This window comes from Streptomyces sp. MUSC 14 (assembly GCF_001866675.1).
Classification (GTDB): Bacteria; Actinomycetota; Actinomycetes; order Streptomycetales; family Streptomycetaceae; genus Streptomyces.
On sequence record NZ_MLYN01000015.1, the window covers coordinates 57,131 to 112,582 of the forward strand.

The 55,452-nt window shown below is 72.9% G+C and carries 53 protein-coding genes, 2 tRNA genes and 1 riboswitch (2 of these 56 only partly in view); of the genes, 27 read left to right on the forward strand and 28 right to left on the reverse strand.

What is annotated here, in order from left to right; all coding sequences use genetic code 11:
- On the forward strand, positions 1–1,048 hold the 3' portion of the coding sequence (locus tag BIV25_RS08825) for a mechanosensitive ion channel family protein (RefSeq protein ID WP_071371626.1). Its footprint begins 38 nt before the window's first position; only the last 1,048 of its 1,086 coding nucleotides appear in the window; its start codon lies beyond the left edge, outside the window; its stop codon occupies positions 1,046–1,048.
- 148 nt (positions 1,049–1,196) lie between these two features.
- Positions 1,197–3,416, forward strand: a complete 2,220-nt coding sequence (locus BIV25_RS08830) for an NADP-dependent isocitrate dehydrogenase (protein ID WP_071371627.1) — start codon at positions 1,197–1,199, stop codon at positions 3,414–3,416.
- Between the two features lie 102 nt (positions 3,417–3,518).
- Here the strand turns inward: BIV25_RS08830 and BIV25_RS08835 are convergent, their stop codons facing one another.
- Complete coding sequence (locus BIV25_RS08835; RefSeq protein WP_071371628.1) at positions 3,519–3,860, reverse strand: DUF5713 family protein; 342 nt, start codon at positions 3,858–3,860, stop codon at positions 3,519–3,521.
- 80 nt (positions 3,861–3,940) lie between these two features.
- Here BIV25_RS08835 and BIV25_RS08840 point away from each other — a divergent pair, with 80 nt between their 5' ends.
- The gene (locus tag BIV25_RS08840) at positions 3,941–4,732 is read left to right on the forward strand and encodes an N-formylglutamate amidohydrolase (RefSeq protein WP_071371629.1); all 792 of its coding nucleotides are present in this window, start codon (positions 3,941–3,943) and stop codon (positions 4,730–4,732) included.
- A gap of 80 nt (positions 4,733–4,812) precedes the next feature.
- On the forward strand, positions 4,813–6,036 hold the full coding sequence (locus BIV25_RS08845) for a cytochrome P450 (RefSeq protein ID WP_071371630.1): 1,224 nt from the start codon (positions 4,813–4,815) through the stop codon (positions 6,034–6,036).
- Positions 6,037–6,051: 15 nt separating this feature from the next.
- Here the strand turns inward: BIV25_RS08845 and BIV25_RS08850 are convergent, their stop codons facing one another.
- The 3 genes from BIV25_RS08850 to BIV25_RS08860 are packed head-to-tail and all read right to left on the reverse strand — an operon-like array spanning position 6,052 to position 8,698.
- Positions 6,052–6,621, reverse strand: coding sequence for a hypothetical protein (locus tag BIV25_RS08850; RefSeq protein ID WP_371273004.1), 570 nt, complete (start codon positions 6,619–6,621; stop codon positions 6,052–6,054).
- A complete protein-coding gene (locus BIV25_RS08855) occupies positions 6,618–7,256 on the reverse strand; it encodes an RNA polymerase sigma factor (RefSeq protein WP_177235203.1) in 639 nt (212 codons plus the stop codon). The genes BIV25_RS08850 and BIV25_RS08855 overlap by 4 nt, the downstream gene beginning before the upstream one ends.
- Positions 7,253–8,698 (reverse strand): S8/S53 family peptidase, encoded by a 1,446-nt coding sequence (locus BIV25_RS08860; protein WP_071371632.1) that lies wholly within the window; start codon positions 8,696–8,698, stop codon positions 7,253–7,255. The genes BIV25_RS08855 and BIV25_RS08860 overlap by 4 nt, the downstream gene beginning before the upstream one ends.
- Before the next feature lie 86 nt (positions 8,699–8,784).
- Between BIV25_RS08860 and BIV25_RS08865 the strand changes: the two genes are divergently transcribed.
- Positions 8,785–11,388 (forward strand): CHAT domain-containing protein, encoded by a 2,604-nt coding sequence (locus BIV25_RS08865; RefSeq protein ID WP_071371633.1) that lies wholly within the window; start codon positions 8,785–8,787, stop codon positions 11,386–11,388.
- A 99-nt stretch (positions 11,389–11,487) separates the two neighbouring features.
- On the opposite strand, the gene BIV25_RS08870 is transcribed toward BIV25_RS08865, so the two are convergent.
- On the reverse strand, positions 11,488–13,212 hold the full coding sequence (locus BIV25_RS08870) for a LuxR C-terminal-related transcriptional regulator (RefSeq protein ID WP_071371634.1): 1,725 nt from the start codon (positions 13,210–13,212) through the stop codon (positions 11,488–11,490).
- 95 nt (positions 13,213–13,307) lie between these two features.
- Between BIV25_RS08870 and BIV25_RS08875 the strand changes: the two genes are divergently transcribed.
- Complete coding sequence (locus BIV25_RS08875) at positions 13,308–14,393, forward strand: M12 family metallopeptidase (RefSeq protein ID WP_071371635.1); 1,086 nt, start codon at positions 13,308–13,310, stop codon at positions 14,391–14,393.
- Between the two features lie 126 nt (positions 14,394–14,519).
- Here BIV25_RS08875 and BIV25_RS08880 read toward each other — a convergent pair whose 3' ends face one another.
- The 8 genes from BIV25_RS08880 to BIV25_RS08905 all read right to left on the reverse strand — a co-directional run bounded on the left by BIV25_RS08880 (position 14,520) and on the right by BIV25_RS08905 (position 21,821).
- Positions 14,520–15,893 carry an NtaA/DmoA family FMN-dependent monooxygenase gene (locus BIV25_RS08880; RefSeq protein ID WP_071371636.1) on the reverse strand — a complete coding sequence of 458 codons (1,374 nt, stop codon included), beginning with the start codon at positions 15,891–15,893 and terminating at the stop codon, positions 14,520–14,522.
- Between the two features lie 28 nt (positions 15,894–15,921).
- On the reverse strand, positions 15,922–17,160 hold the full coding sequence (locus BIV25_RS08885) for an LLM class flavin-dependent oxidoreductase (protein ID WP_071371696.1): 1,239 nt from the start codon (positions 17,158–17,160) through the stop codon (positions 15,922–15,924).
- Between the two features lie 126 nt (positions 17,161–17,286).
- Complete coding sequence (locus tag BIV25_RS54250) at positions 17,287–17,445, reverse strand: putative leader peptide (protein ID WP_371273005.1); 159 nt, start codon at positions 17,443–17,445, stop codon at positions 17,287–17,289.
- Between the two features lie 78 nt (positions 17,446–17,523).
- Positions 17,524–18,543 carry a transporter substrate-binding domain-containing protein gene (locus BIV25_RS08890; protein ID WP_071371637.1) on the reverse strand — a complete coding sequence of 340 codons (1,020 nt, stop codon included), beginning with the start codon at positions 18,541–18,543 and terminating at the stop codon, positions 17,524–17,526.
- A 47-nt stretch (positions 18,544–18,590) separates the two neighbouring features.
- Positions 18,591–19,388 (reverse strand): amino acid ABC transporter ATP-binding protein, encoded by a 798-nt coding sequence (locus tag BIV25_RS08895; RefSeq protein ID WP_071371638.1) that lies wholly within the window; start codon positions 19,386–19,388, stop codon positions 18,591–18,593.
- On the reverse strand, positions 19,385–20,365 hold the full coding sequence (locus BIV25_RS08900; protein WP_071371639.1) for an amino acid ABC transporter permease: 981 nt from the start codon (positions 20,363–20,365) through the stop codon (positions 19,385–19,387). Before BIV25_RS08900 ends, BIV25_RS08895 begins: the two co-directional genes overlap by 4 nt.
- Positions 20,366–20,552: 187 nt before the next feature.
- Positions 20,553–20,702 carry a hypothetical protein gene (locus tag BIV25_RS50865; protein ID WP_177235204.1) on the reverse strand — a complete coding sequence of 50 codons (150 nt, stop codon included), beginning with the start codon at positions 20,700–20,702 and terminating at the stop codon, positions 20,553–20,555.
- A 33-nt stretch (positions 20,703–20,735) separates the two neighbouring features.
- A riboswitch (SAM riboswitch) is annotated at positions 20,736–20,848 on the reverse strand.
- Between the two features lie 88 nt (positions 20,849–20,936).
- Positions 20,937–21,821, reverse strand: coding sequence for a glutathione S-transferase C-terminal domain-containing protein (locus BIV25_RS08905; RefSeq protein WP_071371640.1), 885 nt, complete (start codon positions 21,819–21,821; stop codon positions 20,937–20,939).
- 375 nt (positions 21,822–22,196) lie between these two features.
- Here BIV25_RS08905 and BIV25_RS08910 point away from each other — a divergent pair, with 375 nt between their 5' ends.
- The 7 genes from BIV25_RS08910 (at position 22,197) to BIV25_RS08940 (ending at position 29,350) form a co-directional block, all read left to right on the forward strand.
- Entirely contained in the window at positions 22,197–23,357 is a 1,161-nt protein-coding gene (locus BIV25_RS08910) for an FAD-binding oxidoreductase (protein WP_071371641.1), read from the forward strand.
- Positions 23,354–23,674, forward strand: coding sequence for a (2Fe-2S)-binding protein (locus BIV25_RS08915; protein ID WP_071371642.1), 321 nt, complete (start codon positions 23,354–23,356; stop codon positions 23,672–23,674). Before BIV25_RS08910 ends, BIV25_RS08915 begins: the two co-directional genes overlap by 4 nt.
- Complete coding sequence (locus BIV25_RS08920) at positions 23,667–25,100, forward strand: NAD(P)/FAD-dependent oxidoreductase (RefSeq protein ID WP_071371643.1); 1,434 nt, start codon at positions 23,667–23,669, stop codon at positions 25,098–25,100. Before BIV25_RS08915 ends, BIV25_RS08920 begins: the two co-directional genes overlap by 8 nt.
- A gap of 32 nt (positions 25,101–25,132) precedes the next feature.
- Positions 25,133–26,029 (forward strand): dihydrodipicolinate synthase family protein, encoded by an 897-nt coding sequence (locus BIV25_RS08925; RefSeq protein WP_071371644.1) that lies wholly within the window; start codon positions 25,133–25,135, stop codon positions 26,027–26,029.
- 31 nt (positions 26,030–26,060) lie between these two features.
- Positions 26,061–27,062 (forward strand): proline racemase family protein, encoded by a 1,002-nt coding sequence (locus BIV25_RS08930; protein WP_071371645.1) that lies wholly within the window; start codon positions 26,061–26,063, stop codon positions 27,060–27,062.
- Positions 27,063–27,074: 12 nt separating this feature from the next.
- Positions 27,075–27,791: a GntR family transcriptional regulator gene (locus BIV25_RS08935; protein ID WP_071371646.1), complete on the forward strand. Its 717-nt coding sequence runs from the start codon at positions 27,075–27,077 to the stop codon at positions 27,789–27,791.
- 182 nt (positions 27,792–27,973) lie between these two features.
- Positions 27,974–29,350 (forward strand): amino acid permease, encoded by a 1,377-nt coding sequence (locus BIV25_RS08940; protein ID WP_071371647.1) that lies wholly within the window; start codon positions 27,974–27,976, stop codon positions 29,348–29,350.
- Between the two features lie 89 nt (positions 29,351–29,439).
- On the opposite strand, the gene BIV25_RS08945 is transcribed toward BIV25_RS08940, so the two are convergent.
- A tRNA-Pro gene (locus BIV25_RS08945) sits at positions 29,440–29,513 on the reverse strand.
- A 44-nt stretch (positions 29,514–29,557) separates the two neighbouring features.
- Positions 29,558–30,985 carry an MFS transporter gene (locus BIV25_RS08950; protein WP_071371648.1) on the reverse strand — a complete coding sequence of 476 codons (1,428 nt, stop codon included), beginning with the start codon at positions 30,983–30,985 and terminating at the stop codon, positions 29,558–29,560.
- 161 nt (positions 30,986–31,146) lie between these two features.
- Between BIV25_RS08950 and BIV25_RS08955 the strand changes: the two genes are divergently transcribed.
- A complete protein-coding gene (locus tag BIV25_RS08955) occupies positions 31,147–31,725 on the forward strand; it encodes a TetR/AcrR family transcriptional regulator (protein WP_071371649.1) in 579 nt (192 codons plus the stop codon).
- A 17-nt stretch (positions 31,726–31,742) separates the two neighbouring features.
- On the opposite strand, the gene BIV25_RS08960 is transcribed toward BIV25_RS08955, so the two are convergent.
- Complete coding sequence (locus BIV25_RS08960) at positions 31,743–32,273, reverse strand: hypothetical protein (protein WP_071371650.1); 531 nt, start codon at positions 32,271–32,273, stop codon at positions 31,743–31,745.
- Between the two features lie 131 nt (positions 32,274–32,404).
- Here BIV25_RS08960 and BIV25_RS08965 point away from each other — a divergent pair, with 131 nt between their 5' ends.
- Positions 32,405–32,749 carry a cupin domain-containing protein gene (locus BIV25_RS08965; RefSeq protein ID WP_071371651.1) on the forward strand — a complete coding sequence of 115 codons (345 nt, stop codon included), beginning with the start codon at positions 32,405–32,407 and terminating at the stop codon, positions 32,747–32,749.
- Here BIV25_RS08965 and BIV25_RS08970 read toward each other — a convergent pair.
- Together BIV25_RS08970 and BIV25_RS08975 are read right to left on the reverse strand one after the other, a co-directional pair.
- A complete protein-coding gene (locus tag BIV25_RS08970) occupies positions 32,739–33,332 on the reverse strand; it encodes a poly-gamma-glutamate hydrolase family protein (RefSeq protein ID WP_071371652.1) in 594 nt (197 codons plus the stop codon). The genes BIV25_RS08965 and BIV25_RS08970 overlap by 11 nt on opposite strands.
- Positions 33,333–33,340: 8 nt before the next feature.
- Positions 33,341–34,372 (reverse strand): LacI family DNA-binding transcriptional regulator, encoded by a 1,032-nt coding sequence (locus tag BIV25_RS08975; RefSeq protein ID WP_071371653.1) that lies wholly within the window; start codon positions 34,370–34,372, stop codon positions 33,341–33,343.
- Positions 34,373–34,522: 150 nt separating this feature from the next.
- On the opposite strand from BIV25_RS08975, the gene BIV25_RS08980 reads away from it, so the two are divergent.
- The 3 genes from BIV25_RS08980 to BIV25_RS08990 are packed head-to-tail and all read left to right on the forward strand — an operon-like array spanning position 34,523 to position 37,545.
- Entirely contained in the window at positions 34,523–35,683 is a 1,161-nt protein-coding gene (locus BIV25_RS08980) for a phytanoyl-CoA dioxygenase family protein (RefSeq protein WP_071371654.1), read from the forward strand.
- A 15-nt stretch (positions 35,684–35,698) separates the two neighbouring features.
- Complete coding sequence (locus BIV25_RS08985; RefSeq protein WP_071371655.1) at positions 35,699–36,484, forward strand: SDR family oxidoreductase; 786 nt, start codon at positions 35,699–35,701, stop codon at positions 36,482–36,484.
- 47 nt (positions 36,485–36,531) lie between these two features.
- On the forward strand, positions 36,532–37,545 hold the full coding sequence (locus BIV25_RS08990; RefSeq protein WP_071371656.1) for a Gfo/Idh/MocA family oxidoreductase: 1,014 nt from the start codon (positions 36,532–36,534) through the stop codon (positions 37,543–37,545).
- Between the two features lie 71 nt (positions 37,546–37,616).
- Here BIV25_RS08990 and BIV25_RS08995 read toward each other — a convergent pair whose 3' ends face one another.
- From BIV25_RS08995 to BIV25_RS09015, 5 genes are all read right to left on the reverse strand, one after another.
- Positions 37,617–37,811 (reverse strand): hypothetical protein, encoded by a 195-nt coding sequence (locus BIV25_RS08995; RefSeq protein ID WP_071371657.1) that lies wholly within the window; start codon positions 37,809–37,811, stop codon positions 37,617–37,619.
- A 128-nt stretch (positions 37,812–37,939) separates the two neighbouring features.
- A complete protein-coding gene (locus tag BIV25_RS09000) occupies positions 37,940–38,848 on the reverse strand; it encodes a sugar phosphate isomerase/epimerase (RefSeq protein WP_071371658.1) in 909 nt (302 codons plus the stop codon).
- Positions 38,849–38,850: 2 nt separating this feature from the next.
- Entirely contained in the window at positions 38,851–39,762 is a 912-nt protein-coding gene (locus tag BIV25_RS09005) for an ATP-binding cassette domain-containing protein (protein WP_071371659.1), read from the reverse strand.
- A 5-nt stretch (positions 39,763–39,767) separates the two neighbouring features.
- Positions 39,768–40,844 (reverse strand): ABC transporter permease, encoded by a 1,077-nt coding sequence (locus BIV25_RS09010; RefSeq protein WP_071371660.1) that lies wholly within the window; start codon positions 40,842–40,844, stop codon positions 39,768–39,770.
- Positions 40,844–41,863 (reverse strand): sugar ABC transporter substrate-binding protein, encoded by a 1,020-nt coding sequence (locus BIV25_RS09015; protein ID WP_071371661.1) that lies wholly within the window; start codon positions 41,861–41,863, stop codon positions 40,844–40,846. The genes BIV25_RS09010 and BIV25_RS09015 overlap by 1 nt, the downstream gene beginning before the upstream one ends.
- Before the next feature lie 177 nt (positions 41,864–42,040).
- Between BIV25_RS09015 and BIV25_RS09020 the strand changes: the two genes are divergently transcribed.
- The 6 genes from BIV25_RS09020 (at position 42,041) to BIV25_RS09045 (ending at position 48,897) form a co-directional block, all read left to right on the forward strand.
- Positions 42,041–42,832: a GntR family transcriptional regulator gene (locus tag BIV25_RS09020; RefSeq protein WP_071371662.1), complete on the forward strand. Its 792-nt coding sequence runs from the start codon at positions 42,041–42,043 to the stop codon at positions 42,830–42,832.
- Between the two features lie 224 nt (positions 42,833–43,056).
- Positions 43,057–44,370 carry an ABC transporter substrate-binding protein gene (locus tag BIV25_RS09025; protein WP_071371663.1) on the forward strand — a complete coding sequence of 438 codons (1,314 nt, stop codon included), beginning with the start codon at positions 43,057–43,059 and terminating at the stop codon, positions 44,368–44,370.
- An 8-nt stretch (positions 44,371–44,378) separates the two neighbouring features.
- On the forward strand, positions 44,379–45,377 hold the full coding sequence (locus BIV25_RS09030; RefSeq protein WP_071371664.1) for a carbohydrate ABC transporter permease: 999 nt from the start codon (positions 44,379–44,381) through the stop codon (positions 45,375–45,377).
- The gene (locus BIV25_RS09035) at positions 45,374–46,261 is read left to right on the forward strand and encodes a carbohydrate ABC transporter permease (protein WP_071371665.1); all 888 of its coding nucleotides are present in this window, start codon (positions 45,374–45,376) and stop codon (positions 46,259–46,261) included. Before BIV25_RS09030 ends, BIV25_RS09035 begins: the two co-directional genes overlap by 4 nt.
- A gap of 167 nt (positions 46,262–46,428) precedes the next feature.
- On the forward strand, positions 46,429–47,808 hold the full coding sequence (locus BIV25_RS09040; RefSeq protein ID WP_071371666.1) for a PP2C family protein-serine/threonine phosphatase: 1,380 nt from the start codon (positions 46,429–46,431) through the stop codon (positions 47,806–47,808).
- 21 nt (positions 47,809–47,829) lie between these two features.
- Positions 47,830–48,897 carry an MASE1 domain-containing protein gene (locus BIV25_RS09045; protein WP_071371667.1) on the forward strand — a complete coding sequence of 356 codons (1,068 nt, stop codon included), beginning with the start codon at positions 47,830–47,832 and terminating at the stop codon, positions 48,895–48,897.
- 28 nt (positions 48,898–48,925) lie between these two features.
- Here the strand turns inward: BIV25_RS09045 and BIV25_RS09050 are convergent.
- Positions 48,926–49,002: transfer RNA gene (locus BIV25_RS09050), tRNA-Pro, on the reverse strand.
- Between the two features lie 103 nt (positions 49,003–49,105).
- Between BIV25_RS09050 and BIV25_RS09055 the strand changes: the two genes are divergently transcribed.
- Together BIV25_RS09055 and cobF are read left to right on the forward strand one after the other, a co-directional pair.
- A complete protein-coding gene (locus BIV25_RS09055) occupies positions 49,106–49,624 on the forward strand; it encodes a DUF309 domain-containing protein (protein ID WP_071371668.1) in 519 nt (172 codons plus the stop codon).
- A gap of 90 nt (positions 49,625–49,714) precedes the next feature.
- Positions 49,715–50,488: a precorrin-6A synthase (deacetylating) gene (gene cobF / locus BIV25_RS09060; protein ID WP_107486037.1), complete on the forward strand. Its 774-nt coding sequence runs from the start codon at positions 49,715–49,717 to the stop codon at positions 50,486–50,488.
- Between the two features lie 6 nt (positions 50,489–50,494).
- Here the strand turns inward: cobF and BIV25_RS09065 are convergent, their stop codons facing one another.
- Positions 50,495–51,241 (reverse strand): cobalt-precorrin-6A reductase, encoded by a 747-nt coding sequence (locus BIV25_RS09065; RefSeq protein WP_071371670.1) that lies wholly within the window; start codon positions 51,239–51,241, stop codon positions 50,495–50,497.
- 61 nt (positions 51,242–51,302) lie between these two features.
- On the opposite strand from BIV25_RS09065, the gene BIV25_RS09070 reads away from it, so the two are divergent.
- On the forward strand, positions 51,303–52,091 hold the full coding sequence (locus BIV25_RS09070) for an HAD-IIA family hydrolase (protein WP_071371671.1): 789 nt from the start codon (positions 51,303–51,305) through the stop codon (positions 52,089–52,091).
- Here the strand turns inward: BIV25_RS09070 and BIV25_RS09075 are convergent.
- The 3 genes from BIV25_RS09075 to BIV25_RS09085 all read right to left on the reverse strand — a co-directional run.
- Positions 52,088–52,861, reverse strand: coding sequence for a sulfite exporter TauE/SafE family protein (locus tag BIV25_RS09075; RefSeq protein ID WP_071371672.1), 774 nt, complete (start codon positions 52,859–52,861; stop codon positions 52,088–52,090). The genes BIV25_RS09070 and BIV25_RS09075 overlap by 4 nt on opposite strands.
- 72 nt (positions 52,862–52,933) lie before the next feature.
- Positions 52,934–54,460, reverse strand: a complete 1,527-nt coding sequence (locus BIV25_RS09080) for a long-chain fatty acid--CoA ligase (protein WP_071371673.1) — start codon at positions 54,458–54,460, stop codon at positions 52,934–52,936.
- Positions 54,461–54,529: 69 nt separating this feature from the next.
- Positions 54,530–55,452, reverse strand: the 3' portion of a protein-coding gene (locus BIV25_RS09085) for a thiolase family protein (RefSeq protein ID WP_071371674.1). 265 nt of this gene lie beyond the right edge of the window; 923 of the gene's 1,188 nt are visible here — the last part of the coding sequence; its start codon lies off the right edge, out of view — the gene reads right to left on this strand; its stop codon occupies positions 54,530–54,532.

Sequence of the window (55,452 nt, forward strand, 5' to 3'; positions counted from 1 at the left end):
CGGCATCTCGCTCGCCGCGGGCCTGCTGCTGGCCTTCCTTTCGCGGGCGGTGCTGCGCTGGCTGGCGGGGCACGCCAAGCGGACCAGGTGGAGCGGCGACGACGTCATCGTGGACGCGCTGCGCTCGGTCGTACCGTGGGCGGCGATCGCGGGCGGCGCGGCGGTCGCGGCGGCCGCGCTGCCCCTGACCCTCACGGTCCAGCACCACACCGACCAGGTCCTGGAGGTGTGGCTGATCTTCGTGGCGACGCTGTCGGCGGCCCGGGTGATCGCCGGACTGGTCCATACGGTCACCCAGTCCCGCTCGGGCGTGGCGGGCTCGGCGACGATCTTCGTCAACATCACCCGCGTGCTGGTCCTCGCGATCGGCTTCCTGATCGTCCTGCAGACGCTCGGCATCTCCATCGCCCCCCTGCTCACCGCCCTGGGCGTGGGCGGTCTGGCGGTGGCCCTCGCCCTCCAGGACACGCTCGCCAACCTCTTCGCGGGCATCCACATCCTGGCCGCCAGGACCGTCCAGCCGGGCGACTACATCCGGCTCGGCAGCGGCGAGGAGGGCTATGTGGTGGACATCAACTGGCGCCAGACGACCGTCCGCCAGCTCTCCAACAACCTGGTGGTCATCCCCAACGGCCAGCTCGCCAAGGCCAACATGACCAACTTCACGCGCCCCGAGCAGCGGCTGACGGTGCTGGTGCAGGTCGGGGTGGCGTACGACGCGGACCTGGAGCACGTGGAGCGGGTGACCAAGGAAGTCGTCGCGGCGACCATGCGCGAGGTGCCCGGAGCGGTCCCGGAGCACGAGCCCGCCGTCCGCTTCCACACCTTCGGCGACTCCCGCATCGGCTTCACGGTGATCCTCGGCGTCGGTGAGTTCAGCGACCAGTACCGCATCAAGCACGAGTTCATCAAGCGCCTGCACCGCCGCTACCACGAGGAGGGCATCCGCATCCCGGCCCCGGCCCGTACGGTGGCGCTCCAGCAGGGAGCGGTGGTGATCCCGCAGCAGCGCAGCGGGGAGGACGTGATCCCGGGAACCATGAATTAGCGCATACGTTCGACATGACAGAAGCGTCCCGGCCGGCGGAACCGGGCGATCGGAAAACGCCGGCCGATCGCGGACCCCTGTCGAGTCGCACCCGATCACGAGATATCTTGATGTCGAGCAATGTTGCAGACGTGGAGCGGAGCACCCGGTGACTGACTCGACCATCATCTACACCTACACAGACGAGGCCCCGGCCCTGGCGACGCATTCGTTCCTGCCGGTGATCCAGGCGTACGCCTCGCAGGCCGGTGTGCCGGTCACGACGCGCGACATCTCGCTGGCCGGGCGCATCATCGCCCACTTCCCGGAGTACCTGAACGAGGACCAGCGCATCGCGGACGCGCTGGCCGAGCTGGGCGCGCTGGCCAAGACCCCCGCGGCCAACATCGTCAAGCTGCCGAACATCTCGGCGTCCATCCCGCAGCTGAAGGCCGCCGTCGCGGAGCTCCAGGGCAAGGGCTACGCGCTGCCGGACTACCCGGACGACCCGAAGACCGACGAGGAGCGCGAGATCCGCGCCCGCTACGACAAGGTCAAGGGCTCCGCCGTCAACCCGGTGCTGCGTGAGGGCAACTCCGACCGCCGCGCCCCGGCCTCGGTGAAGAACTACGCCAAGACCCACCCGCACCGCATGGGCGCCTGGACCGCCGAGTCCAAGACGAACGTCGCGACGATGAGCGAGAACGACTTCGCCGCCACCGAGAAGTCCGCGGTCGTCGCCGAGGACGGCACGCTCCGCTTCGAGCTGGTCGGCGCGGACGGCACCGCCACCGAGCTGCGCGAGCCCCTGAAGGTCATCGCGGGCGAGGTCGTCGACGCCGCCGTGCTGCGCGTCGCCGCGCTCAAGGAGTTCCTCGCCGCGCAGGTCGCCCGCGCCAAGGCCGAGGACGTGCTGTTCTCCGTGCACCTGAAGGCCACGATGATGAAGGTCTCCGACCCGATCATCTTCGGCCACGTGGTCCGCGCCTTCTTCCCGAAGACCTTCGCGCAGTACGGCGAGACGCTGGCCGCCGCCGGCCTGTCCGCGAACGACGGCCTCGGCACCATCCTGAAGGGCCTGGAGAACCTGCCCGACGGCGACGCGATCAAGGCCTCCTTCGAGGCCGAGATCGCCGACGGCCCGGCCCTGGCCATGGTCGACTCCGACAAGGGCATCACCAACCTGCACGTGCCGTCCGACGTGATCGTGGACGCCTCCATGCCGGCGATGATCCGCACCTCGGGCCACATGTGGGGCCCGGACGGCCAGGAGGCCGACACCCTCGCGGTCCTGCCGGACCACAGCTATTCCGGCGTCTACCAGGCCGTGATCGAGGACTGCCGCGCCCACGGCGCCTTCGACCCGTCGACCATGGGCTCGGTCCCGAACGTCGGCCTGATGGCGCAGAAGGCCGAGGAGTACGGCTCCCACGACAAGACCTTCGAGATCCCGGCCGACGGCACGGTCCGCCTGGTCGACGCGGCCGGCAACGTCGTCCTGGAGCAGGCCGTCGCCCAGGGCGACATCTTCCGCGCCTGCCAGACCAAGGACGCCCCGATCCGCGACTGGGTCAAGCTGGCCGTCACCCGCGCCCGCGCCACCGGCGACCCGGCGGTGTTCTGGCTGGACGAGACCCGCGGCCACGACCGCGTGATCATCGAGAAGGTCAAGGCGTACCTGCCGGAGCACGACACCGAGGGCCTGGACATCAAGATCCTCTCCCCGGTCGAGGCCACCAAGCTGTCGGTGGAGCGCATCCGCCGCGGCGAGAACACCATCTCGGTGACCGGCAACGTGCTGCGTGACTACCTGACCGACCTCTTCCCGATCCTGGAGCTGGGCACCAGCGCCAAGATGCTGTCGGTCGTCCCGCTGATGGCGGGCGGCGGCCTGTTCGAGACGGGCGCCGGCGGCTCCGCGCCGAAGCACGTCCAGCAGCTGGTCAAGGAGAACTACCTGCGCTGGGACTCCCTCGGCGAGTTCTTCGCCCTGGTGCCGGCCTTCGAGCAGTACGCCGAGGCCACCGGCAACGCCCGTGCCAAGGTGCTGGCCGACACCCTCGACCGCGCCACGGCGACCTTCCTCAACGAGGACAAGTCCCCGACCCGTCGCGTCGGCGGCATCGACAACCGCGGCAGCCACTTCTACCTGTCCCTGTACTGGGCGCAGGAGCTGGCCCGGCAGACCGACGACGCCGACCTGGCCAAGGCGTTCGCGCCGTTCGCCGAGTCGCTCGCGGCCGACGAGCAGAAGATCGTCGACGAGCTGCTCGCCGTCCAGGGCGAGCCGGCCGACATCGGCGGCTACTACCAGGTCGACCAGGCCAAGGCGGACGCGGTCATGCGCCCGTCGGCCACCTGGAACGCGACGCTCGCGTCCCTCGGCTGAACGGCTGCGGCACCTGAGCCGCACCGCTGACCGACTCCGCCCCGGCCGGTACTCCCGGCCGGGGCGGAGCCATGCGCGGGATCCGAGTGCTGAGCTGAGCGCTCACCACTCCCGGGGTGCGATCAGCTCCTCCACGTCCGCGTCCGGGAAGCCGTAGGCCCGCGCCACGAACCAGAAGTCGCCGCCCATCTCCTCGCGGGCCACCGTCTCGATCTCACTGCCCGCCGCGTCGAACTCGGCCTGCAGCGCGTTGAACTCCTCGGTGGCGGCATGCGTGAGCCGGTAGAGGCCGGCGAGATCGGCGGGCCGCCCGGCCTCGATACGCTCGCACAGCGCGAGCAGGATCGCCCTGCCCTTGTCCACGAGGTGATCGGGGAAGTACCCGTCCTCGTAAAGCAACTCCAGGAACCGGTGCCGAGCCACGTCGGGATTGCCGATCGGCATGCTCCCGCCCTCCCTCGCTCCCCGCTGATGTGACACCTTGATCCTGCACCACGCCACTGACAACGCACCTGGAGCAGCTCTTGACCTGGTCCGGCCCCTCGTACGACCTCCTCCCCGGCGACCCCGACTCGCCCGTCCTGCTGCACGTGCCGCACGCGGCGCGGGCGATCCCGGCGGACGTGCGCCGCGGGATCGTCCTGGACGACGCCGCGCTGGAGCGGGAGCTGGACCACATCACGGACGCGTACACCGACGAACTCGCCGAGCGCGCCGCCGAGTCGGCCCGGGTGACACCGTGGCGGTTCGTGAACCGGCTGTCCCGGCTGGTCGTGGACCCGGAGCGGTTCCCGGACGAGCGTGAGGAGATGGCGGCGGTCGGCATGGGCGCCGTCTACACCCGGACCACGCACAAGGGTGAGCTGCGACGGCCGGACACCGATCCCGAACCCCTGCTGGAGCGCTGGTTCCGGCCGTACGCGCGCGCCATGGCCGAGGCGGTGGCGGACCGGCTGGCGGCGACCGGGCGGGCCGTGATCATCGACGTGCACTCCTACCCGGCCGCACCGCTGCCCTACGAGCTGCACGCCGAGGGCCCGCGTCCCGCGGTGTGCCTGGGCACGGACGCGTTCCACACGCCGCCGCGGCTGGCCGAGGCCGCCCGCGAGGCGTTCGCGGCCTGCGGGGAGACGGGGCTGGACAGCCCGTTCGCCGGGACGTACGTACCCCTGGCGTTCTACGGCAGGGACAGCCGGGTCGGCGCCCTGATGGTGGAGATCCGCCGGGACACCTACATGACCGAACCGGGCGGGGCGGCGGGGCCGGGGCTGGAGCGGCTGGCCGGGGCCCTGGCCGCGCTCGCCGACGCCGTCTGACACCGTCCGCCCCCTGCCCGACGCCCCGCCTGGAGCACTCCCGCAGGACAGCGCCCCGCCCCCGTACCAGGGTGGAGGGCATGACCGAGGAGACCACGCTCACCGGCCAGGCCCCGCCGCCCGTGCGGGACTGGTCCACGCCCGACCTGGACGGAACGGACGTCGACCCGTGCCTCGCCGGCCTCATGCGCGAGGGGCCGCTGACCCGGATCCGGCTGCCGTTCGGCGAGGGCTGGGCGTGGCTGGCGACCCGCTACGACGACGTGAAGCTGATCACCAACGATCCACGGTTCAGCCGCGCCGAGGTGACGCATCGTCAGGTCACCCGCATGGCACCGAACTTCGCGCCCCGCCCCGGCTCGCTCGCCTGGGCGGACCAGCCCGACCACAACCGGCTGCGCAAGCCGGTGGCCGGCGCCTTCACGGTGAGCGCGATGAAGCGGCTGCGGCCCCGCGCCCAGGAGATCCTGGACGAGCTGGTGGACGGGGTCGTACGGGACGGGCCGCCCGCCGAGCTGATCGAGCGGGTGCTGGAGCCGTTCCCGCTCAGCGTCGTCAGCGAGGTGATGGGCGTGCCCGCCGCCGACCGGGGGCAGGTGCACGCCTGGACCCGGGAGATCATCTCCACCAACGGGGTCGAGGCGGCCGGCCGGGCCAAGGAGGGCCTGTACGGGTGGATCACCCAGACCCTCCGGGCCCGCGCCGCGAGCCCGGACGAGGACGTCTACTCGATGCTCGGCGCGGCCGTGGCGCGCGGGGACGTCCGGGAGGAGGAGGCCGTAGGGCTCGCCGGGCCGCTCCAGATCGGCGGCGAGGCCGTCACGAACAACTGCGGCCAGATGCTGTACCTGATGCTGACCCGGACGGAGCTGATGGAGCGGATGCGGGCGCGCCCCGAGGCACGCGGCCCGGTCCTGGACGAGCTGCTGAGGTGGATCCCGCACCGCAGTTCGGTCGGGCTGTCCCGGATCGCCCTGGAGGACGTGGAGATCGCCGGCCACCGGATCGCCGCGGGCGAGCCGGTGTACGTCTCCTACCTCGCGGCCAACCGCGACCCGGCCGTCTTCCCCGACCCGGACCGCATCGACCCCGACCGCGAGCCGAACCCGCACGTGGCGTTCGGCAACGGCCCGCACTTCTGCACCGGTACGCTGCTGGCCCGGCTGCAGACCGAGCTGCTGGTCGACACGCTGCTGGAGCGGCTGCCCGGACTGCGGCTCGCCGTGCCGCCGGAGCAGGTGGCCTGGCGGCACCGGACGATGATCCGCGGCCCGCGGACCCTGCCGGTCACCTGGTCCGGCTGACCGCGTACGCCAGGTTCAGGCGCGCAGCCACTCCGTGACGATCACGTCCGCGCCGGTCCGCAGCCTGAGGGCGAACGGGCCGGCCGGGGGTGTGTCGCTGGTGAAGCGGCCGAGCGTGTCGACCATGACCGGGCGGGCGGTCTGCGGGCCGCCGAGCACCTCGATGCGCGCCGACCCCGCCGGCATCACCTGTCCGATCAGCCCGCCCTCGGTGACCTCGACGTCCACGGTCACCTCGCCCGACCGGAACGTCAGCATCCGCGGTGGGTCCGTGACGCCCCTGACGGGCAGCGCGTCCACCAGCGAGTCGAAGGTCAGCTCGGCGATCTTCGCGTCCAGGTCGTGCAACGCGTAGGCGTCCAGGGCCAGTTGGCGCAGGGCGTCCGGGACGGGGTCCAGGACGGCGGCCGCCTGCCGCAGCTCCTCCTCCAGCAGCGCCATCGCGAACTCGGCGTCGCCCGCGTCCTCGTCGGACAGCACGCCCTCGTCGTCCTCGCCCGCCGGGGGGAAGCCGTCCGCAGGGAGGAAGCCGTCCGCTTCGTCCGCGCCCTCCAGGGGCGCGCCGTTGCCGTCATTGCCGCTCATGCCGCACCTCGTGCGTCCATTCGCGCCCGCAGCCGGCGCAGACAGCGCTGGCGCAGAGGCCCGATACTGCCGACCGCGATACCGAGCGCGGCCGAGATCTCCACATAGCTGGGCGGCGGGGACGCGACCAGCACGCGCAGCAGTTGCCGGCAGCGCTCGCCCATCCCCTCCAGCTCCTGCCACAGGCGGCGCACCCGCTCGGCACGGTCCGCCGCCTCCTCCGAGTCGATCAGCGACTCCTCCGGTGTCCGGTCGTCGCTGGCCCGGTCCAGCACCTGCGGATCGTCCGTCAGCGTCAGCCGCGTCAGGCTCTTGAGCACCTTCAGGCACTCGTGCCGCGCCGTGCTGGCGAGCCACGAACCGGCCTTGTCCGGCTCGCGGATCCGCCCCAGGTTCTGGGCGAAGCGGAACCAGACGGTCTGGTAGACCTCATGGGCGTCCGCGTCGGAGAGCCGGTGTGCGCGCACCACCGACCACACCAGCGGACTCATCCCCTCCACCAGCGCCTTCCAGGCCGCGGCGTCCCCGTCGACGGCGGACTGGACCAACCCCCCGACCTCTGTACGGTCCACTGCTCCACCCCTCGTGTACGGCACGTCATCGTACGCCGTGGAGTGGAGGGTTCCGGACCTCATACCGGTACCGCCGGGTCGACGACGGCTGCCGGGCGCCAGGTGGGCGGCCGGAGCACCGGGACGTGCGCCCCGCGCACCTCCGCGCTGCCGGTGGCCGCCGCGAGCAGCGCGTCACGGGCGGCGCGCGGGTCGCGCTCCCCGTACGCCGTCATGTGCGCGGCGACGAGGCCCGCGACGACCGGGGTGGCGAACGACGTGCCGCTCCACTGCGCGAGCCCGTCGAACACCACCTGGTGCGGCTTGGCGCCGGTGCTCTCCCGGCTCTCGCTCAACGCGCCGGTGTGGCGCGGGAACTGGCAGGTGCAGGCGTAGTCGTAGTCGTACCGGCAGGCCTCGTAGGTGGAGTGCTGGTAGACGTACGGCACGGGCGTGTCGAAGCCGGTGAGGGCGCTGGTGAGGCGCTCGCCGGGGGCGAAGACCCGTACCCAGGGCCCGTGGTTGCTGAAGCAGGCCTCGCACGCGCCGTCCGCGCTCAGCGCGCCGACCGACAGGACACTGTCCGCGTACGCGGGCACGCCGGCGTAGGCGGCGGGCCAGAACGGCGCGTGGCTGGAGTTGTTGCCGGCGGCGGCCACCAGCAGGGTGCGCTGCTCGCGCAGTTCCGCCATGAAGGCGTCCAGGCCGATGAGGCCGTCGGTGATGCCCTCGGTGGTGGTGCCGGCGGAGAGGCTGATGATGTCGGGCCAGCCGCCGCCGTCGACCGCCTCGAAGAGCCGGGCGCCGAACTCCGACTCCAGGATCGCGCCCGCGTCGCTCAGCGTGTTGCGGACGGTCACCTCGGTGTGGGGCGCGACGGCCGCGAGGATCCCGGCGATGAACGTGCCGTGGCCGACGTACTGGCGCAGCACCCCCTCGGCGTCGGTCTCGGCGGGCTGGACGTCGCCCGTGGTGTGGGCGAGCGGCGGGTAGGCCGCGTGGTCGTGGACGAGGCCGGTGTCGATCACGAGGACCCCGACGCGGCCGCCGCGGCCGTCGGCACCCTGCGCGCCGTAACGGTCCGCGGCGACGGCCGGGTTGGCCCGCCGGCCGCGCGCGACGGGCACCGGCTCGTCGCCGGGGCAGGCGTTGACCGCGATGTGCACCACGTGGTTGCGGCTCACCAGCCGCCGGCCGTGCCGGCCCTCGGCCTCGCGCAGGGCACGCAGGGCGTGCGGGACGACGTCGTCGCCCCCGGCCGGGTCGCCGATCCGGATGCGGGTGACGCCCGTGCGGTTGGTGTGCGGGCCGTCCCGGCGCACATGGTCGGGGACGAGACCCGCGGTCGCCGTGAAGTGGGCGCGCACGGTGTCCTCGACGATCCGGGCCTCCTCGCCGTCCCGGGCGAGGACGACGCCCCGCTCGTACAGGAAGTGTCCGGCGTCGTCCGGGCCCATCGCCAGGGCGGTGCCGGGCATGGACCGTTGGATGTGGTCGAACTGCTCGTGGAAGCGCTGTGGTGCCATGGTGTCTCCTCCCCCGACAAGACGGTGTTCGACAGTGAGAGTCCCGGGGACACCGTCTGATACAGCTGGCCACTACCATGCGAGACGTGACGCCAGGAAGCGAGTCAGTTTCCGAATTGCTGCCCCTGGTCTTCGCCGACCCGGGCGAGGCCCGGGCGCGCGCGGAACAGGTGCTGCGAGCCGGACCGCCGCCGCTGCACGCCAGCGTCGCCCACCAGGTCCTCGGCATCTGGCAGCGGGACTTCGGTGACCTGCGGATCGCACTCGGGCATCTGCGCCGCGCCCGGGACCTCGCCGCCCGCGCCGACTCGGCCGACCGGGAGGCCGATGTGCTCGCGACCCTCGGGGTCGCATTGGTGCACGCGGGGCGCACACGGCAGGGGCTCACCTCCTTCGAGCGCGGGGTCGCCCGGGGCAGCGGACACACCCGGGCCCGGGTGCTGTACCGGCGGGCGTACGTGTGGTGGGTGCTGGGGCATCACCGCGAGGCGCTGGAGGACGTACGGCGGGCGCTGCCGGTGCTGCGGCAGGTCGGCGACGACATCTGGACCGCGCGGGCGCTGACCCTGCGGGCCACGGTGCATCTGGCGCTCGGCGCGGTGGACCGGGCCGTCGCGGACTTCACGGCGGCCGAGCGGCTGTGGGACACCACCGGCCAGGAGCACGACAAGGCCGACGCGGTGGAGAGCCGGGGCCTGGCCGCCTTCCGGTCCGGGGACATCCCGGCCTCGCTGCGGCTGCTGGACGAGGCCGAGGAGCGCTACGCCAAGCTCGGCACGCCGACGTACATGCTGTCCATCCGGCGCTGCGAGGTGCTGATGGCGGCCGGACTCGCCCCGGAGGCGCTGGCCGAGGCGGACGCGACGATCGCGCTGCTGGACCGGATCGGCGGGCAGTCCACCCGCAAGGCCGAGCTGCTGCTGGCGGCCGCGCGCGCGGCGCGCTCGGCCGGGGACCCGCACACCGCGGTCGCCCGCGCCGCCGTCGCCGTACGGCTGTTCGCGGCCCAGCGGCGGATGTGGTGGGAGACGCATGCCCGGCTGGTGCTGACCGAGGCCCGGGTGGCGGCCGGGCGCAGTTCGGGGCGCCTGGTCGCGGACGCGGCGGCGGTCGCCGAGAAGCTCGCCTCCTTCGGTTCGCCCGCCGCGCCGGAGGCCTCGCTGCTCGCGGGCCGGATCGCGCTCGCGCTGGGCTGGACGGCGGACGCCGAACGGCACCTGGCGGTGGCCGCGCGCAGCCGGCACGGCGGGCCGCCGCCGGCCCGGGTGACGGGCTGGGCCGCCCAGGCGCTGCGGGCCCGGGCCGCCGGGTCCCGGCGCGGGGTGCTGGAGGCCTGCCGGCGCGGCCTGGACGTACTGGACGACCACCGGATGACGCTCGGCGCCTCCGAGCTGCGCGCCCGCACGACCGCGCAGGGCGCCGAACTGGCCGCGCTCGCCCAGGAGGCGAGCCTCGCGCAGGGCGGCCCGCGGCGGCTGCTGGAGTGGAGCGAGCGCTGGCGGGCCACGGTCCTGTCGGCGCCGCCGACCCGGCCGCCTGCCGACCCGACTCTGCTCAGCGGCCTGACCGCCTACCGGGAGATAGCGGCCCGCGCGGAGGAGGCCCGCATGGAGGGCCGCCCGGTGCCCGCGCTGGAGCGGGAACAGCGGCGGCTGGAGCGGGAGATCCGCTCCCGTACCCACCACATCCGCGGCGCCGCGTCCGGCGAGGGGGACCGCTTCGACACGGTCCGGCTGCTGGAGCGGCTCGGCGACGCCCGCCTGGTCGAACTCGCCGTCGTGGACGGCCGGGTGCACATCCTGCTGTGCGGGCAGGGCCGGGTACGGCGGTTCGCCGGCGGCCCGCTGACGGAGGCGCTGGCCGAGGCCGAGTACGTCCAGGCGGGGCTGCGCCGGCTCGCCCACCCCGGCGCCGAGGCACGGCTGCCGATGGTGGAGGCGGGCGGACAGCGGCTCCAGGAGCTGCTGCTGGGCGGCGCGGCCGAGCACCTCGGCGGCGCTCCCGTGGTGATCGTGCCGCCGGGCGCCCTGCACCGGGTGCCGTGGGCGCTGCTGCCCGCGCTGCGCGAGCGCGTGCTCAGCGTGTCGCCGTCGGCGGGCAGCTGGCTGCGCGCCCGCGAGACCGAGCCGCCGCCGGGCGGCCGGCACGTCCTGGTACGCGGCCCCGGCCTCGCCACCGGCGGCGCGGAGGTGCCGGAGGTGGCCGACCGGTACGGCACGGCGACGGTGCTGGAGGGCGACGGCGCCCAGGTCCCCCGGGTCCTGGAGCACCTCGACGGCGCGGCGCTCGCGCATCTCGCGGCGCACGGCACGTTCCGCGCGGACAGCCCGCTGTTCAGCAGCCTGCGGATGGCCGACGGCCCGCTGATCGTGCACGACTTCGAACGCCTCGCCCGCAGCCCGTACCGGATCATCCTCTCCAGCTGCGACACCGCCCGCCTCGCCTCGGTCGGCGCCGACGAACTCCTCGGCCTGGTCACCGCGTTGCTCCCGCTGGGCACGGCCGGTGTGGTGGCGAGCAGCGCCCCGGTCAACGACGCGGCGGTGGTCCCGCTGATGCTCGCCCTGCACAAGGGCCTCGACACCGGCCTCTCCCTCGCCGAGGCCCTGCGGGACGCCCGTACGACCCTGCCGAACGACCCGCTCCACCAGGCGACGGGCTGGGCGTTCGCGGCGTTCGGAGCGGCGTGAGCCGCGTCGGCGCCGACCGGGGCCCGGCACAGCGAGAGCACGCACCTGACACCGCGAGGCCCGTCCTCCGGGCAGACGGCGGGAGTGTGACGGCAGGACCTAGGCCGACACGCACTCCGGCAGCTCGACGACCGCCGGCAGCGCCCCCCGGTCCCCGCTGCCCAGCCGGGTGTACGCGCTGTAGAGATGGTTGCCCACCGTCCGCACGGACAGTGTCAGCCGCTCGGCGATCTCCCGGTTGCTCAGCCCGGCCGCGGCGAGGGTGACGATCTGCCGCTGCCGGGCGGTCAGTTCGCCGAGCACGAGCCCGTCCAGCGCGGGTGTGCGCGCCCCCTGGCAGCGGCGTGCGAGCGCGACGGCCCGGGTGCGGGAGAGCCGTGCCGCCCGCGGATCCCGGTGCACCCGTACGGCCTGCGCGTACGCCTCCGCCGCGAACAGCAGGAACCCGCGCGCCGCCAACTCCTCGGCGGCCCGGTCCAGTCCGCCCCCGTCACCGCGCCGCAGCGCATCGGCATGACGCGCGAACGCGCTCCCCCGCGGCAGCCGCCCCACCGCCCGCTCGGGCTTCCCCGAGCGCACCGCTTCATACCGGGCGAACACACCGTCCACGTCATCGAACCTCAACTCACCCTCTGTCAGCCGGAGTTCCGCCTGGCAGGCCACGTCACCCGGTGTCTCCCGCATCCCCTCACGCGCCCAGGCGGCGGCGTCCCGTACCTCGCCGCGCAGCCGTGCGAAGCGCGCCCGCACGGCGGCGTACCCGGCCGGGACCGGCATGCCCTCCGCGACCAGCCACTCCCCCACCGGGGCGGACACCGACCGGACGTCCAGCCGCTCGATCCCCCGTACCAGGGCGCGCCGTTCGGCCTCCAGGGCAGGCCCGAGGTCGCGCGGCGCACGCGTCAGCCGACGGGCGCGCAGCCGGCCGGTCACCGCGCGCAGGGCCGGGCCGTGCAGGGGGTGGGCCAGGGTGACGGCCGCCGCCCGCTCGTCCACGTGGATCAGGCCGTCCGTCTCCAGCCGCTCCAGGGCGTCGAGGTCGAGGGCGTCCAGCGGCAGGGCGAGCGGCTCGGCGAACGCGAGGCGTTCCAGCGTCTCCCGTTCGCCGGGGCCGGAGCGCTCCAGCAGCGGGGCGAGCCGTTCGCGCACGGCCTGGGTGACCGGCAGCGGGCCGCGCAGGCTGTGCTCGCCGGAGCCGGGAAGGAGCGTCGGCGGGCCGCCGGCCGCCGGCGCGGCGACCAGGTCCCGCAGCAGCCGCAGATCGCCCCGGCACACGCCGTACAGGCGGCGCACGGTGAGCGGGTCCAGGCCGGCGGTGGCGAGGAGCTGCGCGACGTCCTCGAACGGCAGCGGCGGCAGGGCCAGCCGGGGCAGCAGCTCGCCGGTCCACAGCCGGGAGACCGCGCCGGGTACCGGCGCCCCGTCCACCGCGGCGACGACGAGCCGGGTACGCCCGTGCACGGCGAGCTGGTGGACCAGGGCGGCCGAGGCCTCGTCCAGCAGATGGGCGTCGTCCACGACGAGGAGCCGCAGGCCGGACAGGATCCGCACCGCGCGCTGCGGCGAGACGGCGTCGGGCAACAGGTGCGCGAAGGCGGCGAACGGCAGCTCCCGGGCCTCGGGCGTGCCGGTGACCTGGGCGTGGTCGGTGCCCCGGACCGCCTCCGTGATCAGCCGGGTCTTTCCGTGGCCGGCCGGTCCGGTCACCACGATGCCCTGCCGGCCGGCCGCCCATGCGCCGCGCACCCGCTCCAGTTCGTCGTCCCGGCCGGTGAAGGGCCAGGGCGGCCGAGGCGTCGTCGCGTCCTGTTCGTAAGTCGTCACGTCATCAGGAGCGCGCGTACTCAGTTTTGATACAGGGCGACTTGAGTAGACCCCGACTCAGGCGCCCGGCAGCGCACGACGGGCAGTCTGGGCGCATGACCCGACGCCTCTGCTCGCTACCGCGGCAGCCGGCCCCGGACTTCGCACCGGGGCTGACAGCCGAGCGGCTCGGCGCGCTGCTCGCCGGGCGGCGGATGTGGGTCAACGGCACGGTCCTGCACTACTACTTCTACGACCACGGCTGCGACGCCTCCGTGATCCCGGTTCCCGGGACCGGGGAGCTGCGCCGGATGCCGTGGTCCGGCGGGGAGGCACCACGGGACGCGGTTCGCGACTGTCTGCGCGAGTGGCAGGAGCTCGGCATCGGTGTCACGTTCACCGAGGTCGGCGACCGGCACGAGGCGGAGCTGCGGATCGGGTTCCAGCAAGGCGGCGGTTCCTGGTCCGCGATGGGCCGGGAAGCGCTGTCGGTCGGCCGGGGCGAGCGCACCATGAACCTGGGATGGGATGTCACGGGGCCCCAGGAGCGCGGCACGATCCTGCATGTGATCGGGCACGCACTCGGCATGGTGCACGAGCACCAGAGCCCGTACGCCGGGATCCACTGGGACGACGAGGCCGTGTACGCCGAACTGGCGGGCCCGCCGAACTTCTGGAGCCGGGAGACGACGGACACCAACGTCCTGCGCGCGCTCGACGCGGGCGAGGCGAGCGGATCTGTGTGGGATCCGCAGTCGGTGATGACGTTTCCGTTCGGGCCCGGGCTCGTGCTGGAGCCGGAGCAGTACCGCGGGGGGCTGCGTCCCTCCGGCGCTCCGTCCCCGGCCGACAAGGAGTTCGCGCTCCGCTGGTATCCGCCGGCCTCTCCGGCCGGTCCGACCGCGCTGGTGCCGTTCCGTTCGGCTCCGCTCGGGCTCGGACCGGGCGAGCAGGCGGACTTCACCGTCGAGCCGCCGGAGACCCGCGAGTACCGCGTGGGCACCTTCGGCGACGCCGACACCGTGCTCGTGGTCTTCGAGGAGCGGGACGGGGAGCCGCGTTTCCTCGCGGGGCACGACGACGGCGGCAGGCCGGACAACGCCGCCGTCCCCGTCCGGCTCGTCAAGGGCCGCCGCTATGCCGTCCGGGTCCGGTTGTACTCGACCTGGGGTTCGGGGGAGACAGCGGTCATGTGCTGGTGACGGCACAGGGACGACGACCACCACAGTCCGGCACCGGGGGAGCGGTCGCGGACGTCACCTACGGGGGAGGTGACGTCCGCGACCGCGCCGTTCCTGCGTCACACGGCGTGCTTCACCCGCCGGGCCTCACGAGGCGGCCCGTTCGCTCGCGGCCGCGTCCGGGTGGGCCAGGCCCAGGTGGTCGCGCAGGGTCGTGCCCTCGTAGTCGGCGCGGAACACGCCCTGTTCCTGGAGGAGCGGGACGACCCGGTCGGCGAACGGGTCGAGGCCGCCGGGGGTGATGTGCGGGACGAGGATGAAGCCGTCGGAGGCGTCCGCCTGCACGAACCCGTTGATGGTCCGCGCGACCGTGGCCGGGGAGCCGACGAACGTCTGCCGGTTGCCGGTGTTGATGACCAGGTCGCGAATGGACCACTTGTTGGCCTCGGCGAGCCGGCGCCACTCGCGGGCCACGGCGACCGGGTCCCGGTACATCCGCACCTGGGCGCGGCCCCGCGCGATGTGCTCCTCCCCCACCAGCGGGTCGACCTCGGGCAGCGGGCCCTCCGGGTCGTACGCCGACAGGTCGCGGTTCCAGAGGAACTCCAGGTGCTTGAGCGCGGTCGCGCCGCTGACCTGCGACCGGCGGACCTCGTGGGCGAGTTCGGCGGCCTCCGCGTCGGTGTCGCCGAGCACGAAGGTCGCGGCGGGCAGGATGAGCAGGTCGCCGGGGCGGCGGCCGTACTTCGCGAGGCGGGACTTGACGTCGGTGTAGAAGGCCTGGCCCTCCTTCAGCGTGGCGTGGCGGCTGAAGATGGCGTCCGCGTCGGCGGCGGCGAACTCGCGGCCCTCCTCGGAGTCGCCGGCCTGGAAGATCACCGGGCGGCCCTGCGGGGAGCGGGGCACGTTGAACCGGCCGTGGATGTCGAAGTGCTGCCCACGGTGGACGAAGGAGCCGGCCCTCGCGTCCGTGAGGAACGTGCCGGTGGTCCGGTCGGCGAGGATCTCGTCGCCGTGCCAGGAGTCGAAGAGCTCGTGCGCCGTGGTGAGGAACTCCTTGGCGCGGGAGTAGCGCTCGTCCTGCGGCAGGAAGCCGCCGCGGCGGAAGTTCTCGCCGGTGAAGGCGTCCCACGAGGTGACCACGTTCCACGCGGAGCGGCCGCCGGAGAGATGGTCCAGGCTCGCGAACTGGCGGGCCACCTCGTAGGGCTCGTTGAACGTGGAGTTGATCGTGCCGGTCAGCCCGAGCCGGTCGGTGACGGCGGCCAGCGCGGCCAGCACGGTGAAGGTGTCCGGGCGGCCGACGACGTCCAGGTCGTAGATCTCGCCGCCCTGTTCGCGCAGTCTGAGTCCCTCGGCGAGGAACAGGAAGTCGAACTTGGCACGTTCGGCGGTCCGCGCGAAGTGCGCGAAGGAGCTGAACTCGATGTGGCTGCCGGCGGCCGGGTCGCTCCACACGGTGGTGTTGTTGACGCCGGGGAAGTGCGCGGCCAGGTGGATCTGCTTCAGGGGCTTGCTCATGGCGGTGTCGGTCGTCCTCTCCGGCTGCTCAGGCGGACACGGCGGTGGCGGATACGGCGGCCGCGGCGGGTGCCGCATAGCGGTTGGCGGGGCGGGCGAGGCCCAACAGCCCGCGCAGGGTGCCGGCCTCGTAGGCGCTGCGGAACCGGCCCCGGCGCTGGAGCTCGGGCACCAGGTCGCGGCTGATGCGGGGCAGGTCGTGCCCGGCGACGGCGGGCCGCAGCCGGAACCCGGTCAGCCCGGCCGCGGCCAACTCCTCCAGCTGGTCGGCGAGTTGCTGCGCGGTACCGGTGAAGATCCGGGCGTCACTCGTGTACGGCGCACCCGCGAGCGCGTCCAGCCGCTCCCGCCGGGCCTGTGCCGCGGCCCGGCTGTCGTCGAGGAGGACGACCAGGTCGCCGAAGACGTGCAGGGTCTCCCCCGCCCGGCCCGCCGCCTGCTGTTCGGCGCGGATCTCGGCGACGATCGCGCGGGCCTCGTCCGCGTCGTGCGGGGTGACGTAGCCGACGTCGGCCTGGCGGGCGACCAGCCGGTACGGCACCGTGCGGTGTGCCAGTGCGGTGACCAGGGGCTGGCCCTGCGGCGGGCGGGGGGTGATCGAGGGGCCCTTGACGCTGAAGTGCCGGCCCTCGAAGTCGATGTAGTGCAGCTTGCGCCGGTCGACGAAGCGGCCGGTCGCCGCGTCCCGGATCTCGGCGTCGTCCTCCCAGCTGTCCCAGAGCCGGCGCACCACCTCCACGTGGTCGGCGGCCTCGTCGAACAGCTCGTAGACGATCTCCCGCGCGGCCGGGCTGTCATAGGCCTCGATCCGGCCGACGGTGCGGCGGCCGAAGTGGGCGGCCTCGTCCGGCCGGGCACTGATCTGCACGCGCAGGCCGGCGCGCCCGGTGCTGACGTAGTCGAGGGTGGCGATCGCCTTGGAGATGTGGAACGGCTCGGTGTGCGTGGCCACGACGGTCGGGACCAGGCCTATGTGCCGGGTGAGCGGGGCGATGCGGGAGGCGATGAGCACCGCGTCGAGCCGGCCGCGGACCCGGTCGGTGCGCTCGTCGGGATCGAGGAGGTGCGAGGACTGCGGGCCGAGGCCGTCCTCGATGGTCACGAAGTCGAGCAGGCCGCGCTCGGCCTCGGCGACCAGAGCGGCCCAGTAGCCGGCGGTGAACAGGTCCCGGGGGCGGGCGACCGGCTCGCGCCAGGAGGCGGGGTGCCAGCCGGTGCCGTCCAGCGCGACGGCAAGGTGCAGGGGGGAAGCGGGAGTTGAGGACACGTCGGTGCCTTCCTTGATGTCCGTACGAAGGTGGGGCACGGCGCACACCGGCTCGCGGGGGCAGGCGGCGGCGAGGGCCGGCGCGGCGGCAGGAGAACCGGGGCCCGCGACGGCTCCGGGAGAAGGTCAGTGGCGACAGAGCGCGGCGGACACGCGCTGGAGATCTATGTGCGGCCGGGAGTGGAGACGGACGGAGCGGTACGTGAGCGGGGCGAGCGGCGGGTGTACGCGTGTCACGGCCGTCACCTCCGTACGTGCTTCCCGGCGGATCCCTTCACCACGCACAACGTGCCGCCGGCTTCGCTTGTTCCCGCGCCGCGGACCCTTTCGGGCGGGGAGGGACGTGTGTCAGGTGACACATGGTCAGGAATCGCTCAGCGGCAGGCCGGGCGGGTTGATCTCGGACGTGGGGACCGCCTCGTCGGAGAGGTTGTAGGCGGCCAGCCACCGGGCGTACTGCCCGTGCCGGATCAGATGGTTGATGGCGTCCGCGAGTGGCTTGGCGAGCCCGCTGCCCTTCCTGGCAGTGGCCGCGATCAGCCCCTGCAGCGACTCTCCGGCGCCGGAGAAGGTGCCCGCTTCGCGGGTCGCGTGCGGGGTGTCCGCGGTCTGCCGGACGCGGTAGGCGACACCGGGGCTGGGCCCGAAGTAGGCGTCGATCCTGCCGCTGCCCAGCGCCAGGTCGACGGCGTTCTGGTCCGGGAAGTACGTGACGGTGAGCCGCTTGCCCTCCTTGGCCAGCCTGGCCTTCCACTCCAGCAGGATCTTCTCCTGGTTGGTGCCGGAGCCCACGGACACCGTCCGGCCGGCGAGGTTCTCGTAGTTCCCGTCGAAGCTCCAGGTGCTGCTCTTCAGCGTCTCGAACGCCAGGTTGTCCTTGCGGTAGGTGGCGAACTCGTACTTCTTCTTGCGCTCCTCGGTGTCGGTGACGTTCGAGAAGGCGACGTCGACCTTGCCGCTGTCGACACCGACGAAGAGGTTCTCCCAGGTGAAAGTCTTGATCTCGGGCCTGAGGCCGAGCACCGCGGCCACCAGACGGCCGAGGTCGGGCTCGGAGCCGGTGAGGGTCTTCTGGTCGCTGCCCACGTAGTCGAGCGGCGCGGACCCGGCGGGCAGCGCGCCGACGCCGATGGCGAGCGTGCCGCTCCGGCGGACGGCGGCGGGCAGTTCGGCGCTGATCGACGTCACCTCGGAGACCTTCAGCGTGGTCTGCTGCGCGGCGCCGTCGGACAGCCGGCCCACGGTGACCGTGCCTGCCGGGTCGGTCGTGGTGGCGGCCTCGCTGTCGCCCCCGCAGGCGGCGAGCCCGCCGGCGAGGGCGGCGACGGCGGTCGCCGCGGTGATGCCTCGGATCAGGCTGCGTCGGGGGAGGTGGCCGGTCATGGCTGTCCTTGTCGTTCGGCGGGTGATGAGGATCAACTGGGGTGGCTTCACAGGACCTTGGCGAGGAAGGCGCGTGTCCGCTCGTGCCGGGGCCGGTCCAGCACCTGGCCCGGCGGGCCCTGTTCGACGATCCGGCCCTCGTCGAGGAAGACGATCCGGTCGGCGACCTCGCGGGCGAAGCCGATCTCGTGGGTCACGACGACGAGGGTGGTGCCGCTGGTGGCGAGGTCCTTGACGACGCCCAGCACCTCGCCGACGAGTTCGGGGTCGAGGGCCGAGGTCGGTTCGTCGAAGAGGATGACGCCGGGCCGCAGGGCGAGGGCACGGGCGATCGCGACGCGCTGCTGCTGACCGCCGGACAGCTGCCGCGGATAGTGGCCGGTCCGGTCGGCGAGACCGACGCGGGTGAGCAGTTCACCAGCCAGTTCCCGGGCCGCCGCCCTGCTCAGCCGGCCGGTGGCGGCGGGGGCGGCGGCGACGTTGTCGAGGGCGGTCAGGTGCGGGAAGAGGTGGAAGTTCTGGAAGACGAAGCCGATCCGGCTGCGCTGGGCCAGGAGGGCGCGCTCGCTCAGCTCCTTCAGCCGGCCGCCGCTGCCGCGTCTGACGCCGATCGGCTCGCCGCCGACGCTGACGTGGCCGATCTCGGGCTTCTCCAGGTGGTTGATCACCCGCAGCAGCGTCGACTTGCCGGAGCCGGACGGTCCGAGGATCACCGTGACCTCGCCGGGCCGGACGGTCAGGTCGACGCCGTCGAGGACGCGGTGGGCGCCGTACCACTTGTGGACGCCGTGCACCTCGACGGAGACGGGGGCGGCGTTGCGGAGGGTGGTGGCGGTGGCGGTCATACGGCGGCCTCCCGGCGCAGCCGGTCCCGGAGCCCGGCGACGGCCCGGCGTGCCCGCTGCCACGGGGTCGGCGGCAGGGTGCGGGTGGCGCCCCGGGCGACGTACCGCTCGACGTAGAACTGGACGACGGACACGGCGCTGGTCAGGATCAGGTACCAGACGGTGGCGACGAGCAGGAGCGGTACGACGTCGCCGGGGTAGGTGCTGCCCATCGTCTGCACCGAGCCGAACAGGTCGAGCAGGGACACGTAGAACACCAGGGACGTGCTCTTGACGAGTCCGATCAGCTGGTTGACGTAGTTCGGGGTGATGGACCGCAGGGCCTGCGGGAGGACGATCCTGCGCAGCCGGTAGCCCCTGGGCAGGCCGAGCGCGGCGGCCGCCTCGTGCTGTCCCTGGTCGACGGAGAGGATGCCGCCGCGGACCACCTCGGCCGCGTAGGCCGCCTCGTTGAGGCTGAGGCCGACGACCGCGATCGCCAGGTCGCTGGCCAGCTTCGACTCGTCGAAGGTGACGAAGGCCGGGCCGAACGGCACGCCGAGGCTCAGGGTCTTGTACAGGGCACTGAAGTTGTACAGGAAGATCAGCACCACGATGAGCGGCACGGAGCGGAAGAGCCAGGTGTACGTCCAGCTCACCGCGCGCAGCACGGGGCTCCCGGAGAGCCGGCCCAGTGCCAGCACGATGCCGCCGGCAAGGCCCGACACCGCACTCAGGGCGGTGACTTCGAGGGTGACGCCGAGGCCGTCGAGGACGGTGGGGCGCAGGAACCAGTAGCGGAAGCGGTCCCACTGGAAGAAGGGGTTCGTGGCCAGTCCGTGCCCGAGCTGGGCGACGAGGACCAGGACGACGGCGGTGGCGATCCACCGTCCGGGCCGGCGCAGCGGCTGAACCCGCTGTGCGGTGAGGGGATGTGACGGGGCGTCGGCGGGCGGCGCCCCGGCCAGGGAGACGGCGACGCCTGGGGGTTCACTCATGCGGGGCTCCGGCTTGGGTCGGCACCCCGGTCGTCGCACACCGCACGGGCGTGGGCCGCGACGGCGCTACGGCGCGAGGCGGCCCACGGCGGCGCACGGGACACCGGGGGCTGGGGCAGGGGCTGGGCGGGCGACGGCACAGCGCGGGGCGGTGTGCGTCGGGAACGCGGGCGGCTGGAGCGGGAGTTCAGCCGCGGCGGCGGGCGGTGCCCGGCACGGTACACAGCGCGCTGTTGACCCGGAGCAGATCGACGGCGCGGTCGGCGACGAGGAGGCCGGCGTACGACGGCACGCGGCCCTGGGGGCGGCTCACGGCCGTCCGGGGGCTTGCGTCCATGGCGTCACCTGTCACTGTTCCGGCCCCGCGGGGCCCTCGCGCTTACCGAAATGCGTCGTTCCGGTCCGGTCGTCACCTGGGGCACCCCACCGCGCTGCGCGGGTTGCCGGTCAGCGAGCCAGGGCCTGGCGCTGACACTCATGACCGTTTCTGGCCGTCAGTTAAGGCAGCCGGCCGCCGGTATGTCAACGACCGTCCGCCAGATGGACGTTCAGCGTCCCCCGTACACCGCCCTCACCTGCGGGAAGCATCCTCGGCGTCGGCGGCGTGTGTCGCCCAGTCCAGGATCTGGACGGCCGCCCCGGCGGCTTCCAGCCCCTGGCAACGGCCGTGGTGGCGGCGGGAGATGCCGTCGAGGTCGAGGTGCCGGCCGAAGGCGGGACGCGCGGCCAGCCGGCGGGCCCAGGCCCACAGGGCGCGGTGGCCGGCGATGCGGTGCACGGCGGAGGCGTCGAGGTGGCAGCGGTGGACGGTGTCGAGCTGGACCAGGGTCACCCACAGTTCGACGTCGGCGGCGGTGAGCCGGTCGTCGACCAGGTACTCGTCCCCGGCCAGCCGCCTCTCCAGCCGGCCCAGGGTGTCGAGCAGCACGTCGAGGGCGGCGGCGCGCCCGTCCGGGTCGCCGCCCGCCTGTCCGGCCCGCTGTGCGGCCTCCTCGATGTCGTCGCACATCCCCTCGACGGCCTCGATCACGGACTCCTGGCCGCACGGGTACAGCGCGCCGCGCCCCTCGTGCGGGAAGCGGTCGAGGTCGCGCAGGATCTCGCGGGCCCGGGTGCTGACGATGCGGCCGGACCAGTCGTCGCTGAGCACGGGGGCGAGGGCCGGCCCGGTGTAGTGGTGGGCGCTGGCCTCGTACAGCGGGCGCAGCGCGGCGTGACCGCCGCCGGGACAGTCCGGGACGGCGGGCAGGAGCGTGACGGGACACCGGTCGCCCAGGCCGAGGACGTCGTGTCCGACGGCGAGGCGCAGCCCGTCGGGGCCGGCGGTGGACAGGTGGAGCCGGTAGCGGTGGGCCACGGCGTAGTGGCCGCTGCGGGCGTCCCGGCCGATCCGGCCCCGGAAGACGGGGGCGGCGCGGTGGACGGACGGGACGGCGGCGAGCGGAGTGCTGGACATACGTCTCCCCGGGTGGTGGGCGTGCGGTGGGGCGCGCCGACGGACGTCGTCGGCCGACGGGCGCGCGGGGGCCCGGCTCAGTGGCGCGGGCCGATCGCGCTGCACACACGCAGCAGATCGATGTGGCGGCGGGAGGTGAGCAGACGGGCGCGGAGCGGCGTACGGCCTGTGCGGCCGGTGACCGGTGCGAGGCGCGCCATCATTCCCTACCTGTTCACTAGGATTCCCGCCCTGAAGTCTCGATCCGGCTCCGTGCGACGTCAAGAGGGGGTCCACGCCTCAGACCCGGGGCGAAGGAGCAAGGAGGAGGGCGGAGGCGGAAGGAGGCGCGTCCGAGGCCTCCTCAGACGGTGCGCCATGTGACATAGTACTGCCGTGACAAAGCGACTGACCTGCGATGTCGTGGTCGTCGGAGCCGGCATGGTCGGCGCGGCCTGTGCCCTGTACGCCGCGCGGGCCGGCCTCGACGTACGGGTGGTGGACCGGGGACCGGTGGCCGGCGGCACCACCGGGGCGGGCGAGGGCAACCTCCTCGTCTCGGACAAGGAACCGGGCCCGGAGCTCGAACTCGCCCTGCTGTCGGCCCGGTTGTGGGAGCGCCTGGCGGACGGGCCGGGTGCGGCGGCCGAGTACGAGCCGAAGGGCGGCCTGGTGGTCGCCCGGACGCCCGCCGCCCTGGCCGCGCTGACGGAGTTCGCGGCCGGACAGCGCGCCGCCGGCGTCCTCGCCGAGCCGGTGAGCGCGGCCGAACTGCCGGACCTGGAGCCCCACGTGGCCGCGGGCATGGCGGGCGGGGTGCACTATCCGCAGGACGCCCAGGTCATGCCCGCCCTGGCCGCGGCGCATCTGCTGCGCGCCTCCGGCGCCCGGCTGCACACGGGCCGGAGAGTGACCGGGGTGATCCGCGGGCCGGACGGCACGGTCCGCGGCGTCCGCACCGACCGGGGCGAGCTGTCCGCACCGGCGGTGGTGAACGCGGCCGGCACCTGGGGCGGCGACCTCGCTGCACTCGCGGGCGTCCGGCTGCCGGTCCTCCCCCGGCGCGGCTTCGTCCTCGTCACCGAGCCGCTGCCGCGCCTGGTGCGGCACAAGGTGTACGCGGCGGACTACGTGGCGGACGTGGCGAGCGACTCGGCCGCCCTGCGCACTTCGCCGGTCGTGGAGGGCACGGCCGCCGGACCGGTGCTGATCGGCGCGAGCCGGGAGCGGGTCGGCTTCGACCGCTCGCTGTCCCTGCCCGCCGTACGGGCGCTCGCGGCGGGGGCCATCGGCCTGTTCCCGTTCCTGGAACGGGTCCGCGCGCTGCGCACGTACGCGGGATTCCGGCCGTATCTGCCCGACCACCTCCCGGCGATCGGCCCCGACCCCCGGGCCCCCGGGCTCTTCCACGCCTGCGGGCACGAGGGTGCCGGTATCGGACTCGCCACCGGCACCGGCCGGTTGATCGCACAGGCGCTCACCGGCGGAGCACCGGAGCTGGACCTCACCCCGTTCCGCCCGGAGCGGTTCGACGCGGACGGAGGCGACACGCCGTGAATCCCCTGGAGTTGGCCCGGGCTCGGCCGGGCGAGCCCTTCACCGCCACCCTGGACGGGCGGCCCGTCGAGGCGCTGCCCGGACAGACGGTCGCGGCGGCGCTGTGGGCGGCGGGCGTGCCGGCCTGGCGCACCACGCGCGGCGCGGGCCGCCCACGCGGGGTGTTCTGCGGGATCGGGGTGTGCTTCGACTGCCTGGTGACCGTCAACGGCCGTGCGAACCAACGCGCTTGCCTGGTCCCGGTGCACCCGGGCGACGCGATCCGCACCCAGGAGGGGACGGGGCCGACCGGAGGGACGGGGCAGGGCGATGAGTGAGCATGTTCGTCTCGCCGTCGTCGGCGCGGGTCCGGCGGGCCTCGCCGGGGCGCTGGCGGCGGCTTCCCGGGGCGTGCGCGTCACCCTGGTCGACGCGGCCGACCGGGCGGGCGGCCAGTTCTACCGGCAGCCCGCCCCCGCCCTGAACGCCCGCCGCCCGCAGGCCCTGCACCACCAGTGGCGCACCTGGCGGCGGCTCGCGGACTGCCTGGCCCGGCACACCGAGGCCGGACACCTCACATACCTGACGGACCATCATGTGTGGTGTGTGCAGCGGGAGTCGGGCTCCTTCGCGGTGCACGCCCTGCTCGGACCGGAGCAGGAGGAGGGCGTCACGGTGCACGCCGACGCCGTCCTGCTCGCGACCGGCGGTTACGAGCGGGTGCTGCCCTTCCCGGGCTGGACACTGCCCGGAGTCGTCACGGCGGGCGGCGCGCAGGCCATGCTCAAGGGCGGCCTGGTGCTGCCGGGCCGTACGGTCGTGGTCGCGGGCACCGGACCGCTGCTGCTGCCGGTGGCCACGGGGCTCGCCGCGGCCGGGGCGCGGGTGGCCGCGCTGGTGGAGTCCGCCGGCCCCGCGGCCCTGCTGCGCCGGGCACCCGGCCTCGCGGCGCACCCCGGCGAGCTCGCCGAAGGTGCCTGGTACGCGGGGCTGTTGGCGCGGCACCGGGTGCGCGTTCTGGCCCGGCACACCGTGGTGGCGGCGCACGGCACCGACCGGCTGACGGCGGTCACCGTCGCCGCGCTGGACCGCGCCGGCCGGATCCGGCCCGGCACCGCGCGCCGTATCCCCTGCGACAGCCTGGCCGTCGGCCACGGCATGCTGGCGCACACCGATCTCGCCGAGACACTCGGCTGCGCGCTCGCCGGCCCGGCCGTACGGGTGGACGCGGAGCAGCGCACCGACGTGCCCGGGGTGTGGGCCGCGGGCGAGGCCACCGGCATCGGCGGCGCGGCCCTCGCCCTCGCAGAGGGGCACATCGCCGGGCGCTCGGCGGCCGCCCGTATGCGGGGCACCGTGCCCGACCCGCGCGCCTGGGCCGCCGCCGACCGGGCCAGGTCCCGGCACCGGGCCTTCTCCGCGGTGCTCGACACGGTGTACGCGCCGCCCGCGGGCTGGGCGGAGCGGATCCCTAACGACACGGTGGTGTGCCGGTGCGAGGAGGTCACCGCGGGCGAGGTCCGTACGGCCGCCCGGACGCTCGGGGCCACCGACCTGCGCTCCGCCAAGCTGCTCACCCGGGCCGGCATGGGCTGGTGCCAGGGCCGGATGTGCGCACCCGCGGTGGCGGGCCTGACCGGCTGCCCGCTCGCGGCGGGACGCCGCCCGTTCGCCCGCCCCGTCCCGCTCGGCGTGCTGGCGGGCCTGCCGGACGCCCCGGACGACCCGGATACGCCGGACGACAGCTCACCCGCACCACAGTGATATGTCACATACTCATTGATTGGGGACCGCTCATGACCCACCCGGAGAACCGCCCCTGGCGCGGCGTCCTCGTCGCCACCGCGCTTCCCCTGCGCGCCGACCTCTCCGTCGACCACGACCGCTACGCCGAGCACTGCTCCTGGCTGGTCGACAGCGGCTGCGACGGCGTCGTGCCCAACGGTTCGCTCGGCGAGTACCAGGTGCTCACCCCCGAGGAGCGGGCCCGGGTGGTGGAGACGGCGGTGGCGGCGGTCGGCGGGGAGCGGGTGATGCCGGGCGTCGCCGCGTACGGCTCCGCCGAGGCGCGGCGCTGGGCCGAGCAGGCGGGCGAGGCGGGCTGCGCGTCGGTGATGCTGCTGCCGCCCAACGCCTACCGTGCCGACGAGCGCTCGGTGCTCGCCCACTACGCGGAGGTCGCCCGGTCGGGCCTGCCGGTGGTGGCGTACAACAACCCGGTCGACACGAAGGTGGACCTGGTGCCCGAACTCCTCGCCCGGCTGCACGGCGAGGGCCACGTCCACGCGGTCAAGGAGTTCTCGGGCGACGTCCGCCGCGCCTACCGCCTCGCGGAACTCGCCCCGGAACTCGACCTGTTGATCGGCGCCGACGACGTCCTGCTGGAGCTCGCGGTGGCGGGTGCCAAGGGCTGGGTGGCGGGCTACCCCAACGCGCTGCCGCGCGCCTCGGCGCAGTTGTACCGCGCGGCCGCGGCCGGCGACCTCACCACCGCGCTCCCCCTGTACCGGCAACTGCATCCCCTGCTGCGCTGGGACTCGCGGACGGAGTTCGTGCAGGCGATCAAGCTGTCCATGGACGTCGTCGGCCGGTACGGCGGCCCGGTGCGCCCGCCGCGCGTCCCGCTGCTGCCGGAGCAGGAGGCCGCGGTCCGCGCGGCCACCGAGAAGGCCGCCGCCGCGGGCCTCGCCTGAGGCCCCGACACACTCAGGAGGGAGTCGGACCATGCGCAGCAAGCTCGTCCTGCACGCCGTCGACTCGCACACCGAGGGCATGCCGACCCGCGTGATCACCGGCGGGATCGGCACCCTGCCCGGTGCGACGATGAACGAACGGCGGCTGTACTTCCGCGAACACCGCGACCAGATCAAGCAGTTGCTGATGAACGAGCCGCGCGGCCACTCCGCGATGAGCGGCGCGATCCTCCAGCCGCCGAGCCGTCCCGACTGTGACTGGGGGGTCGTCTACATCGAGGTCTCGGGTTATCTGCCGATGTGCGGGCACGGCACGATCGGGGTCGCGACCGTACTGGTCGAGACCGGCATGGTGGAGGTCGTCGAGCCGGTGACCACCATCCGGCTGGACACCCCGGCGGGGCTGGTGGTGGCCGAGGTGGCGGTGGAGAACGGTGCCGCGCGGCATGTGACCCTGAGGAACGTGCCCTCGTTCGCCGTCGCCCTGGACCGCGAGATCACCCTGCCGGACGGCCGTACGGTCACCTACGACCTCGCCTACGGCGGCAACTTCTACGCGATCGTCCCGCTCGACGCCTTCGGCATCCCTTTCGACCGCACCCGCAAGGACGACATCCTCGCGGCCGGTCTCGCGCTGATGGAGGCGATCGACTCCGAGGCGCGGCCGGTGCATCCCGAGGACCCGTCGATCCGCGGCTGCCACCATGTGCACCTCTACGCGCCCGGCGCCACCGCGCGGCTCTCGCGGCACGCGATGGTCATCCACCCGGGCTGGTTCGACCGCTCGCCGTGTGGCACGGGTACGTGTGCGCGCATGGCGCAGTTGCACGCGCGCGGCGAACTGCCGTTGCACACCGAGTTCGTGAACGAGTCCTTCATCGGCACCCGGTTCACCGGACGTCTGCTCGGCGAGACGGAGGTGGCCGGAGTCCCGGCCGTGCTGCCGAGCTTCACCGGCCGCGCGTGGATCACCGGCACCGCGCAGTATCTGCTCGACCCCGCCGACCCGTTCCCGGAAGGCTTCGTCCTCTAGAATCCGCCGGTGATGCGTGACATGGCACAGGAACAGCACAAGCCGGACCCGGACCCGGGTCTGCCGGCGCTCCCCCGACTCGGCGGCCGGCGCAGCAGCTACCGCGAGCGGGTCGCCGACGCGCTGCGCGCCGCACTGATCGCGGGTGAGCTGCGGCCGGGCGAGGTCTACTCCGCGCCCTCGCTCGCCGCCCGCTTCGGTGTCTCGGCGACGCCGGTGCGGGAGGCGATGCTGGACCTGGCCAAGGAGGGCCTGGTCGACACCGTGCCCAACAAGGGCTTCCGGGTCACCGCGGTCTCCGACCGGCAGCTGGACGAGTACACGCACATCCGCGCGCTGATCGAGATCCCCACCGTGGCCGCCCTGGCCCGCACGGCCGACCGGGTCTCGCTGGAGGCGCTGCGGCCGGCGGCCCGGGAGATCGTCACCGCGGCGGCCGCCGGCGACCTGATCGCCTACGTGGAGGCCGACACCCGCTTCCACCTCGGTCTGCTGGCCCTGGCGGGCAACGCCTACCTGGTCGAGGTGGTCGCCGACCTGCGCGGCCGCTCCCGCCTCTACGGCCTGACCGCCCTGGTGCGGGCGGGCCGGCTGCTCGCCTCCGCCCAGGAACACCTCGAACTCCTCGACGCCCTGCTGGAACGCGACGAGCGGTCCGTCCACGCGATCATGACCCGCCACCTGGGGCATGTCCGCAGCCTGTGGGCGGCGGGCGGGGACAGCGACTAGGGCAGCCGCGGACGCCACCGCATATTTCACGGCTCAGGCGCCCTTGAGCTGTACTTTTTCCGTCACCGCCCCGGCCGGACGAGACAAGGACCGGCAATTTTGCGGTGGGTGGGAGCTTCCCGGACCATACTCCCGTTCCGGCGATCCCGGGACATCTGTTCGATGAGAGGCAGACCACCCACATGGCCACGGCCGTCGACACCACACCCGCCGACACCACGGACGCCACGGACCCCGACGGCGCCGGCAAGCACGCCCGGAGCTTCGGCCTCCCGGTCGCCACCGCGCTGGTCATGGGCAACATCATCGGCGGCGGGATCTTCACGCTCCCCGCCTCCATCGCCCCGTACGGCACGGTCAGCCTGATCGCCTTCGGCGTGCTGACCGTCGCCGCCATCGCCCTCGCCCTGGTCTTCGGCCGCCTCGCCGCGCGCGATCCGCGCACCGGCGGGCCGTACGTCTACGCCCGCGAGGCCTTCGGCGACTTCGCCGGCTTCCTGACCGCCTGGTCGTACTGGATCACCGGCTGGGTGTCGAACGCCGCGCTCGCCGTGGCCGCCGTCGGCTATCTGAACGTGGTGCTCCCGGTGGGCGGCAGCCACTGGTCCGCGTGTCTGACTGCCCTCGTCCTGCTCTGGCTGCCGGCCCTCGCCAACTTCGCCGGCACCCGGTACGTGGGCGCCGTCCAACTCGTCTCCACGGTGCTGAAGTTCGTGCCGCTGCTGCTCGTCGCGGTCGGCGGGCTGTTCTTCTTCGACCCGTCCCGCATGGGCCCGTTCAACTCCAGCGGTCACGGCCCGGTCGGCGCGGTGTCCGCCTCCGCCGCCCTGCTGCTCTTCTCCTACCTGGGCGTGGAGTCCGCCGCCGTCAGCGCGGGCGAGGTCAGGGACGCCCGCCGCAACGTGGGCCGCGCGACCGTCATCGGCACCGCGGGCGCCGCCGTCGTGTACCTGCTGGGCACCCTGTCCGTCTTCGGCACGGTCCCGCACGAGCGGCTGGTGCACTCCACCGCGCCGTTCTCGGACGCCGTGAACGCGATGTTCGGCGGCGGCTGGGGCGGTACGGCGGTGGCGGTGGCGGCGGTGATCTCGATGACCGGCTGCCTCAACGGCTGGACGCTGCTCAGCGCCCAGACCCCGTACGCCGCCGCCAAGGACGGCCTGTTCCCGGCCGCCTTCGCCCGGCGCCGCCGGGGCGTGCCGACCTTCGGCGTCGCCGTCACGGCCGTCCTCGCCTCGCTGCTCACCGCGTACAACTACCTGTCGGGCTCGACCAGGGTCTTCGAAGTGCTGGTCCTGGTCACCACGTTCACGGCGACCGTGCCCTACCTGCTGGCGACGGCCGCGCAGCTCTTCCACCTGGTCTCCGGCAAGGGCGAGTCGGTGAACCGCTCCCGGCTGGTGCGGGACGCGGTGATCACCACGGTCGCCGCCGGCTTCTCCCTGTGGCTGATGGCGGGCGCCGGCTACGCGGCCGTCTACCAGGGCACGCTGTTCCTGTTCGTCGGCGTCCTCGGCTACGCGCTCCTGGCGGCCCGCCGCCGGCGGAACGCGTCGTAGGACACCGAGGCCGATCGGGGAAGCAGGGGAAACCACAAGGCGCCGTACCGGAGAGATCCGGTACGGCGCCTTCCTGCGTCTTCGCAACGTCGGGACGACAGGATTTGAACCTGCGACCCCTTGACCCCCAGTCAAGTGCGCTACCAAGCTGCGCCACGTCCCGTTGCGATCCACCCGGGATGCCCCGCGTGATCACGCAGGTCAACCTTACCGCACCCGCGCCGGTGCCCGTGTCACCCCCGTCGCGGCGGGTGCCGGCGTACGGCCGGGGCGGTGGGCCGGGACCAGGAGGGCGGCGCCGGCCGCGGCCAGGCAGAGGAGGGCGAGCAGGGCCCAGGCGTGGGTGTAGCCGGAGACGTAGGGCAGGCCGGAGGACTGGAGGCGGCCGGTCACCAGGACGCCGGTGAGCGCGGCGCCGATGGAGCCTCCGATGGTGCGGACGTTGGCGTTCATGCCGGTCGCGGCGCCGGTCTGCTCGGGCGGGACGCTGCCGACGATCAGGTTGGCCATGGCGGCGAAGGCGAGCCCGATGCCCAGGCCGAAGAGGCCCGCGACCACGGCTGTCTGCCACTGCGCGTCATGCCAGAAGGTGAGGAAGGCGCAGGCCAGCGCGCCGAGCGCGGCGCCCGTGGTGAGCAGTGCCTTGGCGCCGACACGGGGCTCCAGGCGGCCGGAGAGGACACCGGACAGGAACATCGCGAGCAGCATCGGCAGCATGAGCAGCCCGGAGGCGGTGACACTGGCGCCGAAGCCGTATCCGGCCGCGGCCGGGGTCTGGACGAAGCCGGGCAGGAAGGACCACATCGCGTACATGCCGGCGCCGAAGAGCAGGGCGGCCGCGTTGGTCGTCCACACCGTCGGGAGCCGCATGACGCGCAGGTCGATCAGCGGGCTGCGGGAGCGGGCCTCGGCGGTCAGCCACACGGCGAACAGCACGACGGCGGCGGCGAACAGGCCGAGCACCTTCGCCGAGCCCCAGCCCCACTGCCCGGCCTGGCTCAGCGGCAGCAGCAGGGCCACCAGCCACGCGGAGAGCAGCGCTGCACCGGCCCAACTCACCGTCCCCTGGGCCCGCTGGGGGGATTCGGGGACGTAGCGCACGGCGATCAGCACGGTCGCGGCGACGATCGCCACGGGGATCCAGAAGAGCCAGCGGTAGTCGAGCGCGGAGACGATCGGGCCGGCGGCCACCATGCCGACCCCGCCGCCGGCGGCGATCACCGCGGAGAGGTTGCTGATGCTCGCGCCGACCTCGGCCGCGGTGAACTCGTCCCGGATGATGCCGAAGGACAGCGGGAAGAGGGCGCCGCCGACGCCCTGGACGACCCGGGCGACGATGAGCACGCCGATGTCCGGCGCGAGCGCGGCCACGAGGCAGCCGGCGAGGACGGTCAGCAGGACGGCGACGAGCGTGCGCTTCTTGCCGGCGAGGTCGCCGACCCGGCCGAGGATCGGGGTGAAGACCGAGGCGGACAGCAGATAGGCGGTCATCACCCAGGTCGCGGTCGACTGGGAGGTGTGCAGGGCGTGCTGGACGGTCGGCAGGGCCGGCGCGATCAGCGACTGGAGCATGGAGAACACGCCGGCACCGGTCGCGAGGACCGCGAAGGTGAGGCGGGTGGACGTGCGGGGCATGAAGGAGCCTCTCCGGAAAACCGGGACGGGGAAGTGTGGGGTGCACCGGCGATTGCTAAAGTGGAGGTGCACCTCCACTCTAGCGGAGGCGTACCTCCGCTTCAAGATGTGGAGGTGACCCTCCGGATCGTCCGATCGTCCACGCACCTCAGGAGGCAGCCGTGACGGCCACGCCGTTCCCCGTCGGCGAGCTGGTGGCGGCCCGCCGGCCGCACCGCAAGGACGCCGCCCGCAACTACGACGCCCTGCTCGCGGCCGCCCGCGAGGCGTTCGCCGAGCACGGCTCGGACGCCTCCCTGGAGGACGTCGCACGCCGCGCGGGCGTCGGCATCGGCACCCTGTACCGCAACTTCCCCACCCGCCGCGATCTGTTCGAGAGCGTCTACGCCGACGAGGTCAACGCCCTGTGCGCGGCGGCCCTGGAGGTCGCGGACCGGGAGCCGTGGCAGGCGCTGACCGCCTGGCTGGACCGGTTCGCCGGGTACATGGTCACCAAGCGCGCGGTGCGCGAGGCCCTCAACGACGAGTCGGAGATCTTCCAGTCCTGCCGCGACTCGATGTACGCCGCCGGGGGCCCGCTGCTGGAGCGCGCGCAGCGGGCGGGCGTGGCCCGGCCGGACATGGACTTCACCGACCTGCTGCGGATGGTCGCGGGGATCACGGCGACGGTGTTCGACGACGACGCCCAGCGCGACCGGGTCCTCGCAATCGCCCTGGACGGCGTGCGCACCGGCCGCTGAGCCGTCCGCGAAACGCCCTACTTGATCACCGCGTTCGCCACCACCACGATCAGCCCGAGCAGCGCGTCCCCGAGCCCCATCAGGATCGCGGTCGGCCAGCGTCGGGCCGACCAGCGGGCGGTGATCAGGCCGAGGGTGAAGAGGATGACGATGTTGAGGAGGAAGGCCGGGTACTCCAGCCCCTTCGCGGACCACCAGCCCCAGCCCGCGCCCGCGAGGACGAAGACCGTCGGCAGGACGGCCGTGACCAGCGGCCACTCGTCGCGCAGGGCGCGCAGGGCGTCCCAGCGGCGGTGCGGGGAGCGCTCGGCGATGTAGTGGGCGTAGCCGTGGGCCAGGGCGGAGGCGAACGCGGTCACCAGCAGCCAGACGGCGTCGTAGCGGCGGCCGGCCGGACTCGTGCGGCCGTACTGGGAGAGAGCGGCGACCATCGAGCTGGCGAGGACGGCGCCGTAGACCCCGCCGAAGAGGACCGCCTCGCGCGTGCCGTGCTGGCGGTGCGGCCGCGGCGCGCCGGGCTCGGCAGCGGCCGCCGTGGAGTCAGCCATGCTCCCCACGGTCCCCCGGGCCCGGCACGGCCGCCAGCGGTGGCGCCCCCGACGAAGTGTCCCGTGACCCGCTCCGATGCCCCACACCCTGTCGCCCCCGGCCCGCCCGACGCGCTGGCTAGGGTCGCCTCATGACGCACAGCTTCGCGCTCCACATCCCGGACGCCGACCTCGAACCCGAGCCCCTCGACCCGGAGCGGATCGTCTCCGGGACCCCGCAGGTCACCGGAAAGGTGGTCTGGGAGTCGCCGGACGGCAGGCAGCTCCGCGGGATCTGGCAGATCACCCCGGGCGTGGTCACGGACACGGAGGCGGACGAGTTGTTCGTGGTGATCAGCGGCTCGGCGACGATCGAGGTCGAGGGCGGGGCGACGCTGAGCGTGGGGCCGGGGGACATGGCGGTGCTGAAGGAGGGCGACCGTACGCGGTGGACCGTGCACGAGACGCTGCGCAAGGCGTACGCGATCACTCTGTGAACCCGCGGCCCAGCGTCTCGACTCCCGCGGCCAGCGCCTCCACCACCGCGTCCGGCGGTCGGTTCGTGCCGCCGCTGGTGCGGGCCGGCAGGGGCAGCTCCACCTGGACGCCGGAGAGCCGGGTCAGGTTGACCGGGTTCCTGGGGTGCAGGCCGCGCAGGCCGGACGGGATCTCCGTGAGGTCGGTGACCGCCGGGAAGCGCGGGGCGCGGGCGGCCAGCGCCTCGGCCACGACGCGGGCCGCCGCCCGGTTGCGGCCGCCGAGGAAGACCGTGTGCGGGGCGCGCATGTGACCGTGCAGGGACACCGTGAGGGAGACCCGCGCGAGGAACTCCCGCAGCAGCACGCAGTGTTCGGCCGCCATGCGCGGTGACTTGATGTGCACCGGCCGCGGGTTTCCCGGCTGGGTGAAGACGAGGCTGGTGGCACCGCAGCGCCGGGCCAGGATCCCGGCGAGCTCGGCGGTGCCGCCCTCGTTGCTGCCGTGCAGCGCCAGCAGTCCGACGCCGTCACCGGGGACGAGGGTCGCGAGCAGCGCGACCCCCTCGATCGTGACCTGCTCCACGCGTGCGGTACGCGTCACCGTTCTCCTCACTCCCCCGGCTGGGCCGGCATGTTGTACGGCGTGACGACCTGGATCGCGGAGGGCGGCGGCGGTGCGGCCGGGGGCAGCGCGCCGTGGGCCCGCATGACCAGGTGACAGGCCTCGCGCATGTCCTGGCGCAGATCGTGGTGGAGCACGGCGGACAGCCGGTGCTCGCGCAGCAGGCGGATGTTCTCGTGGTCCAGGTCGTGGGCGATGAACACCGCGCACTCCCGGCCGAGGTCGGCGAAGGCGCGCAGCGTGGCGTCGTTGCCGCCGCCGATCGAGTACACGGCGCGGATCCCGGGGTCGCGTGCCAGCGCGGCGCGGACGAGGTCGTACTGGGTGGCGTCCAGGCCCTGCCCCTCGGCCGTCTCCACCAGGGTCCGCCCGGGGCACCGGGCCCGCATGACGCTGCGGAACCCCATCTCCCGCTCCTCCTCGTTGCGGAAGGATCCGCTGCTGAGGCTGGTGAGGACGTTGCCGGGGCGGTCGCCGAGCCACTGGCCCATCAGGTAGGCGGCGGTGGCGCCGGCGGCGCGGTTGTCGCTGCCGACGCAGCCGAGCCGGCCGCTCGCGGGCAGGTCGGTGACCAGGGTGACGACGGGGATGCCGGCCGCGGTGAGCCGGCCCACGGCGGCGGTGACCTCGGGGACGTCGGGGGCCTTGAGGATCACGCCCTGCGAGCCGCGCCGGGCGATCCGGTCCAGCGTCCTGACCTGCTCGGCGGCCGGTCCGGTCTCGCGGAAGTGGAAGCGGGAGCGCAGCACCGCCGGGTGCAGCGCGGGCAGTTCGGCCTCCAGGGCGGCGCGGACGGCGGTCGAGAACCGCTCGGGCGCCTGCACCACGATGTCGACCATGAACGTACGGCCGACCAGCCGGACCTGGGTGCGCTGCCGGTCGAGGTCGGCGATGGCCCGGTGCACCTCCTGCGCGGTGCTCTCGCGCACCCCTCCCCTGCCGTTCAGCACGCGGTCCACGGTGGCCTCGCTGAGGCCCGCCTGACGTGCGATCTCCCGGATCGGGAACGGATGGCCCATGCTCCGGCTCCTTGAGGGGTTTTTGATGGCTGGCTGCTGGTTGTTCGAGGGGTTTGTCAGGACAAGAATGACAGCACGGAGCCGCTCGCGCGGCCGAACGCCCCGGTGCCCGGCATACCGAAGGCCCTGATCCCCGAAATGAGGACACCCATGTCCGTCGCCTCCGCACCAGGCCGCGCCTGGCTGTCCGAGCAGGACTGCGACCTCGACACCTTCCGCGCCCTGACCGACCGCACGACGAGCCTCGCCGACCACCCGCACGCCACGTCCGTGCGCGACGGCGTCCTGCTGTACGACGCCGAGCGGCTGCGCTCGGCCGGTGACCGGGCCACGCTGCGCGCCGAGTTGGTGCGGGCCCTCGCCGACGGTCCCGGCGTCGTCGTCGTGCGGGGTGCCTTCGCGGACGCGGCGGTCGTGGACCGGCTCACCGCCGTCTTCGAGGCGCTCATCGCCGACCAGCGCGCCTGCGGGGCGGCCGCGGGCGACCACTTCGCGACGCCGGGCGCCAACGACCGGGTGTGGAACGCGCTGGAGAAGGCGGCCCTGTACGACCCGGAGGCGTTCGCCGACTACTACGCCAACGACGTCCTGGCGCTGGTGTCGGGCGCCTGGCTGGGCCCCGGATACCAGGTGACCTCGCAGGTCAACGTGGTCAACCCGGGCGGCGCCGGGCAGAGCGTGCACCGCGACTACCACCTCGGCTTCCTGAGCGACGCGGCCGCCTATCCCGCGCACGTGCACCGGCTCTCCCCCGTGCTCACCCTGCAGGGCGCGGTCGCCCACTGCGACATGCCGGTGGAGTCGGGTCCGACGCTGTATCTGCCGTACTCCCAGCTGTTCGAGCCGGGCTATCTGGCCTGGCGGCTGCCGGAGTTCCGGGCGTACTTCGCGGAGCACCACGTCCAGCTGCCGCTGGCCAAGGGCGACGCGGTGTTCTTCAACCCCGCGCTGTTCCACGCCGCCGGCGGCAACCGCACGGCCGGCGTACGGCGCACCGCCCATCTGCTCCAGATCTCGTCCGCGTTCGGGCGGGCGATGGAGACGGTGGACCGGGAGGCGGTGGCGAACGCGGTCTTCCCGGTGCTGCTGCGGCGGGCGGCCGAGGGGGCCGGCGAGGCGTGGCTGGAGCATGTGATCGCGGCGAGCGCCGAGGGGTATCCGTTCCCGACCAACCTCGACAGCGACCCGCCGGTGGACGGCCTGGCCCCGCCCTCGCAGGCGGACCTGGTGCGGCGCGCGGTGCGCGAGCGATGGGATCCGGCGCGGCTGCGGGCCGGGCTGCGGGCGGGCGCCGAGCGGCGCGAGAGCTGAAAGGGCGGGCGGATCATGACACGTGACGCACTTCTCGACGGCAAGGTGGTGCTCGTCAACGGCGGCAGTCAGGGCGTGGGGGCCGCGATCGCGCGGGCCGCCGTCCGTGCGGGCGCCACCGTGGCGGTCACGGGCCGGCGGAGCGAGCCGGGTGAGGCGCTGGTGAGCGAGCTGGCGGCCGCCGGCGGTACGGCGATGTTCGTCCGGGCCGACCTCGCGGACGCCGCGCGGGCGAAGGCGGCGGTCGCCGAGGTGGTGGACGCCCACGGCCGCGTCGACTGCCTCGTGAACTCGGCGGGCCTCACCTCCCGGGGCACGCTGCTGGACACCACGCCGGAGCTGTTCGACCAGCACATCGCGATCAACCTCAAGGCGCCGTTCTTCGCGATGCAGGCGGCGGTCGCCGACATGGTGGCCCGCAAGGCACCCGGCACGATCGTCAACATCATCACCTCGTCGGCGCACGGCGGCCAGCCGTTCCTCGCGCCGTACGTCGCCGCCAAGGCGGGCCTCGTGGGCCTGACCCGGAACGCGGCGCACGCCCACCGCTTCGACCGGATCCGGATCAACGGCCTGAACATCGGCTGGACGGCGACGGAGGGCGAGGACGCCACCCAGCGCGCCTTCCACGGCGCGGGCGACGACTGGCGCGAACAGGCGGCGGCGAGGCTGCCGATGGGCAAGCTCGGCCAGCCGGACGAAATCGCCGACTTCGTCGTCTTCCTGCTGTCCGACCGCTCGGGCGTGGTCACGGGCTCGGTGATCGACTGGGACCAGAACGTGCTCGGCGGCCTCGACTAGAACCCTCCGCACCCACCCCCGCGAACCCTCTAGGAGCAGCACCCCTCATGCGTATCGGAATCCTCGGCCTCGGCCGCATCGGCGCCTTCCACGCCGAGACCCTCTCCCGCCTCGACGCCGTCGAGTCGCTCGTCGTCACCGACCCGTTCGCGGACGCGGCCAAGGCCGCCGCCGAGAAGTTCGGCGCCGGGTTCGCCACCGTCGTCGACTCGCCTCAGGCGCTGCTGGCCGCCGGCGTGGACGGCATCGTGATCGCGGCGGCCACCGACGCCCACCCGGCCCTGATCCTGGCCGGCGTCGAGGCCGGCGTCCCGGTCTTCTGCGAGAAGCCCGTCGCGAGGACGATGAGCGAGGGCGTGGACGTGCTCAAGGCCGTCCGGGGCAGCGGCGTGCCCATCCAGATCGGCTACAACCGGCGCTTCGACGCGGGCTTCGCCGCCGCCCGGGCCGCCGTGCGGGCGGGCGAGCTGGGCGCGCTGCACACGGTCCGCTCCACGACCCTGGACCCGGCGCCGCCGCCGGCCGCGTACGTCGCCGCGTCGGGCGGGATCTTCCGCGACTGTTCCGTGCACGACTTCGACATCATTCGCTGGGTGACGGGCCGCGAGGTCACCGAGGTGTACGCGGTCGGCGGCAACCGGGGCGCCGGCTACATCAGGGAGGCGGGCGACGCCGACACCACCGGCGCGATCCTCACCCTGGACGACGGCACGATCGCGGTCGTCTCCAACTCCCGCCACAACGCCCGGGGTTACGACGTCCGCATGGAGCTGCACGGCTTCACGGACTCGATCGCCGTGGGCCTCGACGACAAGCTCCCGCTGCGCTCGGTGGAGCCGGGCGTGACCTTCCCGGCCGGCACCCCGCACGACTTCTTCATGGACCGCTTCACCGCGGCCTACCGCGCCGAACTCGGCGCGTTCACGGAGGTCGTGGCCGGCACCCGCCCGTCCCCCTGCACCGTCGAGGACGCGCTGGAGGCCGGCTGGATCGCCGAGGCCTGCACGCTGTCCCTGCACGAGCACCGGCCGGTGACGATCGCCGAGGTGCGGCAGGCCTGACCGCCCGGGAGTACGCGTCAGGGGTACGGCGGTGCTCGCCGTACCCCTGACGCGTACCCGCCCTGTGCGGCTCAGAGGCAGTAACGCACCAGCCATTCATCCGGGTTGTACGTGTCCCGCGCCGGATCCGGTGTGGTCGCCGGCCTGCTCTCCACCATGTCCTGCGGGCGTATCCGCTCGGGCAGGGAGCCGAAGCGTTCGTGGCGCGAGGCCGCCGCGCCGTCGGCCTCCTGGGGCGCCTCACGTGCTTCCGTACGGTGTGTCATCGCGTCCTCCCGTCTGCGCGGGCCTCCCCCGTCGTCCCCACAACGCCCGCGTGCCCCCGGTTGGTTCCCGGCCGTCGTGCGGCCGAATCCACCGGGGGCACGCAGGAATGCCCGCGTCCGCGCCTCGCTCAGGCCCCGCAGGAGCGCAGGAACCCGCGGGTGCGTACCGCGATCGGCAGGGGCCGGTCGGGCTCGCACGGGTACATGTCCTGCTCGACGATGGCGAAGAGGTCCGCGCCCAGCCGCTGTGCCGCCTCCAGGACGGGTCCCAGCTCCGGTACGCCGGCGGGTGGTTCGCACATCACCCCCTGGGCGACGGCCGGTCCGAAGGGGGTGCCCTTCGCCCGCACCTCGGCCAGGATCTCCGGGTCCACCTGCTTGAGGTGCAGATAGCCGATGCGCTCGCCGTAGGTCTCGATCAGCTTGACGCTGTCCCCGCCGCAGTACGCGTAGTGACCGGTGTCCAGGCAGAGGTTGACCAGCTCGGAGTCGGTCGAGTCCAGGAACCGTTCGACGTGGTCCTCGGTGTCGATGTGGGTGTCGGCGTGCGGGTGGACCACGATGTCCAGGCCGTACGTCTCCTTGACCTCGTGCCCGAGCCGCTCCATGCCCTTGGTCAGGTGGGCCCACTGCTCGGCGGTCAGCTCCGCCGGCTCCAGGATCTCGGCGGTCTTGTCGTCGCGCCAGAAGGAGGGGATGACCACCAGGTTCCGCGCGCCCATGGCCTGGGTGAGCTCGGCGACCCGGCTGACGTGCGCCCAGGTCGCGTCCCAGACGGCGGGGCCGCGGTGCATGCCGGTGAAGACCGTGCCCGCCGAGACCTTCAGGCTGCGCCGGGCCACCTCGTCGCGCAGGCGGGCCGGGTCGGTGGGGAGGTAGCCGTAGGGGCCGAGTTCGATCCACTCGTAGCCCGCCTCGGCGACCTCGTCCAGGAAGCGGTCCCAGGGGACCTGCCGCGGGTCGTCGGGGAACCAGACGCCCCAGGAGTCGGGGGCCGAGCCGACCCGGATGCGGTCCAGCGGGGTGGGGTGCGCCATGGTCAGGTGTTTCCTTCCGGGGAGGTCGCCACGGGTGCGGTGAGGTCGCTCTCCTCGGGGAGCTCCTCGGTGTCGACGCCGCGCACCTGGGCCAGTTCGTGCTTGAGCGCGGCGAGTTCGGCGCCGCCCGCCATGTGGTTGGTCAGCTCCTCCAGGCTGATCTGCGCACGCTCGGCGGAGAGTTCGAGGGTGCCGAGGCGCAGGACGCTGAAGTGGTCGCCGACCATGTAGGCGTGGTGGGGGTTGTGGGTGATGAAGATGACGCCGAGGCCGCGGTCGCGGGCGGCGGCGATGTACTTCAGGACCACGCCGGACTGCTTGACGCCGAGCGCGGCGGTCGGCTCGTCGAGGATCAGGACGCGGGCGCCGAAGTAGACGGCGCGGGCGATGGCGACGCACTGGCGCTGGCCGCCGGAGAGGGTGCCGATGGGCTGTTCCAGGTCGTCCAGGACGATGCCCATGTTGCGCAGTTCCTGGTCCGCCGTCGCCTTCATCCCGGTGATGTCCAGGCGCCGGACCGGCCAGGGGCCCTTCGTCATCTCCGAGCCCAGGAAGAAATTGCGCCACACCGGCATCAGAGGCACCGTCGCCAGGTCCTGGTAGACGGTGGCGATGCCCTTGTCGAGGGCCTCGCGCGGGCTGCTGAACCGCACCGGGCGGCCGTCGACCAGGAACTCGCCCTCGGTGTGCTGGTGCAGCCCCGAGATGATCTTGATCAGGGTGGACTTGCCGGCGCCGTTGTCACCGAGCACGCAGGTCACCTTGTTCGCGTGCACGGTGAGGTCCACGCCGTGCAGCGCGCGGATGTTGCCGTAGGACTTGCCCGCCCCCCGCAGTTCGACCAGGGCCCCCTCGCCCGCGGGCGGGGTGTCGGCGAGCACGGCGCCGTGGGCGGCTGCCTTGTTGTCAGTCATCGCTCTCACCTCCGGGTCGCCGCGCGGCTGACCCACAGATTGATCAGGACGGCGCCGAGGAGCATCACGCCGAGGAAGGCCTTGAACCAGTCCGGGTTCCAGCCGGCGTACACGATGCCCTGCTGCACCATGCCGAACATGAACGCGCCGAAGACCGGGCCGATCGCCGAGCCCGAGCCGCCGGTCAGCAGACAGCCGCCGATGACGGCCGCGGCGATGTAGAGCAGCTCCTGGCCGATGCCCTCACCGGACTGCACCGTGTTGAAGGAGAACAGCTGGTGCATGCCGATGAACCAGGCGCCGAAGCCGACCAGCATGAACAGCGAGATCTTCGTGAACGTCACCGGGACACCGACGGCCCGCGCGCTCTCCTTGTTGCCGCCGACCGCGAAGATCCAGTTGCCGTACTTCGTGCGCAGCAGCACCCAGGTGGCGATCGCCGCGAAGACCACCCACCACACCACGGTGATCTTCACCTGCACCCCGCCGACGTCGAACGACGACGCGAAGACCTTCTTTGCCTGGTCGAAGCCGTCCATGTCGCTGATGTCGTCGGTGGCGACGTTCCCGGTGACGAGCTTGGTCACCGCCAGGTTCACGCCCTGGAGGATCAGGAAGGTGCCCAGGGTGACCAGGAAGCTGGGCAGTCCGGTCTTCACCACGACCCAGCCGTTGAAGAAGCCGATCGCGAGGGAGACGGCCAGGGCGACGATCACGCCCGTCCACACGTTCAGGGTCAGCTGGTAGCTGAGCATGCTCGCGGTGAGGGCGGAGGAGATCACGGCGACGCCGGAGGAGAGGTCGAACTCGCCGCCGATCATCAGCAGGGCCACCGGCAGGGCCATGATCCCGATGGTCGAGGACTGGTAGAGGATCGTCGCCATCGAGCTGCCCTGGCGCACCGAGGGCGCGACGACCAGGAAGAAGATCAGTACGGCAGCGGCGCCGAGGAAGACGCCCACCTCCGGCCGGGCCAGCAGGCGCAGCGCCAGGGGGCGCCGGGCGGTGCGGCCGTCGGTCTGGGGACCGGACGGCGGGGGTGTCGTCCCCACGGCCGGCTCGGCGTGCTGGGCCATGCTCATCACCGGGTCCCCTTCGCGGCGAACTCGGCGACCTTGTCGACGTTGGACTTGTCGACGAAGGCAGGGCCGGTGAGCACCGGCTGGACGCCGCCGCCGCTGTAGTTGCCGTTGTTCTTGTAGAGCCACAGCGCGTCGACGGCCAGGTAGCCCTGGAGGTAGGGCTGCTGGTCGACGGCGAACTCGATGCTGCCGTTCTGGACGGCCTTGACGAGGTCTTTGTTCAGGTCGAACGTGGCGACCCTGGCCTTGCTGCCCGCGTCGCCCACCGACTGCACGGCGGTGAGGGCGAAGGGGGCGCCCAGGGTGACGACCGTGTCGATAGAGCTGTCCTGCTTCAGCTTCGCCGTGATGGTCGACCGCACGGACGGCATGTCGGTGCCGTTCACGTACAGGGTCTCGGTGGTGCCCTTGAACGTCTTCTTCACCCCGTCGCAGCGCTGGGTGAGACCCACGTTGCCCTGTTCCTGGATGACGCAGACGATCTTCTTGGCGCCGGTCGTGTTCAGCTTGTCGCCGAACGCCTCGCCCGCGACGCTCTCGTCCTGGCCGAAGAACGACAGCAGACCGAGCTGCTTCCAGTCGCTCAGCCCCGAGTTGAGGCCCACCACCGGGATGCCCGCCTGTTCGGCCTTGCCGATGACGCTCTTCATCGCGTCCGGCTTGGCCAGGGTGACCGCAATGCCGTCCACCTTCTGGTCGATCGCGTTCTGCACCAGGTTGGCCTGGTTGCCCGCGTTCGGGTCGGCGGAGTAGATCAGCTTGACGTTGTCCTTGGCGGCCGCGGCCTCGGCGCCCTTGCGGACGGTGTCCCAGAAGGTGTCACCCGGCGCCTGGTGCGTGACCATGGCGACGGTCATCCGAGGGGTGTCGGCCTTGCCCGCCGAGGCGTTCTGGGCCGCCTCCTCGGCCTTTTTCCCGCCGTGGGCGCTGGCGCACCCGGAGAGAGCGAGGGCCGCCACCGCGGCCACCGCCACGAAGGGGGCCGATCGGCGAAAGCGGGAGGGAGAAGAGCGGTCCATCTTTCCAGCACCTCACTGTGCGTGCGACGGGGGAAGGACGCGATTGCGTTGGGACGGGATCCAAGTCCCTGGTGAGCCCGCTGTCAATACTTTGTTAAGACATCATTTCACGAACAGGTCCGAATGTAAGTACAAACCGTTGACATCTGAACCTTCGCGGGCCTACACCTGACAGGCATGAGCCCAGTACACCGCACACCGCAGCGAACGGCACCGGGTGACCGGGCGCTCGACAGCCTCACGTTCGCCCTGGACCGCACGAGTCCGGTACCGCTGTACTACCAGTTCGCGCAGCAACTGGAGGCCGCCATCGAACAGGGCGCGCTGGCTCCGGGCAACCTGCTGGGCAACGAGGTGGACCTGTCCGTACGGCTCGGCCTGTCCCGCCCCACCGTCCGCCAGGCGATCCAGTCCCTGGTCGACAGGGGCCTGCTGGTACGCCGCCGGGGCGTCGGCACGCAGGTCGTGCACAGTCAGGTCAAGCGCCCCCTGGAGCTCAGCAGCCTCTACGACGACCTCACCGCGGCCGGCCAGAGCCCGACGACCCGGGTACTGCGGGGCGAGCGGATCGCGGCGTCCGCGGACGTGGCCGCGGCGCTCGGCGTCGCGGAGGGCGCCGAGGTCGCCGTACTGGAGCGGCTGCGCTCGGCCCACGGCCGGCCGGTGGCGTTCCTGCGCAACTTCCTGCCGCCCACGCTGCTCGAACTCCCGACGGAGCGGCTGGAGTCGACGGGTCTGTACGAGATGCTGCGGTCCGCCGGGATCGTGCTGCACAGCGCCCGGCAGTCCATCGGGGCGCGCAGCGCCACCGCCGACGAGGCCGGCCTGCTGGACGAGAAGGAGGGCGCGGCCCTGCTCACCATGCGGCGCACGGCGTACGACGACACGGGCCGGGCGGTGGAGTACGGCAGCCATGTCTACCGGGCCTCGCGCTACGCCTTCGACTTCCAGCTGCTGGTCAGGCCCTGACCCCGCCAACTCCGCCCGCGCGTCGCCGAAGTTGCAGGTAACGATGACGATTACGTTTCGGGCAAGAGACCTCCGAGTGCGAGCCGACCTATTGACGCATGAGCGGACATGGGGGTGTTATGACGCCCACGATGTTCGGTCGAGTTGGTTTCTGAGCGGTTTCGACGACCTTTCGGTGATCAACTCATCCCCTTGACCGAGCCCTGTATTCCTCAGGAGCCGCCATGCGCCTCTCGCCCTCCGGTGTTTCCGTCCCGGGTCCCAGCCGACGCTCGCTGCTGCGCACGGCAGGCGGTGCCGCCCTGCTCGCCGGCGCCGGCATCCCCCTGCTGTCCGCCTGCGGGGGCAGCGGCTCCTCCTCCGACCCGAAGACCGTCACGCTCGGCTCCAACGCCTCCGACGCGGTGCCGAAGAAGGCCTTCGAGAACGTCTACGCGGACTTCAAGAGGACGTCCGGCCTCACGGTCAAGGTGAACACCAAGGACCACAACACCTTCCAGGAACAGATCAATTCGTATCTGCAGGGCACTCCGGACGACGTGTTCAACTGGTTCGCCGGTTACCGCATGCAGTTCTTCGCGGCGAAGGGCCTGGCCTCGCCGGTCGACGACGTCTGGGCGAAGATCGGGGACAACTTCCCCGACGCGATGAAGAAGCTCAGCAAGGGCGAGGACGGTAAGTACTACTTCGTGCCGCTGACGACGTACCCCTGGGCGGTCTTCTACCGCAGAAGCGTCTTCCAGCAGCACGGCTACAAGGTCCCCACCGGCTGGGACGACTTCGTCGCCCTGTGCAAGCAGATGCAGAAGGACGGCCTGGTGCCGATCGCGTTCGGCGACAAGGACGCCTGGCCCGCGATGGGCACCTTCGACCAGATCAACTTCCGGCTCAACGGCTACGACTTCCACGTCCAGTTGATGGCCGGAAAGGCCTCCTGGACGGACCCCAGGGTGAAGGCCGTCTTCGACCACTGGGCCGAGATCCTCCCGTACCACCAGGACGGGTTCATGGGCCGTACCTGGGAGGACGCGGCGCAGTCACTGGTCGCGAAGAAGGCCGGCATGTACCTCCTCGGCTCCTTCGTGGCCCAGCAGTTCACCAACAAGGCCGACCTGGACGACCTCGACTTCTTCGCCTTCCCGGAGATCAACTCCGCGTACGGCCAGGACACCGTCGAGGCACCGACCGACGGCTTCATGCTCAGCAAGTCCCCGAAGAACCACGACGGTGTCCTGAAGCTGATGGAGTACCTGGGCAGCCCGGCGGCCGAGGAGACGTACCTCAAGACCGACCCGAGCGTGGTCGCCGCCTCCAGCAAGGCCTCCACCTCCGCCTACTCGCCGCTGCAGAAGAAGGCGTTCGAGATGATCGGCAGCGCCAAGAGCCTCACCCAGTTCATGGACCGCGACTCGCGGCCCGACTTCACCTCCACGGTGATGCAGCCGGGGCTGCAGAAGTTCCTCCAGAACCCCAAGGGCGTGGACAGCCTGCTGTCGTCCATCGAGCGCCAGAAGAAGACGATCTTCGCGTCCGAGTGAGTGACCCGATGACGACCGGCACGTCGGACACGTCCGACACGACGACGCAGACCCCTCAGGCGGCCGCCGCGGCGCCCCCGGGGCCCACGCCCGACACGAAGCGGGCCACGCAGAGCCATCGGCGCCTGCTGACCCGCCGCGACCGGATCACGCTCGGCCTCATGGCGGGCGTGCCGACCATCCTGCACGTGGCCCTCGTCTGGGTCACGGCCCTCGCCTCGATCTTCCTCGCCTTCACCACCTGGGACGGCATCGGGTTCGACTCGATCAAGTGGGTGGGCCTGGAGAACTTCAAGCAACTCTTCAACGACAACCCGCAGTTCTGGCCGGCCCTCCAGCACAACGTCATCTGGTTCGTCGTACTGATCCTGATCCCGACGCCGTTCGGCCTGTTCCTGGCCGTCCAGCTGGACAAGCGGATCCGCTTCAGCCGGGTCTACCAGACCGCGTTCTTCCTGCCGGTCGTGATCTCGATGGCCTGCATCGGATTCGTCTGGCAGCTCGTCTACAACCCGGACACCGGCCTGATCAACAGCATCATCGGCGCCAACAAGCCCGGCCACTACATCGACTGGATCGGCGACCCGCACCTGAACCTGTGGGCGATCCTGATCGCCGCGTCCTGGCGGCACACCGGCTACATGATGATCCTGTACCTGGCCGGCCTCAAGAGCGTCGACCCGTCGCTGCGCGAGGCCGCGGCCCTGGACGGCGCGAACGAGTGGCAGACGTTCAAGAGCGTCATCTTCCCCACCCTGCGCCCGACCAACACGGTCGTCCTCGTCGTCACCATCATCGAGTCGCTGCGCGCCTTCGACCTGGTCTTCGTCTTCAACAAGGGCGCCCAGGGCACGGAGTTGCTGTCGATCCTGGTGACGAACAACATCATCGGCGAGTCCAGCCGGATCGGCTACGGCTCCGCGATCGCCGTCGTCCTGCTGGTCATCTCCCTCGCGGTGATCATCCCGTACCTGATCGCCACCTTCCGGAAGGAGCGGCGCGCATGAGCGGCACCACTCTCCCGCAACGGCGCCGCGCCCCGATCCGCCCGGCCCGGGTGCTGCTGCACGTCTTCCTCGCCGGTACGGCGCTGGCCTGGCTGGCCCCGCTCCTGTGGGCGGTCTTCTCGGCCCTGCGGCCGTACAGCGAGACCAGCGCCAAGGGCTACGTCTCCTGGCCGTCCAAGCTGACCTTCGCGAACTTCACCAACGCGTTCCAGCAGTCGGACATGCTGCACTACTTCGGCAACACACTGGTCATCGCGGTGCCGGCCGTGCTGCTGACCCTGTTCCTGTCCTCCTGCGTGGCGTTCTACGTCAGCCGCTTCGACTTCCGCGTCAACCTCGCCCTCCTGCTGGTCTTCACGGCCGGAAACCTCCTCCCCCAGCAGGTCATCATCACCCCGCTGTACCGGCTGTACCTGCTGACGGACCTGCCGGGCATCACGGCGAGCGGCAAGCTGTACGACTCCGCGCTCGGCCTGGTGCTCATCCACGTGGCCTTCCAGTCGGGTTTCTGCGCGTTCGTGCTGAGCAACTACATGCGCTCGCTGCCGCACGAGCTGACCGAGGCCGCACTGGTCGACGGGGCCTCGGTGTGGCGGCTGTACTGGCAGATCACGCTGCCGCTGTGCAAACCGGCGATGGCCGCCCTGGCCACCCTGCTGTCGATCTGGATCTACAACGACTTCTTCTGGGCCCTGGTGCTGATCTCGACCGGCGAGAACATGCCGATCACCTCGGCCCTGAACAACCTCTCCGGCCAGTACTTCACCGACCCCAACCTGGTGGCGGCGGGCTCCCTCCTGACGGCGATCCCCACCCTGATCGTCTACTTCGCCCTCCAGCGCCAGTTCGTGAACGGCCTCACGCTCGGCTCCAGCAAGGGCTGACCGCCGCCTGACCTGCGGCTTCCATGAACGAGACGGGCAGCGCCCGGTACCCGCCCGGGCGGCCGGAACCCGCGGCGGCGCGGGTACCGGTGCACAATCGGAGACGACGCAACGACGGCCGCCGGCCCCGGTGGTGAGCGGGGCCCTGGAAGGACGGGACGCCCGTGATGGCGGGAGAGAGGCAGGACAGACACCCCCGAGAGCCGCATCCCCCCGACCTGCACGCGCGCCTGCGTTCCGAGCTGGGCCGGATCGACGAGCAACTGCGTGCCCTGCTGTCCTCCATGGACCGGCTCCAGGGCCTGCTGGACGCGGTGGTGGCCATCAGCCGTGAGGTCGAACTGCCCGCGGTGCTGCACCGCATCGTGACCACCGCCATGGATCTGGTCGGCGCCCGGTACGGTGCGCTGGGCGTACTCGACGCGTCCGGGGAACACCTGGAGCAGTTCGTCACGGCCGGTCTGAGCGAGCGGGAGCGCACGGCGCTGGCCGAGACCGGCCTGCCGCGCGGCCGGGGTGTCCTCGGCCATCTGATCCGCTACCCCGAACCCCTGCGCATCGACGACATCCCGGCCCACCCGGCCTCCAGCGGGTTCCCGACCGGCCATCCGCGCCTGCACACCCTGCTCGGCGTCGCCATCAGCGTGCGCGGCGAGATCTACGGCGACCTCTACCTGTCCGAGCGGCACGACGGAAAGCCCTTCGACCTGCACGACGAGAACGTCGTCGTCGCGCTGGCCGGCGCCGCGGGCATCGCGATCGAGAACGTCCGCCTCTTCGAGCGGATCCGGGTCGGAGCCGAGCAGTTCCAGCGGCTGCTGCTGCCCACCCTGCCCGACCTGCGGCCCTTCACCGCGGCCGCCACCTACCGGCCCGCCGCCGAGCCGAGCCAGCTCGGCGGGGACTGGTACGACGCCGTCCCGCTGCCCGGCCATGTGGTGGCCGTCGTGATCGGGGACGTGGTCGGCCACGATCTGCGGGCCGCGGCCGCGATGGCCTCCACCCGGAACATGATGCGCGCCCTGCTGTTCGACCGGAACGAACCGCCCGGCGCGGTCCTCGCCCGGCTCGACCGGGCGCTGGAGGCCATCACGCACAATCCCGTCACGACCACCACGCTGGCCCGCGTCGAACCCGGGGAACCGGGCTGGCGACTGCGCTGGAGCACCGCGGGCCACGTCCCGCCCCTGCTGCTCACCCGTGAGCGCCGCGCGACGTACCTGCTCGGCGAGCCCGGACTGCCGCTCGGCGTCGACACCGGACAGCCACGCCCGGACCACTCCCGGCCGCTGCCCCCGGACGCCACCCTGATCTTCTTCACGGACGGGCTGGTCGAGCATCCCGGGCACCCCATCGACGAGCGGCTGAACGCACTCGCCGAGCTCGCCGTGGAACACTCCGGGCTGCCCCTGCCCGCGTTCGTCCGGGCCCTGGCCGATCACCACCCCAGCGACGGCCACGACGACATGGCCATCCTCGCCGTACGCACACCGCCCGGCGGCGTGGAGCATCCGGGAGAACCGGCGGATGATGGACCTCGGGGGTGACATCGACGCGGAGGTCGCCCGATGCCCGTCGCGCGGCAGGCGCGGCTCGGCCGCAGTAATGCGGTGGCCGTCCTGGAGATCTGCACCCTGGCCGCGCTCTATTACGGCTCGGCCAGGCTCGGGCTGCTCCAGCAGCTGGTCCGCGGCCAGGTCACCCCGCTGTGGCCGCCGAGCGGGATCGCGCTGGCGGGCCTGCTCCTGCGGGGACCGAGACTCTGGCCCGGCATCGCGCTCGGCGCCTTCCTGGTCAACATCTCGCTGGGGCCGTCGCTCCCGGCCGTCCTCGCCATCGCTGCGGGCAACACCCTGGCGCCCCTCTGCTCCTGCGCACTGCTGCGCCGCACGGGATTCAGGACCGAACTGGACCGGCTGCGCGACGCACTGGCCCTCATCTTCCTCGGCGCGTTCACCGGGATGCTGATCAGCGCGACGGTGGGCAGCGGAACCCTGATCCTCGCGGGCGTCCTGAACGCCGAGGGCTTCTGGCCGACCTGGTCGGTGTGGTGGACCGGGGACGCGATGGGCGTGCTCGTGGTCACGCCGGTCCTGCTCGTCCTCAGCTCGGCCCGGCTGCCGAAGGAGGTGCTGCCCCTGCGCTGGGTGGAGGGGGCGCTGCTGGTGGCGGCCACCGTCGGTGTCGGTGTCGTCGAGGCCGGGGACACGCCGCTGCTGTTCCTCGGCTTCCCGCTGCTGATCTGGGCGGCCTTCCGCTTCCAGCTGGCCGGGGCCGCGCCCTGCGCGCTGGCCGTGTCCACCTTCGCGGTCATCACCGCCGGGCGCGGTTCAGGCCCGTTCTCCCATCACGACCTGCTCACCAGCATGATCACCCTCCAGGCGTTCAACGGCTCCGCCTCGCTGACCGCCCTCCTGGTCGCGGCGGTCATCAGCGAGCGGAACGAGACCCAGCGCGAGATCGCGCGAGCCTGCGGGCAGCTCGCCGCGATGGTGGCCAGGATCGCCGGCGGCGACCACCGCCCGATGCTCCCCGAGGGGTACGACTACGAGGAGGGCGCGCCGGAGGAGGACAAGGGCGCACGGGACGAACAGGACGGACCCGCAGATACGAGCAGGTCGTCCCCTCATCCCTGAGAAGACGACCTCCGACCTGCCGCAAAGCTGGTCGGGACGACAGGATTTGAACCTGCGACCCCTTGACCCCCAGTCAAGTGCGCTACCAAGCTGCGCCACGTCCCGATGCACTCACTCGCGGTGAACCGCGTGATCGCGCGAACAGAACTTTACCCCACGTCCGGGGGTGCGCCGAAGAGCGGCCGCGGGGAGCGGGAGAATCGACGTCATGACGAACGCGGACGCATCGGATGCCAGGGACCGCGACGCCGACGGGCGGGCGCGCAACGCGCGGCCCCGGGACGGGCTCGGGCGCCCGCTGCCGTACGGCACGCACGGCGTGCCCCGGCAGCCGGAGGGTCTCGTGCGGACGCCCGACGAGACGGTGGCCGAGGCGCAGGACCTGCTGGACGCGGGCAGGCCCTTCCACGCGCACGAGGTCTTCGAGGACGCCTGGAAGTCGGGTCCCGAGGACGAGCGGACGCTGTGGCGGGGGCTGGCCCAGCTGGCGGTGGGCCTCACCCACGCGGCCCGTGGCAACGCCGTCGGCGGGGCGCGCCTGCTGCGGCGGGGCGCCGGGGCGGTCGAGGCGTGGGAGCAGGAGCGCGGCGAGGACCGGCCGTACGGGATGGATCTCGCCGGGCTCGCCCGGTGGGCGCGGGAGCTGGCGCAGCGGGTGGAGCGGGGAGCCGGACCGGTGGATCCGGTCGCCGAGGCGCCGCGCCTCGGGTGGGGCGAGCCCCACTGACCGGCGGGGCCGGGCGGCCGGGCGGGCCGTGCTGACCGTGTGTGCGGAGGCGGTGGACGCGTGGTCAGCGGCATGCGGCAGACTCGGGGCGTGCGAAAGATTCATGTCATCGGTATCGGCGCGGGCGACCCCGACCAGCTGACCCTGCAGGCCGTCAAGGCGCTGCGGAGCACGGACGTGTTCTTCCTGCTCGACAAGGGCGAGGTGAAGAGCGATCTCACCCGGCTCCGCCGGGACATGCTCGACACGCATCTGCCCGCGGGGTCGTACCGGGTGGTGGAGGCCCGCGACCCCGAGCGGGACCGGACGGCGGGCGGCTCGGCGTACTCGCCGGCGGTGGAGGACTGGCGCGGCGCCCGCGCCGGGATCTACGAGCGGCTGATCGCCGAGGAACTGGACGAGGACGGCACGGGCGCGTTCCTGGTGTGGGGCGATCCGGCGCTGTACGACAGCACGCTCGGGATCCTGGAGGAGGTGCTGGCGCGCGGCGCGGTCGCGTTCGAGTACGTCGTCGTCCCCGGCATCAGCAGTGTCTCCACGCTGGTCGCCCGGCATCGCACGGGCCTGAACCGGGTGGCGCGGCCGGTGCAGATCACCACCGGCCGGCGGCTGGCCGAGGGCTTCCCCGAGGACGTGGACGACGTGGTCGTGATGCTGGACGCGCACCAGACGTTCCGCCGGTACGCCGGGGACGACATGGACATCTACTGGGGCGCGTATCTCGGCACGGCGGACGAGATCCTGGTCTCCGGCCCCATCGCGGAGGCCGCTGAACGCATCGAGCGGGTGCGGGCCGAGGCGCGCGAGCGCAAGGGCTGGATCATGGACACGTATCTGCTGCGCAGGAACCCGGGCGACCGCTAGGGGGCGTCAGGCCGGGCCGAGTCCGAGCCGCTCCAGTACGGCCGCCACGTCGGGCACCGCCGTCACGTCCGGGGGCAGCACGGGGCGGCGTACGACGACGACGGGCAGCCCGAGGTCCCGCGCGGCGGCCAGTTTCGCGGCCGTGGCCGCGCCGCCGCTGTCCTTGGTCACCAGGACGTCGATGCGGTGGGCGCGCAGCAGGTCCCTCTCGTCGGCGACGGTGAACGGGCCGCGCGCGAGGACCAGTTCGGTGTGCGGGGGCAGCGGCGGTGCGGGCGGGTCGACCGAGCGGACGACGAAGTGCAGGCCGGTCAGCCGGGCGAACGCCGCGAGACCCAGGCGCCCGGTGCTGAGGAACACCCGGCGGCCGAGGCGGGGCAGGCTCTCGGCCGCGGCCGCCAGCGAGGGGACGTCGTGCCAGCGGTCCCCGGGCACGGGTCGCCAGCCGGGCCTGCGCAGGACGGTCAGCGGGATCCCGGTGGCGGCGGCCGCACGGGCCGCGTTGGCCGTGATCGACTCGGCGAAGGGGTGGGTGGCGTCGACCAGCGCGGCCACCTGGTGGGCGCGCAGCCAGTCGGCGAGGCCCTGCGCGCCGCCGAAGCCGCCGGTCCGCACCTCGCCGGGCAGCGCTCCCGGCGCGGCGACCCGGCCGGCCAGGGACGTGGTGACCCGCACGGCGGGGCGGGCGGCGAGGTCCGCGGCGAGGCGGCGGGCCTCGGTGGTGCCGCCGAGGATCAGGACGTGCGCGGGCATAGGGGTGAGCGTAGGCGGTCGCAGCGGCCCGCCCGGGGCCCGGGTCGCTACGGTCGGGGCCATGGAATCCGTGCGGGCCGTGCTGATCGACATCGACGGTGTCCTCACCGTCTCCTGGAAACCGCTGCCCGGTGCGGTGGCGGCGCTGCGGGCCGTCCGGGACGCGGGACTGGGGGTGGTCCTGGTCACCAACACCACCTCCCGGTCCCGGGCGTCCGTCGCCGCGGCGCTCGCCCGGGCGGGGTTCCCGGTGGGCGCCGAGGACGTACTGACGGCCCCCGCCGCCACCGCCGAGCGGCTGGCCGGGGCCCGGGTCGCGCTGCTGAACAGCGGGGACGTCGGGGAGGATCTGGCGGGGATCACCCTCGTCGGGGACCACGACGACGACGTCCCGGACGTCGTGCTGTTCGGCGGCGCCGGGCCGGAGTTCGGTTACGAGGCGCTCGATCGCGCGTTCGGCCGGATCCGGCGGGGCGCGCGGCTGGTCGCCATGCACCGGAACCTGTACTGGCGCACGGAGGACGGACTCCGCCTGGACACGGGGGCGTTCCTGGCGGGCCTGGAGGCGGCAGCGGGGGTCGAGGCGGAGATCACCGGGAAGCCGTCGCGGGCGTTCTTCGAAGCGGCCCTCGGGCGTCTCGGCGTCGGCGCGGAGCAGGCGTTGATGGTCGGGGACGACGTCGAGTACGACGTCCTGGCGGCTCAACGGCTCGGCATCACCGGGGTGTTGGTCCGCACCGGCAAGTTCCTGCCGCAAACCCTGGAGCGGGCGAGCGGACCCCCGGACCACGTCCTGGACTCCTTCGCGGCCCTCCCGGCCCTGCTGGGGCTGTCGTCGCCCTCGGCCTAGCGCAGGAGCAGCTGGACCCCGCCCACGATCGTCGCCGCGATCACGAGTTGTTCGAAGAGCCGCTGGTCGATCCTGGTCACGGCCCACTTGCCGATGAGCGCGCCGGGCACGACGAACACCACGAGCGCGGCGTCGAGGAGCAGCGAGCGTCCGTCGATCAGGCCGAGGCCCGCGCTGAACGGCACCTTGGACACGTTCACGATCAGGAAGAAGAACGCCGACGTGCCGAGGAAGCCCAGCTTCCGGAAGCCGGCCGAGAGCAGGTACATCGACATCACCGGGCCGCCCGCGTTGGCGACCATCGTCGTGAACCCGCCGAGCACGCCGTACGACCGCGCCTTCGCCCGGCCCGCCCGGCCGGTCACGGCGTCCGGCTCGCCCGCGCGCTCCGCCCGGCGCCGCCGCCACAGCGTGACGCCGGCCATCAGCAGCAGGATCGCGCCGATGGAGGTCCGCACGACCCCGTCGTCGGCCCGCACCAGGAACAGCGTGCCGAGCACGACCCCGGCCGCGACGGCGGGGAACAGCCGCCACAGGGTGGGCCAGTGGGCGTGTCGCCGGTAGGTGAGGACGGCGAGGACGTCGCCGGCGATCAGGACGGGCAGCAGCACGCCGGTGGAGGCGCGAGCGGGCAGGACGGCGGCGAAGACGGCGAGGCTCACCGTGTTGGCCCCGCTCACCGCGGTCTTGGAGAAGCCGACGAGGAGCGCCGCGAAGGCGAGCGCGGCGAACCCCCCGCCGGATATGTGCCAGAGCGTCATCGTGTTCATCCGGAGACCGATGCTATGTCCGGACAAGCCTCCGGCGTAAGCACCGTCCCGTCTGGTGACCCCTGCCGCCCGCTATGACCCGTCCGCGCACTTCTCCACGTACGCCGCCCGGAGTTCCCGCTTGAGCACCTTCATGCTGGGACCCAGCGGCAGCGCGTCCGTGAACTCCACGCGCCGCGGGTACTTGTGCCGCCCCAGGTGCTCCTTGGACCACTCGGTGAGCGCGGCGGCGTCGGGGGCGCCGCCCGGCGCCGGGACGACCACGGCGCAGACCTCCTCGCCGTGCAGGTCGTCGGGCAGGCCGATGACCGCGACCTGGGCGATGCCGGGGTGGCGCATCAGGACCTCCTCGACCTCCCTCGGGTACACGTTGTAGCCGCCGCGGATGATGACGTCCTTCTTGCGGTCGACGATGCGCAGGAAGCCCTCGTCGTCCTTGGTGCCGAGGTCGCCGGTGCGGAACCAGCCGTCGACCAGGGCCTCGGCCGTGGCCTCGGGCCGCCCGAGGTATCCGGAGAAGACGTTGTGGCCGCGGACGACGACCTCGCCCAGCTCGCCGGCCGGCAGCAGCTCGACACGGCCCTCCACCTCGGCACGGGCGATCTCCACGTCGACGCCCCACAGCGGGTGGCCGATGGTGCCGGGCCTGGTGCCGAACAGCGGCTGGTTGACGGTGGCCGTCGGCGAGGTCTCCGACAGCCCGTACCCCTCGTAGATCCGCGCGCCGAACGCCTCCTCGAACCGCTCCAGCACGGCCACGGGCAGCGAGGCCCCGCCCGAGATGCAGACCCGCAGCTCGGGCAGCCGCTCCGCCTGTGCCGCGGCCGCCGTGAGGGCGACGTACATGGTCGGCACGCCCTGGAAGGTGTTGACGCCCTCCGCGACCATCAGCTCGATGGCGCGGGCCGCGTCGAAGCGGGGCAGCAGGACGAGCGTGGCGCCCGCCCGCCAGGTGGAGTTGAGCGAGACGGTCTGCCCGAAGGCGTGGAACAGGGGCAGCGCGCCGAGGGCGATGTCGTCGCAGCGGATGTCGTTGGCGTCGAAGGCGTTGACGGTCGCGTTCATCACGATGTTGAAGTGGCTGAGGACCGCGCCCTTGGGGACGCCGGTCGTGCCGCTCGTGTAGAAGATCACCGCCGGGTCGTCGGCGGCCCGGGTGACGTACGACACCAGCGGCTCGGCGTCCGCCGCGAGTCCGTCGAACTCCTCGCCCAGGGTGACCACGCGGACCCCGAGCGCCCTGGCTGCGGCCCGACCGGTCTCCGCCTGCCCCGGGTGCACGAGCAGCAGGCCGGCGCCGCTGTCCCGCAGCACGTGCTCGACCTCGCCGGCCGACAGCAGCAGGTGCACCGGTACGACGACCGCGCCCGCCGCGACGATCGCGTAGTAGGCGACAGGGAACTCGGCGGTGTTGGGGGCCATCAGCGCGACCCGGTCCCCCGGCCGTACGCCGAGCCCGGTGAGGGCGCCCGCCCGGGCGAGGGAGCGCTGCCACACCTCGCCGAAGGTGAGCCGCAGTCCGCCCTCCACGAGGGCGGTCTTGCCGGGACGGCGCCTGGCGTTCTCGGCGAGGACGGCGGCGACGGACAGGGTTGCCATGGAGGGGTGCTCCGTTTCCTTGCTGCGGCTCGTACTACGGAACTCCCTCGTGGGGAGCGTCTGTTGGGGTCAGTCCCGCGCCACCAGCAGGGCGCTGCCCTGTCCCACGCCCACACACATGGTCGCGAGTCCGCGCTCGGCGCCCGTGCGGCGCATGCGGTGCAGCAGGGTCGTCAGGATACGGGCGCCGGAGCAGCCGAGGGGGTGGCCGAGGGCGATGGCGCCGCCGGTCGGGTTGACCAGGTCCGGGTCGATGCCGAGCTGGTCGACGCAGGCGAGGGCCTGCGCGGCGAACGCCTCGTTGAACTCGGCCTCCGCCAGGTCGGCGACGTCCCAGCCGGCCCGGGCCAGCGCCTTGCGGGTCGCCGGCACCGGGCCGATGCCCATGACGTCGGGGTGCACGCCGGCGGAGGCGCCCGCGACATAGCGGCCGAGGGACTCCAGGCCCAGCTCGTCCAGGGCGTCCTCGCTGACCAGCAGCAGTCCGGCCGCGCCGTCGTTCATCGGCGAGGCGTTGCCCGCCGTGACCGTCCCGCCCTGGCGGAAGACCGGCCTCAGGCGGGCCAGCTTCTCCAGCGAGGTGTCCTCGCGGACGCACTCGTCCTGCCCGACCACGACGCCGTCCGGCCGCTCCACGGGCAGGAGTTCGGCGTCGAAGTGGCCGTTCTTCCGTGCCGCAGCGGCGAGTTGGTGGCTGCGCAGGGCGAACGCGTCCTGCCGCTCCCGGGAGATGCCGTACCGCCCGGCGACCTCCTCGGCGGTCTCGCCCATGGACAGCAGGCCGTGCAGGTCCTTCATCGCCGGGTTCACCAGGCGCCAGCCGAGCCGGGTGTCGTGGGTCTCGATACGCTGCGGCAGGGCCTCGTCGGGGCGGGGCAGCACGAAGGGGGCCCGGCTCATGGACTCGGAGCCGCCGGCGATCACGATGTCGGCCTCGCCGGCGGCGATGGTGCGGGCGGCCGTGGTGACCGCTTCGAGCCCGGAGGCGCACA

Bases quoted from the DNA above. Each gene is read 5' to 3' on its own strand.
- BIV25_RS08835 (WP_071371628.1), bottom strand. From the start codon at position 3,860: ATGCCGATCGGCAATCCCGACGTGGCTCGGCACCGGTTCCTGGAGTTG.
- BIV25_RS08845 (WP_071371630.1), top strand. From the start codon at position 4,813: ATGACCGAGGAGACCACGCTCACCGGCCAGGCCCCGCCGCCCGTGCGG.
- BIV25_RS08850 (WP_371273004.1), bottom strand. From the start codon at position 6,621: ATGAGCGGCAATGACGGCAACGGCGCGCCCCTGGAGGGCGCGGACGAA.
- BIV25_RS08855 (WP_177235203.1), bottom strand. From the start codon at position 7,256: ATGAGGTCCGGAACCCTCCACTCCACGGCGTACGATGACGTGCCGTAC.
- BIV25_RS08860 (WP_071371632.1), bottom strand. From the start codon at position 8,698: ATGGCACCACAGCGCTTCCACGAGCAGTTCGACCACATCCAACGGTCC.
- BIV25_RS08875 (WP_071371635.1), top strand. From the start codon at position 13,308: ATGACCCGACGCCTCTGCTCGCTACCGCGGCAGCCGGCCCCGGACTTC.
- BIV25_RS08880 (WP_071371636.1), bottom strand. From the start codon at position 15,893: ATGAGCAAGCCCCTGAAGCAGATCCACCTGGCCGCGCACTTCCCCGGC.
- BIV25_RS08890 (WP_071371637.1), bottom strand. From the start codon at position 18,543: ATGACCGGCCACCTCCCCCGACGCAGCCTGATCCGAGGCATCACCGCG.
- BIV25_RS08895 (WP_071371638.1), bottom strand. From the start codon at position 19,388: ATGACCGCCACCGCCACCACCCTCCGCAACGCCGCCCCCGTCTCCGTC.
- BIV25_RS08900 (WP_071371639.1), bottom strand. From the start codon at position 20,365: ATGAGTGAACCCCCAGGCGTCGCCGTCTCCCTGGCCGGGGCGCCGCCC.
- BIV25_RS50865 (WP_177235204.1), bottom strand. From the start codon at position 20,702: ATGGACGCAAGCCCCCGGACGGCCGTGAGCCGCCCCCAGGGCCGCGTG.
- BIV25_RS08905 (WP_071371640.1), bottom strand. From the start codon at position 21,821: ATGTCCAGCACTCCGCTCGCCGCCGTCCCGTCCGTCCACCGCGCCGCC.
- BIV25_RS08920 (WP_071371643.1), top strand. From the start codon at position 23,667: ATGAGTGAGCATGTTCGTCTCGCCGTCGTCGGCGCGGGTCCGGCGGGC.
- BIV25_RS08925 (WP_071371644.1), top strand. From the start codon at position 25,133: ATGACCCACCCGGAGAACCGCCCCTGGCGCGGCGTCCTCGTCGCCACC.
- BIV25_RS08930 (WP_071371645.1), top strand. From the start codon at position 26,061: ATGCGCAGCAAGCTCGTCCTGCACGCCGTCGACTCGCACACCGAGGGC.
- BIV25_RS08935 (WP_071371646.1), top strand. From the start codon at position 27,075: ATGCGTGACATGGCACAGGAACAGCACAAGCCGGACCCGGACCCGGGT.
- BIV25_RS08940 (WP_071371647.1), top strand. From the start codon at position 27,974: ATGGCCACGGCCGTCGACACCACACCCGCCGACACCACGGACGCCACG.
- BIV25_RS08950 (WP_071371648.1), bottom strand. From the start codon at position 30,985: ATGCCCCGCACGTCCACCCGCCTCACCTTCGCGGTCCTCGCGACCGGT.
- BIV25_RS08960 (WP_071371650.1), bottom strand. From the start codon at position 32,273: ATGGCTGACTCCACGGCGGCCGCTGCCGAGCCCGGCGCGCCGCGGCCG.
- BIV25_RS08965 (WP_071371651.1), top strand. From the start codon at position 32,405: ATGACGCACAGCTTCGCGCTCCACATCCCGGACGCCGACCTCGAACCC.
- BIV25_RS08975 (WP_071371653.1), bottom strand. From the start codon at position 34,372: ATGGGCCATCCGTTCCCGATCCGGGAGATCGCACGTCAGGCGGGCCTC.
- BIV25_RS08980 (WP_071371654.1), top strand. From the start codon at position 34,523: ATGTCCGTCGCCTCCGCACCAGGCCGCGCCTGGCTGTCCGAGCAGGAC.
- BIV25_RS08985 (WP_071371655.1), top strand. From the start codon at position 35,699: ATGACACGTGACGCACTTCTCGACGGCAAGGTGGTGCTCGTCAACGGC.
- BIV25_RS08990 (WP_071371656.1), top strand. From the start codon at position 36,532: ATGCGTATCGGAATCCTCGGCCTCGGCCGCATCGGCGCCTTCCACGCC.
- BIV25_RS08995 (WP_071371657.1), bottom strand. From the start codon at position 37,811: ATGACACACCGTACGGAAGCACGTGAGGCGCCCCAGGAGGCCGACGGC.
- BIV25_RS09000 (WP_071371658.1), bottom strand. From the start codon at position 38,848: ATGGCGCACCCCACCCCGCTGGACCGCATCCGGGTCGGCTCGGCCCCC.
- BIV25_RS09005 (WP_071371659.1), bottom strand. From the start codon at position 39,762: ATGACTGACAACAAGGCAGCCGCCCACGGCGCCGTGCTCGCCGACACC.
- BIV25_RS09010 (WP_071371660.1), bottom strand. From the start codon at position 40,844: ATGAGCATGGCCCAGCACGCCGAGCCGGCCGTGGGGACGACACCCCCG.
- BIV25_RS09015 (WP_071371661.1), bottom strand. From the start codon at position 41,863: ATGGACCGCTCTTCTCCCTCCCGCTTTCGCCGATCGGCCCCCTTCGTG.
- BIV25_RS09020 (WP_071371662.1), top strand. From the start codon at position 42,041: ATGAGCCCAGTACACCGCACACCGCAGCGAACGGCACCGGGTGACCGG.
- BIV25_RS09025 (WP_071371663.1), top strand. From the start codon at position 43,057: ATGCGCCTCTCGCCCTCCGGTGTTTCCGTCCCGGGTCCCAGCCGACGC.
- BIV25_RS09030 (WP_071371664.1), top strand. From the start codon at position 44,379: ATGACGACCGGCACGTCGGACACGTCCGACACGACGACGCAGACCCCT.
- BIV25_RS09035 (WP_071371665.1), top strand. From the start codon at position 45,374: ATGAGCGGCACCACTCTCCCGCAACGGCGCCGCGCCCCGATCCGCCCG.
- BIV25_RS09040 (WP_071371666.1), top strand. From the start codon at position 46,429: ATGGCGGGAGAGAGGCAGGACAGACACCCCCGAGAGCCGCATCCCCCC.
- BIV25_RS09045 (WP_071371667.1), top strand. From the start codon at position 47,830: ATGCCCGTCGCGCGGCAGGCGCGGCTCGGCCGCAGTAATGCGGTGGCC.
- BIV25_RS09055 (WP_071371668.1), top strand. From the start codon at position 49,106: ATGACGAACGCGGACGCATCGGATGCCAGGGACCGCGACGCCGACGGG.
- BIV25_RS09065 (WP_071371670.1), bottom strand. From the start codon at position 51,241: ATGCCCGCGCACGTCCTGATCCTCGGCGGCACCACCGAGGCCCGCCGC.
- BIV25_RS09070 (WP_071371671.1), top strand. From the start codon at position 51,303: ATGGAATCCGTGCGGGCCGTGCTGATCGACATCGACGGTGTCCTCACC.
- BIV25_RS09075 (WP_071371672.1), bottom strand. From the start codon at position 52,861: ATGAACACGATGACGCTCTGGCACATATCCGGCGGGGGGTTCGCCGCG.
- BIV25_RS09080 (WP_071371673.1), bottom strand. From the start codon at position 54,460: ATGGCAACCCTGTCCGTCGCCGCCGTCCTCGCCGAGAACGCCAGGCGC.